Below are 54364 nucleotides of genomic sequence, written 5' to 3' on the forward strand. Positions count from 1 at the left end.
GCCATCAAACGCCCACGCTTATCGGCTGTATATTTTTAATGAACCGGATCGCAAATCCAACCGAAGTTTTCTTTGCTTTCCCGACTTAGCTGCGATCAGCTGAGCCTTGAATTCTAGCACAGTTTTTGAAGAACTGTCAATCTTTTGAAAACTTTTTTGTTTTCATCACTTTTTAAACCCAGCATCTTGCGACACCCTGCTCTACTCAGCGAAGCCTTGAATTATATACCGGTTTTTACACCACCTACAACCCAAAACCAAAATTTCTTCATCCACCTTCTCGACATCAGCAGCAACAGGACCTAAACCCCATCACCACCACATCTTCAGCGTCACCACATTTCTGCAGAACCGCCTAAGTAGCGAAGCCTTCGACTATAGCACTAATTTAGAGGCACTGGAAAGAGATGGGGACGAAAATTCGCAAGACCACGAGGCAAGTGCTCCCGCTGCAACCTCTAGACGGCAAGAGCGTCCGACTCATGAGATGTTTGGGTTCTACCGGAACGCGGCCAGAGCAACAGGGGCACACACAGTGCTGCAAATGCATGTCACATGCACAGCACTAGCCATGTGAAGAGACGAGCCCAGCGAGGCGGCGCCGAAGATCCCCAACGGGCTTATACGGCCCCGCCCCGATAATCTTGCTCATATGGCACTTATCACCTTACTGGACGCCCAACTCGCATTTGGGCATGTTGCATTGCTGGACCACGCTGGCTTTTCTCTGGAGACTGCGGAACGTGTCGGCCTGATCGGCCGCAATGGCGCGGGCAAATCTTCGCTTCTCAAAATTCTTGGAGGCCTTGCAAAACCAGACGACGGCTCGCTTCAGGTACAGCAAGGAGTGCGGATTGCATTTGTGGCCCAGGAACCTTCCCTGGACGCTACCGCCACCATCTTCAAGTCGGCATCCGAAGGATTGCAGCGGGTCATCGCGATCCGCGACCAGTACCTGTCGGGCGCGGAAGGACTGGATCTGGATGCATTGCAGTCGGAGATTGAAGCGTACGACGCTTGGAACTGGGAGCAGCGGGTGGAGGAAACCCTGCAGAGGCTGCACCTTGATCCGGACGCGGTGGTCGGCACGCTGTCGGGCGGAACCAAAAAACGCGTGGCCTTGGCACAAGCCTTGGTGGCACGCCCAGACGTACTGTTGCTGGATGAGCCGACCAACCATCTGGATCTTGATTCGATTGAATGGCTGGAGGACCTTCTCCTCGACTTTCCCGGCAGCGTTGTCACCATCACCCATGATCGATCGTTCCTGGACCGGGTCGCCACGCGCATTGTGGAACTCGACCGAGGCCAGCTCCGGTCTTACCCCGGAAACTTCGCGCAATACCAGATACAGAAAGAAGAGCAGCTGGCGCAGGAGGCTGTCATCTCAGCCAAAGCCGACAAGCTTTTGGCGCAGGAAGAGGTCTGGATACGCCGTGGCGTCGAAGCACGCCGCACCCGCAGCCAGAGCCGCATCAGCCGCCTGGAGCATTTGCGTGCGCGCCGCGAAGCACGTCGCGAGGTGGTCGGCAGCGTTCGCATGGATGTGGCAACCGGTGGTTCCAATGGCTACCAGGGCAAGATCGTCGCTGAGCTGACCGGGGTGGGCAAATCGTTCGGTGACAAAACGATTGTTCGCAACTTCACGGGGACCATCCTGCGCGGCGACAAGGTGGGACTGATTGGCCCCAACGGAGCAGGCAAGACCACGCTCCTCAAGATGATCCTTGGCGAGCTCACGCCTGACGAAGGCACCATCCGCCAGGGAGCCAACCTGCAAGTTGCGTATTTCGACCAGATGCGCCACGCGGTCAATCTGGATGCCACGTTGGAAGACTTCATCAGCCCGGGCAGCGAATGGATCGAGATTGGCAACCAGCGCAAACACGTGAAAAGCTATCTGAGCGATTTCCTGTTCTCTCCGGCCCGCGCGCACTCTCCGGTTCGCTCGCTATCGGGAGGGGAACGTAACCGCTTGCTGTTGGCGAGGCTGTTCGCCCGTCCTGCCAACGTCCTGGTGCTGGATGAGCCCACCAACGATCTGGACATCGACACGCTGGATCTCCTAGAAGAGCTGCTGGAGAACTACGAAGGTACGGTCTTCCTCGTCGGCCACGACCGGACATTTCTCGACAACGTCGTCACCAGCACCATCGCATTTGAAGGCGATGGACTGTGGCGAGAGTACGAAGGCGGCGTGCAGGACTGGCTGCTGCAATCCAAGCGCAGCAGGGCTCTCAACGCTTCAGCACCCGCCACCAAAAAGGTTGATGCGGAAAGTTTGAGCCAAAATGCCGATCAGCGCTTATCCAGCAAGCCCGAACAGCTATCAAAAAAGAAGCTTAGCTACAAGGAGCAGCGCGAACTGGATCAGCTCCCGGCGCAGATCGCCAGCCTGGAATCCGAACAGCAGACGCTCCAAGAGGCACTGGCAGATGGGACCCTCTACAGCACCGATCCGGCGCGGGCAGCAGTCATGACCGCGAGGGCGGGCGCGATCGAAGACGAGTTGATGGCCGCACTGGAGCGCTGGACAGCCCTGTCCGCATAGCGTTAGCCGGTCGGGGAACATAGCGCGGCCCGCAGGAAACCATCCAGCCTGCAGCGCTCAAGGGCCGCGTTATTCCATCAGATGCGGTGGTGCAGCCGATCAGTAGCGCCGCGCAGACGGGTGATTAGCGCAGGCGCGATCTGCCCCAGCGGCAGAACCTCATCAGCAGCGCCATGGGCGATGGCCTCACGCGGCATGCCAAAGACAATACAGGTCGCCTCATCCTGCACATAGTTGTAGCTGCCGGCGTCCTTCATTTCGCGCATCGCAGCCGCTCCATCGTTACCCATTCCAGTGAGCATGATGCCGAAGGCATTGCGTCCAACCACTGCGGCGGCAGATTTGAACAGCACTTCCACCGAGGGCTTGTGACGATTCACGGGCGGACCATCATCCACCACCGCCACATAGTTGGCACCACTGCGTGCTACATGGAACTGGGTGCCACCCGGCGCGATGTAGGCATGGCCAGGCAAGATGCGCTCGCCATTGACCGCTTCTTTGACCGTAATCTGGCACAAACCATTCAAGCGGGCAGCAAAGCTGGTGGTGAACCCTGGAGGCATGTGCTGGGTAATGACAATCGCGGGGGAATCCGCCGGCATTTGCACCAGCACCTCCTTGATAGCTTCCGTCCCCCCCGTGGAAGCACCAATACAGATCAGCTTTTCGGTGGATAGACGGCCGAGGAGAGCCGAGGCTGGGGGCGCAACAGCAGCCCCGGCGCCGCCCCCTGCTGGCGCAGCGTCACGCACGGGTGCACGGCGGACCTGGGCGACCGCAGCCACACGGATCTTGTCCACGATCTGCGCAGCGAGATCATTGAGGCCGCTGGCCAGCCCCACCCGGGGCTTGGCCACAAAATCGACGGCACCCAGTTCGAGCGCCTTCATGGTCACCTCGGCACCCCGCTCCGTCAGCGTAGAAATCATCACCACTGGCATCGGGCGCAAGCGCATCAGACGCCCCAGAAAATCGATGCCATCCATCCGGGGCATCTCAACATCGAGTGTGATGACATCAGGATTGAGCTCGCGGATCATCTCGCGTGCCACCAAGGGATCATTGGCCGTGCCAATGCACTCCATGTCCCGCTGCCGGTTGATGATCTCGGACAGCAGACTACGGACCAGCGCCGAATCGTCCACCACGATCACCCGGATTTTCCTGCTCATTAACTCACGCCTTCCTCAAAACAGATCGACAGAACCGCCCGAGGTAGTCTTTGCCACAGTAGCTGCATTGCCACGCACTTCCTGGGCCACCAGGGTTTCGGGATGTGCGTGTGCCAATCGCTTGACCATGGCCTTCCCCGTGATGGGGAAAAAAACCACCTTGCGCGGATAAATATCCAATACATCCTCGGAGACGATGGGAATCCGCTCCGTGTGCAGGTAGTTCAAAACAAAATTGGTGTTGCGCTCACCGACGTTCATGGTCGTGAAGTTGTGCATGACCTGCGCACCGCCAAATATCTTGGCCTGCATGGTCTCGCGCCGGGCGCCCAGCTTGAGCATCTCGTTGATCAGCAATTCCATCGCGTACGAACCATAGCGGCCCGACGCATCCGCCACGTCACCATCGGGCAGCATGAAATGGTTCATCCCTCCCACATGCGCGCGGCTGTCCCACAAGCAGGCGGCAATACACGACCCCAACACGGTCATGATGATCATGTTCTCGTCGCCGACGAAATACTCACCAGGAAGCACCTTCACAGCGTTGTGCTGGAAATGATGGTCCAGGTAGAAAAAGGATGCTTCCCCAGGCTTGCGGCTGCGCGCTTTGAGATCTTGCAGCGATGATTCCCTTGCAGGACCTGCCCCCGCAGAGTAGATGTCCGCACTCAACGGCGCAATGCGAGGGGCACGGCGCCGCTCGGACGCGCCAGAAGAGGCGGCGGCCGGAGAAAGAGAGGATCCTGATGGAATATTGGTCATGGGCTAGGTGCGAGGCAACATGGCAGGTCAGCGACGCTCGTACACGGTCTTGCCACGCAGCGTAAACAGGTCTCTGGACTCGCTAAAGTTTTCGGCATGCCCCACAAACAGCATGCCCCCGGGTTTCAGGACCCGGTGAATCCTTTCCAGCACGCGTCGCTGCGTGGCGGCGTCAAAGTAGATCATCACATTGCGGCAAAAAACCACATCGAAGGGCTCTTTGAACGGCCAGTCGTCCCGGATGAGGTTCACGCTCATAAAGTCAATCGCGCGGCGCAACTCCGGCTTGGCCCGCACCATCCCCAGGTTGCCACCCTTTCCCCGCAGAAAAAACTTTTGCAGGCGCTCCGGGCTCAGCCCCTTGAGACTGTCAAGGCGGTACACCCCTTGCGCCGCCGTCGCCAGCACGCGGGAATCAATGTCACTGGCAGTCAGCTTGAAAGAAGCGTTGGCTTCCAGCGCCTCGAATGCGGTCATGACAATGGAATAAGGCTCTTCTCCGGTGGATGCCGCGTTGCACCAAACCTTCCAGCTGGCAGACGGCTTGCTCCGCAGGTGCGAAGCAAAAATCTCAAAGTGGTGCTGCTCGCGGAAGAACGCAGTGAGGTTGGTGGTCAGGGCATTGATGAACTCCTGCCACTCCGGCCCGTCGTGCGTCTCCAGCCATCCCAGATAGTCGTGAAAGCTGCTATGGCCCGTGTCCCGCAAGCGGCGTGAAAGGCGGCTATACACCATGGCGTGCTTGCCATCGTGCAAGCTGATCCCGGCCCTTTGATAGATCAAGGCCTGCACCCGCGCAAAATCTGCATTGGTCCAGACGAATTCACGCCCCTGAGCCAGCGGCCCCGACGGCGCTGCAGCAGCGGCAAACGCTGGATCCGCCCTGCCAACGGGAGGCCGGGCTGTTGAAGAAGCACTGGTGGGTTGGGCCATATTGATCGTCCGACGGGAAATCCTGTTCGCTCCTAGAGATCTGCAAGCCACACCTGGAATCTGACAGGTGCCGGGTCCACCACGTTGGTGACGGATAAGTACTACTCGTTGGCAGTCACCAGCCCCATGTCTACGCCGGACATGAGTTTCTCGATGTCCAGCAAAATCAGCATCCGCTCCCCCACCGACCCCAGCCCCAGGATGCAGCTGTTGTCGATGGCGCTTTCGATATCAGGCGCCGAACGGATGCTCTCAGGTGTCAGCTCCATCACATCACTGACGGAGTCCACCACGATTCCGACCACCCGGTTGCGAAGGTTCAGAATGATGACCACCGTGAAACTGTTGTAGTCGGCCTGCGCGCAGTTGAACTTGAGCCGCATGTCAACGATGGGCACGATGGTGCCGCGCAAATTGACGACACCCTTGATGAAGTTGGGGGCGTTCGCAATCCGTGTAGGTGGCTCATAGCCACGTATCTCCTGCACCTTCAGGATGTCGATACCGTACTCTTCCTGGTCGAGACGGAAAGTCAGATATTCACGGGTGCCCGTTGGCACCGCCTCTGCTGTTTTACCCATCACACTCATGGTGCTTCTCCTTTCGTGACAGCGCCGCGCCCCTGGGAACGGCCGCTTGAATCTAGTGGCGCGCCCTGCGCACCAAACCGCCTGTGTCCAGAATGAGTGCGACCGTGCCGTCACCCAAGATAGTGGCCCCCGATACGTTGGGAACCTTGCGGTAGTTCGACTCCAGGTTCTTGACCACCACCTGGTGTTGGCCCAGCAACTCATCAACCAACAGCGCCACACGGCTGCCATCCGCCTCGACCACCACCATGATGTTGCTGGACTTGTTGGGATCGAAACGCGGCACCTGGAAAATTTTCTCCAGCGCAATCACCGGCATGTACTCATCGCGCACTTTCACCAGTTGCGAACCTTGGGCCACGGTGCTCACATCGTCTGCATTGACCTGGAAGGACTCCACCACCGAAGACAGCGGAAGAATGTAGACCTCATCACTCACGCCCACGGACATGCCATCCATGATGGCCAGCGTCAGCGGCAGGCGCACAGAAACCTTCATCCCGTAGCCTTCAGCGGAATCGATTTCGACCGAACCATTGAGTGCAGCGATGTTGCGCTTGACCACATCCATTCCCACTCCACGCCCGGACACATCCGTCACCTCGTCAGCCGTGGAGAAGCCGGGCGCGAAGATCAATTGCCAGACCTCCGCGTCGCTCATCTGCTCGGACACTTCAATGCCACGCTCTTGGGCCTTGCTGAGAATCTTTTCGCGCGAGAGCCCACGGCCATCGTCGCGTACCTCAATCACGATCGAGCCGCCTTGGTGAGAGGCAGACAACGTAATGGTCCCATGCTCGGATTTGCCTTTGGCCAATCGGTCTGCGGGCATCTCAATACCGTGGTCGCAACTGTTGCGCACCAAGTGAGTCAGCGGATCGGTGATCTTTTCCACCAGCCCCTTGTCCAGTTCGGTGGCTTCGCCCAGCGTCACCAGTTCCACCTTCTTGCCCAGCTTGTTGGCCAGGTCCCGGAGCATGCGGGGGAAACGGCTGAAGACAATGGACATCGGAATCATGCGGATCGACATGACCGACTCCTGAAGATCGCGGGTATTGCGATCCAGGTCAGCCAGCCCTGCCAGCAACTGCTGGTACGCACCAGCATCCAGGCCCCGGCTGTTTTGCGCCAGCATCGCCTGGGTGATCACCAGTTCGCCCACCAGATTGATGAGCTGGTCGACCTTTTTCACATCGACCCGAATGGTCGTGGACTCCATCTGCGCCTGCATGGCAACCTTGGGCTCGCTGGCCTTGGGGGGTGCAGCAACCTTCACAGCTTGGGCTGGGGCCTGCGCTGCGTGAGGTGCATCCGCACGTGGGGCACCAGGCGCTTCGCTGAAGAAACCGTAGGCCTCACCCCCAGCGGCGCCAGCAGCAAGGACCGTTTCTTCATCCTCGTCAGCGGCAACGCCCGACGCTGGCGCCGCAGCGTCACGGATCAGCACCTGTTGCTTGGCCACATGAAAGGCAAACAGGTCGAGCAGATCGTCGTTGGTGGAGGTGGTTTCCACCGCGAAACTCCGCGTATTGGCCTGTGGACTTTCTATGTCACGGATCGCCCCGAGGCCCGGGATATCCCGAAAAAGCTCCTTGATGGCATCCGCCTGCTCCAGTCGATCCAAGGGACCAATCTGAATCTCCAGGGTCCGCGCCTGTCCGGCCACCGCCGGTGTCACTACCTTCGGTGCCGGCGCTGGTGCTGCAGCCTGTGGAGCTGGAGCTGGAGCTGGAGTTGGAGCAGGTGCGGCCGGCGGCGGGGGCGGAGTGACAGCAGGGGCATCCCCGGGGACCAACCCTGCAGCAAGTTCACTAATGCGACGCACCAGTGAGGTGGTGGAAACAGCTTCGCCCTGCCCACCTGCTTGGTGGCGGGCCAGCAGGCTCCGTGAGGCGTCGGCGGATTCGAGAAGCACATCCACCATCTGCGGAATCGGCTGGAGCTCGTGGCGGCGCAAGCGGTCCAGGAGAGACTCCATCTGGTGGGTCAACTCCGCAACATCCGAGAATCCAAAAGTGGCTGAACCACCCTTGATGGAATGGGCGCACCGGAAGATGCCATTGAGTTCTTCGTCATTGGCGCTACTCAAATCCAGATCCAGAAGCATCTGCTCCATCTGGTCCAGGTTTTCGCCCGCTTCCTCGAAAAAGATCTGATAGAACTGGCTCAGGTCGAAGTCAGCACCTGCACCCGATCCTTCTTGGTAAGTTTCCGCCATCATGGGCTCCTGTGTACTTGGTGATCCCGGACAACCCGACTCAGCGGATCACTTTCTGGATAACTTCAATCAGGCGATTGGGATCGAAGGGCTTGACCAACCAGCCGGTCGCGCCAGCAGTACGTCCCGCCTGCTTCATCTGATCACTGGACTCGGTGGTGAGGATCAGAATGGGAATGGTCTTGAACTTAGGGTTCTCACGCAGTTTCCGAGTGAGCCCGATCCCGTCAAGCCGGGGCATGTTCTGGTCAGCGAGCACAAGATCAATATTGTGGCTCTCGGCCTTTTCCAGGGCATCCTGCCCATCCACCGCCTCCACGACGTGATAGCCGGCACCCGTCAGAGTGAACGACACCATTTTCCGCATGGACGGTGAATCATCTACGGCAAGGATCGATTGCATGTAAGGCTCCAACTGACTTAAATATATAGGTTAACCAGTGATGTAAAGATCAGAACAGGTCCACCGAACCGGCATCCATCTCGCTCTGCGTGACAGGGTTAGGCCGGTCGGGCGCCATCTCCGCAAAGGGCGCCGCTTCTTCGCCATCTTCATTGCCCATGGCTTCGGAAGCCAAACGAAACGCGCATCCTTGAAGCACCTTGGTCGTGTGCCATATCAGCTGGGACGCCATATCCTGGAACTGCAACTCAGTCACTGCACTGCGCAGCGCAGCGCGGGCAGCTACCAGCTCCGGGGAATCTGCAACGGCAGCATCCGTCAGCACCGCGTTTGCCTCCCCAAAGCGTTCCAGCAGGTTATCGGTAGCATGGTTGAGCAGTCCTTCCAGGCGATGCAGGTCATGCATAACGACCAGCAACGAATCCTGCAGTTCTGCCGCCACCATGACGGGAACCTGGACAGCAGGTCCTCCAGACGTTGTTAGCGTAGATTGCATCGTTTCTCCATCGCGGCACGCAGCAGCAAAGCACGCAAAAACACAGAACTACGACACCCGCACAGTGGCCCCAAGCCCGTGTGCACCGTGGTGTCAGCGCCCATTGGACGCTGACGCTGAAACCATCCCAATCGGACAAACACCCTTGTTTGTTCCAATTTGTATCCTATGATAGCGCTCCTATGGTCACCATAGCATCAGACCAGACCCTCAACATCCTGCATCTTGAAGATTCACTGGCAGATCATGAGTTGACCGCATTGACCCTGCGGCGCTCCGGTCTCCACTGCCACCTCCATCGGGTGGATTCGCTCTCCGAATTCCAGCGGCTCACAGATATCCAGCCGTTCGACATCATCTTGGCAGATTACCGGCTGCCCGGCTTCACGGCATTGGACGCGTGGGCACATGTGGTGCAAAAGCCGCAACACCCCCCCTTTATCCTTCTGTCGGGAGCCATCGGCGAGGCAGCAGCTGTAGATGCGATCCGCCTGGGCATTGCCGATTACCTGCTTAAAGACGACCTTCAGCGGCTGCCGCATGTCATTGCACGCGCCCTGGAGGTTCATGAAGCCCGTCAGGCACGCGAACTGGCTGTCTCGCAACTGGAAGCCTCGGAGCGCCGACTGGCTGACCTGACGGAACATCTGCAAACCTCGATCGAGCAGGAACGTGCGTCCATTGCCCGCGAGATCCATGACGATATCGGCGGCGCACTGACCGCCGTCAGGTTCGATGTGGCATGGATCGGACGCCATAGCACCAATACGGAGATGCAAGAGCATGCAGCCTCAGCGGCAGAGATGCTGCAGCATGCCATTGGAGCAAGCCAACGCATCATGATGAACCTGCGCCCCCCGATTCTTGAACAGGGACTGGTGGCAGCGGTGCAATGGCTTGCCGCCGGATTTGAGCGTCGCTCGGGCATTCCCGCCCGGGTTATCAGCAGCAGCGAATCTATCCGGGCCACCGCAGATATTCAGCTGGTTGCCTATCGCACAGCGCAGGAGGCGCTGACCAACATCTCCAAACACGCACATCCCCGCACAGTGCACATTGACCTCTCCGACAAAGAGGATGTCCTGACATTGGAAGTGACTGACGATGGGCAAGGCATTGACCCCTGCATGCTCGAAAAACCAAAAGCCTTTGGGCTCAAAGGCCTGCATGAGCGTGCCCGTACCGTGGGGGGATGGCTGGACATCAGCAGTCGGCCCGGCCAAGGCACGTCCGTGATCCTGTCCATACCGCTAACATCGCACCCAACACCACCAGCTCCAGGAGATGCGCAGTGATTCATGTGGTCCTGTGCGATGACCACGCCGTCTTGCGGCGCGGAATACGCGATACGCTGGCCGAGGCGCCCGACATCCAGGTAACCGGCGAGGCCGGAGGGTATTCCGAGTTGCGCGAGGTCTTGCGCTCCGCCGCCTGCGACGTATTGCTGCTGGACTTGAATATGCCGGGCCGCAGCGGCTTGGAGGTGCTCACCAGCTTGCGCGAAACCCATTCCGCCATCAAGGTGCTGGTGGTCTCGATGTATCCAGAAGATCAGTACGCCCTGCGCTGCCTGAAAGCTGGCGCGCAAGGATATGCCAACAAGGCAGGGGACCCGGTCGAGCTGATTGCTGCCGTGCGGACCGTCATGCAGGGACGCAAGTACCTCACGGCAGAAGTGGCGCAGATGCTCGCGGACAGCCTGGCACAGCCTACGCCGGAAGCGCCACACACGACCTTGTCGGAGCGGGAGCTGCAAACGCTGGTCAAAATCGCGTCCGGACGCAGGCTGTCGGACATTGCAGAAGAGCTGATGCTGAGCCCAAAGACAGTGAGTGTCTACCGCTCGCGGGTGCTGGAAAAGCTCAAGCTGTCCAACAATGCGGAGCTTACCGTCTACGCCATCCGAAACCAGCTGGTCTGAACCTGTCCCCAGTGCCACGTATGTCTACCGCTGAGCAGCAAACAGATCGACCGCCTGCTGCATGAGCGCGAGCACGGGTTGTTCCAGTAGCGGCAGTGTGGCCACAATACCCAGCATGCCTACAGTCAACGTCACGGGGAAACCGACCGCATAGATATTCATTTGTGGTGCCACGCGGGAAATGATGCCCAGCGTCAAATTGACAAACAGCAACAGCGCAATCATCGGCAGAGCGATCCAGAGCGCGCTGGCGAACAGCGACGAGCCCAGTTCATAAAGGCGCATCTGCCCGAGCGCCTGCAAAAAATTTCCATCGACAGGAAAGCGGTCAAAGCTTTTCACCACGGCCATCAGGATCAGCAAGTGGCCATTGATGACCACAAACAGCAGCATGGCCATATGCCCAAAAAACCGCGCAACGGCGCTGATCTGCGCATTGGACGACGGGTCAAAGAACGACGCGAAATTCAAGCCCATCTGCAAACCGATGATTTCACCCGCCAGTTCCACGGCCGCAAACACCAGCCTGACAGAGAAACCGATCGCAAGGCCCACGGCCACCTGCTGAGCAACAGCACCAAACGCCTCACGACCATTGACGCTGATGACCGGCTGATCACCCAGCACACCCTGCGCGCACAGTGCCACCAGAAACGCCAGTCCAATTTTGACGCGCATGGGAACTGTGCGCATGGAGAACACCGGCGCGACCGAGAACACGGCCAGCACGCGCAAAAAGGGCCACAGAATGGGCGAAAGCCAAGCCATCAGCTGAGCCTCGGTGAAAGTGATCACACGATCCTCAACGGGCTTCGAAGCGGGCGTCTGGAGGACCCGGCTTCAGGAAAAAACCCATAGCTCGCCCTCTCACCTGGCTAGCCAATCATCGAAGGAATCGATTCGATGGTCCGGCGGATAAAGTCCACCAGGGTGCTGAGCATCCAGGGGCCTGCAATGGCAAAAACCACCATCGCGGCAATCAGCTTGGGAACAAACGCAAGCGTCGCTTCTTGGATCTGGGTTACGGCCTGAAAGATGCTCACGAGCAATCCCACCGCCATGACGACCCCGAGCACGGGCATCGAAATCATCAGAAGCAATGTCAGCGCGTCACGCCCGATGGTCAGCACCATTTGTGAAGTCATTGGCAGCTCCTTCAGGGTACAAAACTGGCAGCCAGCGAGCCGATCAGCAGGTTCCAGCCATCCGCCAACACAAACAGCATGAGCTTGAACGGCAATGCCACCAGCACCGGAGACAACATCATCATGCCCAAAGACATGAGGATGCTCGACACCACCATGTCGATCACCAGAAACGGAATGAAGATCATGAACCCGATCTGAAACGCCGACTTCAGCTCACTGGTGACAAATGCAGGCACGAGCACCCTGAGGGGTGCAGTTTCTGCGGTCACACTGGAATCCAGCCGCGCCAAGCGGGAAAACAGGGCAAAGTCAGACTGCCGGGTCTGCTTGAGCATGAAACTGCGCATCGGCGCTTCGGCCTTTTCCAGAGCCTGTTCAAAACTGATGGTGTTGTTGGTGTAAGGCACATAGGCATCCTGGTACACACGATCCAGGGTAGGCCCCATGACAAAAAAAGTGAGAAACAGCGACAGCCCGATGATGACCTGGTTGGGCGGCGCGGACTGGGTGCCCAGCGCCTGGCGCAACAGCGACAAAACAATCACGATCCGGGTAAAGCCCGTCATCATGAGCAGCACCGCGGGCAAGAAGGACAGCGCCGTGAAGAACAACAGTGTCTGAATAGGCACCGAGTAACTGTTGCCAGACGGACCGCTCCCCACCACCAGCGGCAGGGACCCGGCAGACGCCTGCGCGAAGGCCAGGTCATGCCCCATGAACCCCACAGAAGCGACCGCTCCCAGCAGCGCCACGCGACGGGTGAGCGATACATCAGCCATTGGCGGTGCTTCCTGGGGCATTCACGGCGGACGCGACTGCCTGCGCGAAAGAAGGCTCCGCTCTGGGTGCCGAATGGGGGGCGGCTGACGGACCAGCAGGGAACACATGCAGACAGCTCACTTGCTGAGCGGTAACGCCCAGCACCAGCCAGGTTCGCGCATGCTCGGGCCCGACTTCCACCGTCACCACGCGCTGATGGGGGCCGACAGCCACTGCAGACAGTACCCGCGACGCGGCTCCCACTCCAGCGCTACCCGCCGCCTGCCGCTGCTGCAACCGGCGGACAAGCCAGGGCAGTAAGGCCATGGCGCCCACAAAAAGGACGACCACGAGCAGCGTCTGGGTCATGCTGCCACTATCCACGACTGACCCGCCGCAAACGCTCGGAAGGCGTCACCACGTCCGTGAGGCGAATACCAAACTTGTCATTCACAACCACCACCTCGCCCTGGGCAATGAGATAGCCATTGACCAGAACGTCCATCGGCTCACCCGCGAGGGCATCGAGCTCCACGACCGAGCCTTGCGCGAGCTGAAGGATGTACTTGATGGGTACCTTGGTGCGCCCAAGCTCCACCGATAACTGGACGGGTATGTCCAGCACCATGTTGATGTCGTTGACCGTGCCATCGCCACCACCGGAGAAAGGGCGTACAGGCTCACCAGACAACGGGCCACCTTGCTCCCCGTCGCCAGGCTTGTCGTCGGTGCGCTTTTGTTCTTCAAGCGCCTCGGCCCAACCCGCAAACGGGTCGTCCGCGCCAGCATCCTTGTTATCTTCTTCAGTTGACATCTTTTTCTCCCAGCCAGCTCATGTCGGCATTGCGCAGGCATTCTTCGATACGAATGGCGTACTTGGAATTGTGCGTTCCGTACTGGCACTCAAAAATGGGGACCCCACCAATCGATGCGCGAATGCGGGGTTCTCGGTCCAGCTCGATGAAATCGCCAGGCTTCATGGCCAGCAACTGCTCCACGGTGGCGTCGGCGCGTGCCAATTCGGCCACCAGGGTCACTTCGGCTGCCTGGATTTCCCGGGTCAGCACGCGGACCCAGCGGCGATCCACTTCAATGGAGTCGCCCTGGGTGGACGAATACAACACGTCACGGATCGGCTCCAGCGTCGCGTAGGGCATGCAGATGTGGATGGCGCCCGAAAGGTCCCCGATTTCCAGCTGAAACGCCGTGGATACGACGATTTCGCTGGGGGTGGCAATGTTGGCAAACTGCGGCTGCATCTCAGACCGCTGGTACTCCAGCTCCAGCGGGTAAATGCCCTGCCAGGCCTTTTTGTATTCAGCACAGATCACGTCCACCAGGCGGTTGATGACCCGTTGCTCCGTGGGCGAAAAATCCCGACCTTCAATCCGTGTCTGGAACTTGCCTACGCCGCCGTACAGCGTGTCGATGATGCCGAAAACCAGCGAGGGCTCGCACACGATCAGTCCGCTGCCGCGCAGCGGACGGATGGCCACAATGTTGAAGTTCGTGGGTACCGCCAGCTCGCGCAGAAAGGCGCTGTAACGCTGCACGGATACTGTGCCCACCGAGATTTCAGGACTGCGGCGGATGAAATTGAAGAGCCCGATGCGGAAGTTGCGTGCAAACCGCTCGTTGACGATTTCCATCGTCGGCATACGCCCGCGGACGATGCGCTCCTGGCTGGAAATATCGTAGTTGCGTACGGAGCCCGCCTCCGCAACCTCCTCGACCGACTTCTGGCTCTCACCAGTAACCCCTTCGAGAAGGGCATCAACTTCTTCCTGGGAAAGAAATGAATCACTCATGACTGGTCCTCGCCCGGGTCATTGGATGATGAAGCTGGAAAAAAGCACACGGTGCACCGGGTTGCGCTCTGTGCGCCGACGCGAAGGCCGGTCCTCCGCATCCTCTTCCTTGTCGGCCGCCGCAGCGCGTGCACGCTCCGTCGGAACCGTGTAACCCAGGGGGCGGGAGACTTCCCGCAGGATGTCTGCAGCCAGCTTTTCCTTGCCTTCCCGCTGCAGCAGTTCAGTGGAAGTCCGCTGGGAAACCAGCATCAGGATGCCGCTGCGTATGGAGGGTAAATACAGCTTCACCTGCTCTGCTGTCTTGGCATCCTCCAACTCCAGGGTGATACCAATCTGGGCAAACCGGTCACCGCCAGGGTCTGCCAGGTTTACCACCATGTTCTCCATGGGCAGGAACGTGGGGGCCACCTTGGGCGCCTCCTTGCGGACTGGTGCAGCCCCATCTTCTTCGTCGGCATGGGAGCGGCTGGAAATGAACCAAGCCGCCGCGCCGCCACCAATCACCAGCACCGCCACCACAACGCCGATGATGATGATGAGCATCTTCTTGCTTTTGGCCGGGGCCGCTGCGGGAGTATTGGCTGACACGTTGCGGATTCCTTGCGGTGGGAGACGGGCCGGGCCCGCGCAATCCATGGGCGAGCAAAACCGGATGGCCCATTATTGGGCGGGGCTGCAACCAATAATAGCCAGAATAAAAGCCCAAAACCATGGCATTCACTGCGCTATGGACTCTGCACGCAAGCACCGGAACGGCGTTCGGTCGCGCTGCAGCGGCAAGACCTGATGGAATGAAGGAGTAGCCACCACTGCAAAGCAACCCATCAGAAGTGCTCTGGGGTAGGGAGCAACACGGTACTCGCGTACCGCCAGCCACAGCGTAAAGACGCCGCCCGAGCGATTTCCTGACCCAAGGGGTGAAGCGGGCGGCAGGCGGGTAGCCCCGTCTGCCCGCCGGGCTCACACAAAGACGTCTACTGCGCGATCCGGGGCGCCACCGCGCAGCAGTGAAGCCGTGCCAGTGGGTGCTGCAGCGACCACCTTCGCCTGGCGAGCGCCATCGCGCTGGCCCTGCCGCTCAGCCCCACCCGCATCGTCACGCTGCCCCGCCGATGTGCCAACCGACATGCCCGACAGCACGAGGCCCTCACTGCGCAACAGCTCACTCAATTGCGCCATGCTGCGGTCCAGCAGCTCACGGGTTTGCGGCTGGTCGCTGCGGAACGTCACGTGGGCCTCATTGCCCGACAGTGACACCGACACCTCTACCGGCTGCCCGTCGCGGTTGAGCGTCAGTTCCGCATTCTGTGTTTTCTGGTTGACCCAATAAGCCACCTGCTCGGCGACCTGCTCCTCAACACCTGCCTGTGCGGGGTCGGCAAACACCGTGGCCTCATCCAGGGAGCCCGGCTCCACCGGCGCAGAACCGCTGCCGCTATCCAGCCAAGCCCCGGCGCTGGAACGCCCCTCGCCAGAGCGGCCTCCAGCGTCCGCACCCTCCCCACCTCGCGCGGACGCTACCGGAGACAGCAACCCCTCTGCAACGGAGGCGACCACAGCGCCACCCGCCGGGTCCACCATGCCCCCCGGACTGCGATCCGATGCGCCAGCAACTGGCATCCCCACCATTCGCTCGCTGACCATCTGCACCGCAGCCGGGGCCACGCCTTGATGGCCCGGCAACTGCTGCGCAGCTCCTCCTCCGAGGGAGCGACCTGTAGACATTTCCACTGCATCTGTCTTCTGGGCCAAGGCACTTTGCAGGCGGGAGAAAATCCGGCCCTGCGCCATCCCGCCGACCGGCGGGAGCCCTTCCTGCATGTCTGCCGAAGTATCAAGCCTGGCTGTTTCAGCCACGATGCCTTGCGAAAGACCGTCCGTTCCGGGAAGGGCTCCCGCCAGGGACGCCAGCCCCCCTTGGGCGCTACCACCCTGCGCGTCCAGCCCCAATACCGTTCCGGTCTGCGCTCCAGCACTCAAAATGCTGCCGCCCTGCCCGCGCTCTGCCGCAGCAGCATCAACCCGCACATTGGCGCCGGGCACCAGCAAACCCTGCCAGGCAGCCATGGCGGAGGCCTCCATGGCCTCCTTTGCAGCGTCCGTCAAAGCCACATCGGAAGGAGCGGCACCGGAGGCCGCCAGATCCAGCGGAGCGCCATCGCCTCCGCCCATCACCCCATCGCCCAAAGCTGCCAGCAGCGCTAGAAAGCCGCCAGAGCCCGGTTCGTTCGCGTCCGGGGGCTGCGCTGTGGAGCGGTGCCGAGCGGCATGGGCGGACTGGGTGCCCTGGGGAGAAGAAATTTTGGTGGGTTCCATGGTCAATACTCCCGGCCCTCAGAGCCCTGAATCGCACTGCGGTACTGCAACGCAGCCCGCTCATCGGTTTGTTTCTGATCTCTTCGCATTTCGGCCAACTCCAGGTCGTGGCGCCGCTTTTCCATGACCTTGCGCAGGCTTGCCAGACGCAATTCCGCCTCCAGCAAGGCGCGCCTGGCGGCCTCCACCCGATGGGCGTGGTCTCCCACCACACCATTCTGGACACCCGCCGCGTGGCCCAGGCGGTCCATGAACTGGTAGTGGTGGTACATCACCTCGGGCTTCATCGTGGTATCGGCCTTCATGCCCCAACGCGCCTGGGTCTCTCGGGCGTAATCTTCCAGCTGGTCGAGCTGGGCACGCGCCGCCTGCTGCGCAGCCAACATGTCTTGCAGCGCCTGGCGCGCGTCGTCCCGCTTGCGGGAGGCGACTTCCACAGCGACGGCGAGCGAGTTCAGGCTGGACATGGCTGACTACCCCAGGTGTTCAATGGTCCAACACCGCTGCCATGCCCGCCACGCTCTGGTCCATCGAGGCGGCCTCGAACATGTCCTGCTGCAAGAAGGCGGCCATCTGCGGCTGCAGGCGAATGGCTTCGTCCAGGGCGGGATCGGAGCCGCTCATGTACGCACCGACCTGCACCAGATCCCGGCTCTTCTGGTAGCGCGAATACACCGCCCGAAAGCGTCGCGCCAGATCAAAATGCCCGCGCGACACCACGTTGTGCATCACGCGGGATGCAGACTGCTCGATGTCGATGGCGGGGAAATGCCCCGTCTCGGCCAAAGCCCGCGACAGCACGATGTGCCCATCCAGAATCGCACGCGCCGCGTCAGCGATCGGGTCTTGCTGGTCATCGCCCTCAGACAGCACCGTGTAGAAAGCCGTGATCGAGCCAACCCCGTGCAGCCCATTGCCACTGCGCTCCACCAGTTGCGGAAGCTTGGCAAAGCAGGAGGGCGGATAGCCCTTGGTGGCGGGAGGCTCACCGATGGCCAGCGCAATTTCGCGCTGCGCCATGGCATAGCGGGTGAGCGAATCCATGAGCAGCAGCACATGCTTGCCCTTGTCCCGAAAGTGCTCGGCAACCGCCGTGGCATATGCAGCCCCCTGCATGCGCAAGAGCGGCGGCGCATCAGCAGGCGCCGCCACCACGACCGATCGCGCACGGCCATCCTCACCCAAAATGTCTTCCACGAATTCCTTGACCTCGCGCCCCCGCTCGCCAATAAGCCCCACCACGATCACATCTGCCTGTGTGTAGCGGGCCATCATGCCCAGCAAGACGCTTTTGCCCACCCCTGAACCGGCAAACAAACCCAGGCGCTGCCCACGCCCCACGGTAAGCAGGGCATTGATGGCGCGCACGCCCGTGTCCAGCGATTCGCGCACAGGGTCCCGGTCCATGGCATTGATCTGGCGGCGCCCCATGGGCTCAGACACCACGTCCTGCACGGGCCCGCCATGGTCCAGCGGCAGTCCCTGCGCATCCACCACCCGGCCCAACAGGCCTTCGCCCATCGGCAAGCGCAGTACACCCGCACGCTGGATGGCCCGCGCGGGCTCGCCGAGACGGGGGATGGGGATGTAGGGCGCAGCGGGCACCACACTGGCACCACTGGAGAGTCCGTGGATATCTCCCGCAGGCATCAGAAAAGCGCGATCCGCGGAAAAACCCACCACTTCTGCCAGCACGGGGGCATGCCCCGGCATCTGGACCATGCACTGCGAGCCCACGGGCACGCGGATGCCCACAGCCTCCAGCACCAGGCCCGTCAGCCGGGTCAGCGTGCCACGCATCTCCAGCGGCGCGCCCTCAGCGACGCGCGCACGCGCGTCGTCCATCAGGCGTGTCCAGGCAGAAGGAGATTCAACGGCCATCACTGCCCTCTTCTTCCTCTTGCCATGGCGACTGGAGCCCCAGTGCGGCAATGGCCCGCTGCCAGCGTTTGTCAAGGCTGCCGTCCACCGCCGTACCGGCTGATTCCACCAGGCAGCCACCCGGCGGCACCGCAGCATCCGCCATCCACTGCACACCGGGGGCATCGATTTCTTCGCGCAGAGGCTGGGCCATCGCCTCCATATCTGCAGGGTTCAGGCGGACCACGGCAGGCCGCCCCTCGGTCACCAGCATGCCTACCGCCTCCCTCACCACGGGCTGCAAGGCGTTGGGGTTGACGGACAGTTCCTGGCGCACCACCTGGCGCGCAATGTCACAGGCCAGCTCCAGCAGTTGCTGGGCCATCTGCTGCTGCATGTCGATCAGGCTTGCATCGAGGGTCTGCACCACGCTCTGCAGCCGCTGCGCCGTTTCATGCCCTTGCTGGGCAATGTATTCGTCCATGCGCCGCTGCCATTCCAGCGCCGTTTGGGCCTGCCCCTGGGCAAAGCCCTCAGCATAGGCGTCATCACATGCCTGCTGAATCAGTGCCTGCTGCGCAGCCTCATCAATTTCGACCGGAATCTCCGCCACAGGCTCGGGCTCCGCTGGTTCAACCAGGTCGGAGCCGTCCACCGCACCAAACTTCCACTGCGTGAAATCGCCCACTTCCTCGCTGGGAATGAAGCGCGAATAAGAGCGCTGGCTAGACGAAGGCATCATCACCGCCGGATCCAATCACGATTTGACCCTCGTCCGACAAGCGACGCACGGTCTTCAGGATTTCCTTCTGCTGAGCCTCGACCTCGGACAACCGCATCGGGCCGCGCGATTCGAGGTCTTCGCGCAATGCCTCGGAGGCACGCGAGGACATGTTCGACAGGAACTTCTCGCGCAGCTCGGGCACTGCTCCCTTGAGTGCCACGATGAGCGTTTCGGACGCCACTTCCTTGAGCACAGTCTGGATTGCCTTGTCGTCGAGCTTGAGCACGTCTTCGAACACGAACATCTTGTCCATGATCTTCTGGGCCAGATCGGGGTCGTAACCCCGGATGGATTCGAGCACCACGGCATCCATGTTGCCGCCCAGCAGGTTGATGATCTCGGCCGCAGCCTTGACGCCGCCCAGCGAGCTCTTGCGGATCTTGTCACCACCCGCCAGCACCTTGAACAGCACCTCGTTCAGGTCCTTGAGCGCCGTCGGCTGAATGCCTTCCAGCGTGGCCACGCGCAGCAAAATCTCACTGCGCTGACGGTCAGTGAGGTGCATCAGGATGCCCGACGCCTGGTCGCTGTCCAGGTGCACCAGGATGGCTGCGACGATCTGGGGATGTTCGTTGCGCAGCAGTTCAGCCACCGACAGTGGGTCCATCCACTTGAGGCTCTCGATGCCCGACACGTCGCCGCCCTGCAGGATGCGGTCGATGAGCAGGCCCGCCTTGTCGTCGCCCAGCGCGCGGCGCAGCACGGCGCGCACGTAATTACCGGTGTCGGACACCAGCAGGCTCTGCGCAGCAGCGGCGCCGGAGAACTTGTTGATGACCTCGTCCACTTTCTCGCGCGATACCGAGCGCATGCGCGCAATGGTTTCGCCGAGTTTCTGCACTTCCTTGGGCGAGAAGTGCTTGAACACTTCGGCAGCCTCTTCCTCGCCGAGGGACATCAGCATGATGGCGGCGTCGTTGAGTCCTTGGTCGTCCATGGTCGTCGTCCGTGGTGTCGGTAATTAGACCGGCTCGCCGTTCAGCCAGGTCTTCAGGATATTGGCCACAGCCACCGGGTTCTCCTTGGCCAGCACGCGCGCCTCTTCCAGACGCAATTGCTCCGGCGTGGCAGGAAGCACCTCGTTTTTCTTGGCGGGCGCAGGCAGCGCTGGGCGTTCGGGCGTTTCGGACTCCACGGCATCCAGCTGGCCACCGGCCACCGGGATGGCACGGGGCTTGGCCGCCGCGCCAGTGCCCTTGAGGGCCGGACGCACCAAGCCCATCAGCACCAGGGCCGCAAACAGCACCGCACCCACCGGCCAGGCAAACGACTTGGCCAGATCGATCACTTCAGGCTGCTTCCACAGCGGAATGTCGCTGGTTGGCGTTGCGGTCACTTGGAACGGTGTGTTCATGAGGTTGACGGAGTCGCCGCGATCCCGGTTGAAGCCAATGGTCTCGCGCACCAGCGCCGTCATCTGCTCCAGTTGCTCGGGTGTGAGCGCCTTCGACACGGTCTTGCCCTTGTCTTCCGTGGACTGGTAGTTGACCACCACCGCCGCGCTCACCCGCTTGAGGGCTCCACTGCCGCCGCGCGTGACGCGCACCGTCTTGTCAACCTCGTAGTTGGTGATGGATTCGCGCTTGCTGCCCACAGCCTGGGCGCCCTGGGCCTGCTGGCCGGCGGCGGTGGGCGGCGGGTTGGCGCCATTGATGGGCGCGGCAGACGGTGCAGGGGGCTGGTTGGTCGTGGCGCCCGGCACACCAGTGGGCAGCGGATTGCCTTGGGGGCCTGTGCTTTCCACCACCTGCTGGCTGCGGATGGCGCTGGCATCGGTGGCCAGGTTGGGCCGGTGCTGCTCGGAGGTGGATTCGGTCTGGGTGAAATCCACCTCGGCCGTCACCTGCGCCTTGACGTTGTCTCGGCCCACCACGGGCTCCAGGATGTCCAGGATGCGGCGGGTGTACTGCTGTTCGATCTGCTGCACATACAGCAGTTGCTGCGCATCCACACCGTTTCCAGCGGCGGTATCGGGCGACTGGGACAGCAGCTTGCCTGTATCGTCCAGCACGCTCACGGCGGAAGGAGACAGCTCTGGCACGCTGGAAGCCACCAGGTGCACGATGCCCGCCAGCTGCGCCCGGTCCAGAATACGGCCCGGGTGCAGGCTCACCAGCACCGACGCCGAAGGCTTTTGCTGCTCCCGGAAAAATCCGTTCTGGTTGGGAAGCGCCAAATGCACCCGCGCACCTTGCACCGACGACAGCGCCTGGATGGAGCGCGTGAGTTCGCCCTCGAGGCCCCGCTGAAAGTTCAGGCGCTCCTGGAACTGGGTCATCCCAAATTTGCTGGATTCCATCAGTTCGAAACCCGCCACCGAACCCTTGGGCAAGCCCTGGGTGGCCAGGCGCAGGCGCACATCATGCACGCGGTCTGCAGGGATCAGGATGGCACCACCGCCATCGGCGTGCTTATAAGGCACATTCATCTGCGACAACTGGGCCACGATGGCACCGCCATCTTTGTCGTTCAGATTGGCAAACAGCACGCGGTAATCCGGCTGGCGCCCCAGCACGATGGCCGCGATGGCCACCGCCACCAGCAGCGCCGCGCCCACACCCAGCCGCATGCGCTGCGCCCTGTCGAGGGCAGACAGCCGCTGCAGCCAGTTCGGGCTGGCAGGGGGGGTGAGAGGAATTTCAGCAACTGCAGACATCTTGCTTTCCAGTAGGGTGGCCCGGCAAGGACCAAAGCGTGGGGTCGATTATTCGGTCACGCCTCCAAAATGTTCGCTGGATAAGCCGCGCGTTTGGCCATCAATTCAGAGCGATGGGTCCCGGCGCGATGGCTAGGATACGCAGCATACCGCCATTCCCACGGACACAGCCATGGACCTTCGCATCTCAAGCTCTACCGCCCCGCTCACGGGCGCTGGCGTGGCGCGCCGTGCTGCAGCGCCGCAAAACGACGCCAATGACGTGGGTTTCTCGGGGGCGCTCAAAGGCGCACTGCAGTCGGTCAGCGCCGCACAAAACCGCTCTTCAAACCTGCAGACCGAGGTGCAGATGGAAAACCCTTCTGTCAGCCTCGAAGAAACCATGGTGGCGATCCAGAAGGCCCAGATCGGCTTTCAAGCCACGCTGCATGTGCGCAACCGGATGGTGCAAGCCTATACCGACATCATGAACATGCAGGTATAGCAGCGGCACTCCCCTGAGCTGCTGCGCCGCTTCCCCTCGCTCTCACAGCGCTGCGCGCTGTGGGCAAGGGGACGATGCCCTCGCTGCGGGGCGGCCCTTGCTTGGCATCCCTGGCCTTGGGGCGCGCCAGTATCGAACAGCAGGGACTCGGAAAACCCCTAATTTGATAGCTACCTGCGATTTTTGGATAAGCCCTAGAGGCACTTTTTTGCATGCGATCACGGGGGCGCAGCGCTCCCAACCGGCGACCTTGCTGCGTCCACCCAAGGCGTACTCGCTCCATGCGGCGGGGGCCGATTTTTTACTATCAATTTGATAGCTTAATACGCTTTATTTATAAGTGCTTCAGGCGATTTTTATCCGCAAAAAAGCCGACCTCGCGGTCGGCTTAGTTTTGGGCTCGGCGCCTGCCTCAATGCATCATCTGCGGCTGGCCTTCAAACAAATGTTCAAACTGCGCCAGCCAGGGCTCAGCGAGGCAGCGAATCTGGGCATCGTTGCGCAGGATGCGCTGCATGATGCGGGTCTTCTCACGTTTGTGCTCGGGCAGCAGCTCGTGCTCTTGCGACTTGAAGCGCAGCTGCTCAATCAGCACGGCGCAGGCGCCTTCGTAGCGCACCACCCCATCCCAGTCCTTGAGCTTGGCGGCCTCCAGCATCTTGGCGCTGCTGTCTTCAATCGCCTTGTAATAGTCAATAAGCATGTGTGACATGGTTATGCCTCCACCAGCACAGGCTGGCCAGTGGCGGCGGGCGCATCGGACGAAGCCGCGGTGCCGGTTTTCTTGATTTCGTTCCAGCCTTGGGCCACGGGCTCGATCAGGCGCATGACTTCTTGCATGATGGCGTCGTCGTTGCGGGCGTTGGCCAGGATCAGGCGGCGCATGCAGTAGTCGTACAGTGCACCCAGGTTTTCGGCCAGTTCGCCCCCATCGACTTTGTCGAGCGAGGTGCTCAGGCCCTCCTCCAGAATGCGCACGGCCTTGGAGATGGCATTGACTTTGGCCAGCACATCACCACGTGCCAGGGCGCCACGTGCCGTGGCGATGGCATTGAGGACACCTTCATACAGCAGACTGACCAACTGGTGCTGGTCCATCGTGTGCATGCTGGTTTCCACATTGATACGCTGGTAAGCGTTGGCTGCACGGGGGCTGTAGGCGCTGAACATGCTGACAATCCTTCCGAGGTATTACTTAAGTTATCGGCATGTGCCAGGAAAACTGAAGCCCCTGATTAACCAGTCGATTTGTTCCAGGCAGTGACCTGCTGTGAGATATACGCGTTCAGGCCATTGAGGCTGCTCAGCTGGGTATCGAGCGCGTTATACCGCTGTGTGATGCGCTTTTCAAATGCCTCGACCTTCTCATTCACCCGCGTCTGGTCCTGACTGTTGCGCTTAAGGCTCAGCTGCAAGGTGGCATCCTTGGATTTGAAGAAACCGTCGTTGGAGAGCAGGTTGGTGGTCAACGCCTTCAGCTGGACGGCAATTCCATCGGCGGAGCCGCCACCGGTATTGCGGAACAGGTTTTTCACATCGTCGGGGTTCTCAGACAGCGCCTTGGTGAGCTTGGAGGAATCAACCACCAGGTCTCCGCCCAGCTGCTGGGTAATGCCAATGTCCGCCAACCGCTGGAAAGCACCGCCCCCTGTAGTGACCGACTGGATGGCGTTGCGCAGGGAGTTTTGCAGCGCTACGGCCGTCGAGTCACCTTGCAGTAACCCTGCCGACTTGGTAGCGGCGTCATACTTGGTGGCGTCCTGGAGCAACTGGTTGATGGCGTTGTAGGCCTTCACGAATCCATCAATGTTGGACTGGATCGCGGAGTTGTCCTTGCTCACGGTGATATCAATGGGAGCCGTCGTCACTTGCTCGGCCTTGAAAGTCACGCCCGAAATCGTGGAGGCAAACGTATTGGTGGCCGAAGACACCGCGATCCCGTTGACCGTGGCCTTGGCGTTGGCGGCCGCCTGCGTGACCGTGGAGCCGTTGACCAGGCGCGAAAGGCCAGTGGCGTCGGTGTTGCCCGCACTCTGGGGGTTGGTGTCGCCGCCCTCCATGACACTCAGGCGAAACCCGAACTCCTCACCAGTGCTCTTGCTGCGCAGCAGCAAGCGCTCGCCCGACGCATCACTGAGTACCGACGCCGTTACCCCTGCATTGGCACCATTGATCTTGCTGGCCACGTCCGACAGCTTGTCGCTCGCACTGATAGTGATGTCTACGGGCTGACCGCTGCCAGGTGTGAACGACGCGGGTGCAACACTCCACTTGCCCAGTTCGAGGCGCAGCGTACCGGATCCGAGCGCACCACCCACGGGCAGCAAAGCAGCCGATGCGGTGGCCTGCGCCTTGGCAAGGCTCTGGACCTCGACACTGAACGTGGTGGGCAGCGTGCCCCCTACTGCGGTGGCGGAAACAAATTTGGAGTCGGACGACGTGGTGGCCACGCCATTCCAACCGGTCACGCTGGTGAGCTTGCCCGCTGCGTCCTGCAGCGTGGACACCAGCGACTTGATCTGTCCAAAGGCAGAAATCTTGGTATTGACCGTGGCCGCTTGCAATTTCAGCGTGTCCAGGGGCCTCTTTTCCAGGGTGACCAACTGGGAAATGATGCTCTTGACATCAAGTCCGTTCGTGCCGACGCCTGGGGATGAAATGGTTGCCATACAAACCTCCTGAACTGGTCCAACGGAAATTATGGCGCCGAACGGCGATCAAGAACGTCCGTAAACACGCCAGGAAACCCGTCTTATCCAGCGGTCCTGGCACCCGCCTTCCAAAAAGCCAAAGGGCGGCGACAGAAATCTGCCGCCGCCTGGGGTCCACCAGGGCGCTGCAACGCCCTGGCTGCCATGCCCGCCGCTTAACGCAGCAGGGCCAACACACCTTGGGGCAGCTGGTTGGCCTGGGCCACCATTGCCGTACCGGCCTGTTGCAGGATCTGGGCACGCGACAGGTTGGCCGTTTCTGCGGCGAAGTCGGCATCCAGAATACGCGAACGCGAGGAAGAAAGGTTTTCCGACGTCACTTGCAGATTGCTGATCGACGTTTCAAAGCGCGATTGCAGAGCACCGAGCTTGGCACGCTCACCGTTGATGAAGGCCAGCGCAGAGTCCACCGTCTTCAGGGCGTTGGTGGCGTTGCTGAAAGTCGTTACGTCCAGATCAGCCACTTTTTGCAGCGCCGAACCACCAGAAACCAGTTGCCCGTTGTTCGCTGCTGCATTCACCGAGAAGGACTTGTCAGAGTCCAGGGTGATGTAGCCACCTGCAGTGGCAGTTTGTGCTGCCCCGCCGGTAGCCAAGGTGACAGCAGCCCCTACTGCCGTTCCAGCCGCGTTGTATGACGTCACTGTCACAGCCGCTGCATTGTCCACCGTGGTATCTGCCACTGAGATGTTGTTGCCCGTGTTGTTGGTCAGAATGACTTGGGTGCCATCAGAACTCAACGAGGCATTGACACCCGTCTTTGCCGATTGCTCGTTGATGGCAGACACGGCAGCTGACAGACGGTCCGTGCCGGTGGCTGAGCTGAGAGTGAAAGATACGGCACGTGCTGTGGTGTTATCACCGGTCAACTCCAGCGTATAAGAGCCAGTAGAGGCAAATCCCCCCAGACGAACCTCTGTACGGGCCGTGGCCGTCACGCCGGTGTCGGCCTTCAGTGCATTGATCTGGTCTGCCGTGGCCTTGGCGGTGGCACTCGCTGCGATTGTGGTCGTGCTGGTGCCCAGGTATCCGCTGATGGCGACAGAACCACCTGCAACACCATTGCTTGCGCCTGCCGATGCGCCCGACGCAATACCTGCAGAAGCTGCGTTTTGGTTGTTTCCGTACACGCTGGTGCGCAGGTTGGCCGTGGCCGCCACGATGGTCTGGTTGGCGTTGGCACCCACCTGGAACTGCTGCGTACCAAACGTGCCGTCCAGCAACTTGGAGCCGTTGAATTCCGTGGTTTGCGAGATGCGGTCCAGCTCGGACACCAGCTGACCCACTTCCTGTTGCAGGGCCTGGCGGTCGCCGGCGCTGTTGGAGGCGTTAGCTGACTGCACAGCCAGCTCACGCACCCGCTGCAAGATATCGCCAGAGGCCTTGAGCGCGCCTTCAGCGGTCTGCGCTAAGGAGATACCATCGTTCGCATTGCGAACCGCCTGGTTGAGGCCGCGGATCTGGCTGGTAAACCGCTCCGAAATGGCCAAGCCAGCAGCGTCGTCCTTGGCGCTGTTGATGCGCAGGCCCGACGACAAGCGCTGGATAGAGGTGTTCAGCGAGGTCTGGCTCATGCCCAGGTTGCGCTGAGCGGTGAGCGATGCCACATTGGTATTGATGGTGGAAGCCATTGCAAATCTCCAGAAAGAACTGACTGAATATGGCGTTGCCGCCAGCCGGGGCGCCAGCACCACGCTGGCCTCCTGGGTTCGCCAGTGCTTTCAAGCCATCTGGTGAACGGCGGGCCGCTTACGGACCGTTGCAATTGTTTTCGGGTCGCCGCCGGAAAACTTGAGGGGCAAACGTACAAGTTGTGCGACTTTTTTGCCGCTTATCCCCCAAACGCCCAAAAGCAGCGTCTCCACAATTCATCCATCGTTCCCCCATTGACAGCCGGACGGGTGCGCTTGAACCGGCAAACAGATCCGTCTAGCGACGTTAAGGAGTTTCGCCATGGCAGCAACCATCAATACCAACATCAGCTCGCTGACCGCGCAGCGCAACCTGGGCACCAGCCAATCATCGCTGAACACCGCCATCCAGCGCCTGTCGTCGGGCCTGCGCATCAACAGCGCCAAGGACGACGCTGCCGGTCTGGCCATTTCGGAGCGGTTTACCAGCCAGATCCGCGGCCTCAACCAGGCGGTTCGCAATGCGAACGATGGGATTTCGCTGGCGCAGGTGGCGGAAGGCGCGATGGGGTCGGCCGGCAATATCTTGCAGCGGGTGCGGGAACTGGCGGTGCAGTCGGCCAACGCATCCAACAGCGCTGGCGACCGCCAGGCCCTGCAACAGGAAGTCGGCCAATTGGTGGCAGAACTGGACCGGATTTCGCAAACCACCGAGTTCAACGGCCAGAAATTGCTGGACGGCACCTTTGGTACGCAGCAGTTCCAGGTGGGCGCCAACGCCAACCAGACCATCGTGGCGGCCACGGCCAACCTGCGCACCAGTGTGTACGGAAACAATCAGAACTCAGCTGCTGCGGGTGTTGCGTCGGGCGCAGTGGCGGCGGCAACCAATGGCGTTGCGGGTGGTTCGGTCGCCATCAGCGGATACCTTGGCACCAGCACGACCACCATTGCAGCGGGCGCCACCGCCAAGGCCACGGCAGATCAGATCAATGCTCTGAAGGCCAACACCGGCGTGACGGCCACGGCACGTACGGAGGTGCGCCTGGCCGGCTTCAGCGCAGCAGGCTCGTACACGCTGAATCTGACGGGTGACAACACCACCGCACGCTCAGTGTCTTTCACGCTCAGCTCAGCCACCGGCACAGACCGTCTGTCGGCTGCCGTATCTGCCATCAATGAGCAATCCGCGAAGACAGGCATCAACGCGTCGCTGAACTCGGACGGAACCCAAGTGATCCTGACCAACGATACGGGCAACAACATCTCAGTGGCAGATACCACGGTGGCCAATGCGGCGGATGTGACTGTGACGTCTTACAACGCCGCTGGCGCGTCTGTGGGTGCTGCTGGTATTACATTGGCATCCAACGCCACTGCCGACACTGCCACCGCAGGCGGCTACATCACTCTGGACTCTGACAAGTCCTTCGCGGTAAATGCTCAAGCGAACAACGGACAACTGGTTTCCGGCGGCTCAGGGCTGCAAAAAGTGGCTGATCTGGATGTAACGACTTTCAGCAACGCCACCAACGCCCTGAAGACGGTGGACTCTGCCCTGGCCTTTATCAGTGGCGAACGCGCCAAGCTCGGCGCTCTGCAATCTCGCTTCGAGACAAGCATCTCCAGCCTGCAGATTACGTCGGAGAACCTGTCCGCATCGCGCTCGCGCATCCAAGACGCCGACTTTGCGGCCGAGACCGCCAACTTGTCGCGCGCACAGATCCTGCAACAGGCCGGCACGGCGATGGTGGCCCAGGCCAACCAGATCCCTCAAGGTGTGCTGTCGCTGCTCAAATAGTTGGTCTGACCCACAACCGGGCAGTGAAGCTGCGTGAAGCAAGGGGCCCAGTGGGCCCCTTTGCACATGGCACACTGCTTTCAATGCCCCCCGCTCGTAGATCGGCGCCATCGTGCACACCAAAAACACCGAACCGTACGCATCCCGCCTGCATGCCGCGCTTGTTGCCGCGGACTGGCTCCTCCTCACCCGTCTGTGCCGTCAGGTTCTGCGCAAAAACAGCCGCGACCTCAAAGCCCACCGATTGCTGGGTTTCGCATTGAGCAAGCAGCGCAAATTCGAAGCCGCGCTCCAGGCGTACCGTCAGGCCCATGCATACTGGCCTGGAGATGCCGAGTTGCTGATCAACTATGCCAACGTGCTTATCGAGCAGGCACAGAATCAGGACGCACTACCCCTGTTGGAAGAGGTGTGCAAGCTGCGCCCACAGGAGGCCATTTCATGGATCAAGCTCGCAGAGTGCTGCTACCTGATGACCTTGCATGGCAAGGGGTTCGAGGCCAGCCAAAAGGCGGCTGCTCTGGCAACTACCCTGGAGGACCGCACTTCAGCACTCACGCAAAGTGCCATCCACCGGCGCGAACTGGGCCAAGTGCGCGAGGCAATCCAAGACTGCGAAACTGCCATCGCCCTTCGCCCCAACGATCCGGGCAACTACACCAACAAGCTGCTTTTCATGTTGGCAGACCCCCATGTCAGTGCAGAACAGCTCTCGGCGGCAGCACGACAATTTGGCGACACATTCGAGCCCCCACTACAACCGAGCTGGCCGCGCTTTGAAGAACACCGGGGACTTCCGTGGCGGCGTCTGAAGGTGGGTTTTTTATCTCCCGACTTTCGCGCCCATGCCGTCATGTACTTCACGGAAGGGCTGCTGGCGCAACTGGACAGACGCCAATTTGAGGTGTTCGCCTTTTACCTCTTCCCCAAGAGCGACCATGTTACAGAGCGGGTGGAACGCCATGCAGACCACTTTGTGCGCCTCGCGGGCTTCAGCCCACAACAGCAAGCGGAACTCATTCGCGCCCAAGGCATTGACATCCTGATTGATCTCGCTGGCCACACAGGACACAATGGATTGCTCGCCATGACACACAAAGCGGCGCCTGTGCAAGTGACCTGGCTCGGGTTTCCAGCCACTACAGGGCTCAGCGCGGTGGACTACAAGTTCACCGACGAGGTGACCGACCCACCAGACGCCCAGGACCAATACACCGAGCAGCTCTACCGTTTACCCACGCTGTTTGCCTGCTACCGTCCCATGAGCCGCAACCCGCTGTGGCGTTATCAACCCCGCTACCAAGTGCGTCCCACCCCCGCTCTGGAAAACGGTTTCATCACCTTCGGATCGTGCAACAACCTGGGCAAGCTCACCGACGAGGTACTGGGCTTATGGGGCCGTGTACTGGAGACTGTACCCAACTCGCGCCTGCTCATCGAGGGCAAGGGCATGGAGCGGCCGGACTTTGCCAATGCGTACCGGCAACGCTGCCAGGGGCTTGGGTTGGACCCTGCTCGGCTAGACCTCGTCCCCCTGGACACCAACAACCAATACCTCACCTACCATCGGATCGATATCGCGCTCGACCCCTTCCCGCTCACCGGCGGCACAACCACCTTCGATGTGCTGTGGATGGGATTGCCCATCGTCTCCATGGTCGGCGATAGCTTCAAAAGTCGTATGGGCGTGAGCCTGTTGACCTACCTGGACCGCACAGAGTGGCTGGCGGAAAGCCCCGAAGACTATGTCCGCATCGCGTGTGCGCTGGCATCTGATGCTCAGGCGCTCAACGCTTTGCGACAAGGGCTGCGTGCAGAGGTGGAGGCTTCGGCCCTCATGCGCGAAGACATCTTCAACCATCATTTTGGCGAGGGACTGCGGGTGATGTGGCTGCGGTGGCTGGCGCAGGCAGAGCATCCGGACGATGCGCAAGCCCAGGCAAAGGCCCTTGAGTCGTGGTTACCAGGACTTCCTGAAGAGTGGTCCCACCCACCCGCACCGGAGGTGGGGCTGCGCCCCGGCCTACGGGTGCCCCTAAGTGAGGCCCATCAGCGGCTGCAAATGCTGGTGAACAAGGCAAAGGTGTCACCTCCCCCGCAGCGCGCGGAATCCGAGTCTGCCGCTACGAAGATGGAGAGCCAACACTGGATCGCCGTAACTGAACTGGCCGAAATTGTGCTCAACGCAGTGCCCCATGACCCTGTGGCACTGGCGTGTCTAGCTGAAGTCGAACACGCGCATGGCCATACCGAATTTGCTGTGACCTATTTGCGCTATGCCACCGAAGCCATGAAGACCTTGGTGTAGCAAGCCCGGCGCTCAGACTCCCCAGATTAGCGGCGAAAAATGTCCTGAAGCGCGTCGCGTCGCGTCGCTTTGAAGACCACCTGCCCACCGGGCCCTGGGTAAACCGTGCAATTGCCCGGTGAGTCCGCATTGACCAGACTCGTCCCCTGGGAGATCACGGTGCCATCACCCACCTGGCATCCCCCAATGATGGCGGTGCCTGCATACATGACAACGCCCTCACCCAGCACCGGCGCCGCGCCATGGTTCTTTCCCACCGTTGAGTTTTGATAGACCACCAGGTAATTGCCATAGGTCGCCTTGGCAAAGACGATACCCACCGAATGGCCGATGAACATGACCTCGGGCATGTCGATCTCATAGAACAGATCAATCCCGTTGAGCGCCTTGTTCAGCCCGAAAAGCTTGGCGCAGAGCGTGCGGTTGCCCGTCGCCTTCCAGATCGTGTTGGACAGGTAGTAGAGAAACAGCGTGTATTGGGTGGAATGCAGGTGATCGAACTGGTCTGGCGTCCACCACCGCACTTCGTTGATGCAGCGGCCCAGCCGCAGTAGCGCCGCATCCAGATGCGCAGCAAGCACGGCCGGGGCGTCGGTGTTGAGCCCGTCGGGGTAGAAGGTGGCCAATTGGCGGGCCACATAGGCGGCCAGCTCGGTGCGAGACAAGTGCAGGGGCTTCAACATGTGCGGTCTCCTTGGCAAGCCGCAAGGACATCATCCAGTACATCAAAAAGAGACCGAGGCCGCCAGTGCAGCTCGGTGCGCAGACGCTCGATGTCCACCAGCGGCACAGGGCCAGGCACGGTCTGCAGAAGGGGCAGCACCTCACAGCCCCAGCGGCGCGCCAGGCATTCGAACAGGCTGGCATTGGACACATTGACGCCAGAGGCCACGTTATAGACAGGTTGTCGGCCGGATACGGCAATGCGGATGAGGGCCTCGACCACGTCATCCAGGTGCACGTAGTCGCGGGCGAAGTGGGGGGAGGACGACACTTCCACCCGCGCCACACCGGCGCTCCGGGCAGCCAGCACCTGCCGCAGCAGCGCGGGCAGGAAACCATCGGCATCCAGGGGCCCTTCATACACGCAGGCCAGGCGCGCCACCCGGGCACGCCCCTGGCCCGCCACATGGCACAGGGATTCGCCCAGGCCCTTGGAAAAGTCATACAGGTGGCGGGGGCTGGCAGGGTCCAGAGGTAACACGGCGGCCTCGTTCGCCAACCCCTCTCCCTGTCCGTCATACAGCCGGGTGGACGACAGGTAGACCAGAGACTCCAACGCCCCCTGTTCCAGCCCGTACCCCAACACCTGGGCCAGATGGCTGACATGAGCCTCCACGGTATCGAAAGGACGCGCCAGATAGTCTGCCGTGAGCCCCGCGCAATAAATGACGTGCCCTAGTGGTACCAGCCAGGGCCAAGGCTCACGGCGGGCGGGGGCCCACACCTGCGCGCCCCGCGCCTGCAGGGTCGCACACAGGCGGGCGCCCACAAAGCCCGCGGCACCGACCACCGTGAAGCGCAAGCCCTGCAGGTCTCGCAGGCCCTGCGCAACCAACGGCGCTTGCTCCGAAACCATCAGAAGCCGCCCACAGGGTGGTGCAGGTGCGGTGCCTTGTGCGGCAACAGCTTGGGGCTGACCCCTTCAACAATGCGGAAGGCACTGCCTTGCACACGGGCGGCATCCGACACCGCCAGCATGTTGAAACCGTGTGGCGGGCCTTCCAGGTACACGGAGTCCAGCGGCACCAGCTCAATCGGCTGGCCAGACATTTCGCGGTGCGAGTTGATGTCGCGCACGGCATAAACGGCATAGCCCAGGTCCAGGAACAGGCGGCACAGAGGTGTGGCACGCAGTCCACTACTCCAGTCCACATAGGTGCGGTGCAGTTCGAAGACCACATGGGGCCGGTCACGCGCCAGCACCTGCTGGGCCCCTTGCAACGCGGCCAGCTCTGCGCCCTCGATGTCCAGCTGGATCAGGCCGATGCGCCGCCCGTGGCGCTGGGCATAGTCATCCATCGCCACAGTCTCAAAACCGCTGCCGTCCTGGGCCGTGACCATGTTGGCAAAGGAGTCAAAGCCATCCAGACGCATGCGTTCGCCGCTGCGGCTCCACAGCCCGGCCACGTTCACCTCCACATTGCTCAGTACGTTGATATCGATATTGCGCTGCAGCATGGCCGCCTGCTGGGGGTTGGGCTCGAAGCAATGCACCCGCAGGCCCCGCCCTGCCAGCTGGCGGGCCACCAGCACCGCCTGATCGCCAAAGTAAGCACCGCCCACCAGCACATCCCCTTGCAGATCGCGGCCCAGCTCCAGCAACAGCTTGGTGGTTTGCGGCTCCCACACATGGGTAGGGTGCTCCGACTCCGACAACAGGAAGTCGCGAGCGATCTTGGTGCGGTACAGGAACTGAAAGCGCGTGCCATCGGCCAGCACCTTTTCGTACTGGTCCGTGTCCAGATGGAGGGCATCGATCACAGGACCGGTCACGTCGTCCCGCACCGAGCCTTCGCAGGCGATCTGCGCCTCGCTCTCGCGCAACAGCGCAATCAGGCGAGCGCGTAGCACGGGGTCACGCCCCAAGGTTTGCATGGCTTGCTGCAGGCGTTTGCCGTCCAGGTCGCGTGGGTCATTGCTGGTCATGGCGAAGGCTCCTTGAAACATGAATCCATTAGAAAATTTCCAGGCGCGGCACGGCCACCACCATCTGCGCGCCCCAGCTGCGCGTGTAGTCCAGCTGGTCGGCCACCTCGCTGCGCAGGTTCCAGGGCAGGATCAGGATGCGCTGCGGCTTGTGGGCGCGCAGGTGTGCCTCGCTAACCACGGGGATGTGGCTGCCCGGCAGGTACTGGCCCTGCTTGGCGGGGTTCTTGTCCACGGCATAAGGCAGCAGATCGGGCCGCACACCCGCAAAATTGAGCAGGGTGTTGCCCTTGGCGGCCGCGCCGTAGGCGCCCACGGTGATGCCGTCGGCCTGGCATTGCAGCAAAAACATGAGCAGCTCGCGCTTGACCCGTATGGCCTGGGCCTGGAAGTCGCTGTAAAAACCGGCACCCAGCATGCCCGCCGCTGTCTCGTTGGCCAGCAGTTGCTGCACGCGGGTGGTGCCTTCAGCCGTTACCTGGAGGTGGCCCACGGTATCGGCGCGGGCGGCGAACACGCGCAGGCTGCCGCCATGCGTGGGCAGCTCTTGCACGTCAATCACCACGAGGCCATTGGCCGCAAAAATGCGCTGCACCGCCGTGAGCGACAGATAGGAATAGTGCTCGTGGTAGGCCGTGTCGAACTGGCACCCCTGCACCATGCGCAGCAGGTGCGGGAACTCGAAGGTGGCCACACCGTGGGGCTTGAGCAGCCGCGTGAAGCCGCCCACAAAGTCGTTGATGTCGGGCACATGGGCCAGCACATTGTTGGCGGCAATCAGGTCGGCCTGGCGGTCGGCAGCGGCCAGCTCGTCGGCCAGCGCCACGCCAAAGAACCGATCCACCACCGCTATGCCTTTGGCGCGAGCCGCCGCCGCCGTGCTGGCGGTGGGCTCCACGCCGTAGCATGGAATGCCAGCCGCCTGCACATACTGCAGCAGGTAGCCGTCGTTGGACGCGACCTCGACCACGCGGCTGGCGGCGGTGAGGCCCAGGCGCTTACGCATCGCCTCGACATAGGCCTGGGCATGGGCCAGCCACGACGAGGAGAACGAACTGAAATACGCGTAGTCGTCGGTGAACAGCGCCTCGCGCCCGGCGTGGTCTTCGGTCTGCACCAGCCAGCAGGTTTCGCACACCAAGAGGCGCAGGGGGAACCAGGTTTCGGGCGCGCGCAACGCGGCCTCGCTCAGGTAGGCATTGGACGGGGGCGCGCTGCCCAGGTCCAGGAACGGCAGTTGCAGCGGGCTGCCGCAGTGTCGGCACTTCACAGGCGCACTCCTTCGAATTCTTCGGTCATCCCGGGCTGGCCTGCGTCGCGGGGCGACATTTGCCCCACCGGCAGGGGCCAAGCCACGGCCAGGCGCGGGTCCAGCGGGTTCAGGCCCGCTTCGGCGGCAGGTGCATAGGCGGCTGAATGGCAATACAGCAGCTCTGCATGGTCGGTCAGCGCCTGGAAGCCGTGCGCAAAACCGGGCAGGATGAGCAGCGCGTTGCCGTTGTCTGCGGATAAATGCTCGGCATGCCACTGCAAAAAGGTGGGAGAGCCCTGGCGCAGGTCCACGGCCACGTCCCAGACCTCGCCACGCAGGCAGGTCACGAGTTTCATCTCGGCGTGGGGCGGCTTTTGGTAGTGCATGCCACGCACGGTGCCTTGGAGGGCTGTATAGCTCTGGTTGATCTGGGCGATGGGGCCCGCCCAGCCTGCGCCCGCCAGTTCATCGGCGCAGAACAGGCGCGCAAAAAAGCCGCGCTCGTCCACCAGCGGCCGGCGTTGCACGCGGAGCAATCCCGCCAGCGGCAGTGGCGCCAGGGCCAGTCGGCTCATGGGCGCGCCTCCCAGGCGTCGATGTCGGCCAGGCACAGCGCGCGGGCGTCGGCGCCGCCATGTTGCTGGCGGTACCAGTTCATGGTGCGGGCCACGGCGGTGTTCAGCGACCAGTGCGGGGCCACGCCCAGCACCTGGCGGGCATGGGCGGTTTCGAGCGCGAGCCAGCCGGCTTCGTGCGGTCCTTCGCTCTCATTTTCATAGCTGATAGCGCTTGCTGGATAGGCGGCGGAGGCCAATTCAATGACATTTTTGACCGTGGCGGCCTCGTGGGGCAGAGGGCCGAAGTTGTAGGCACCGGCCAAGGCGGGAGATTCCCACAGGCGCTGGGCCAGACGCAGGTAGGCGGCCAGCGGCTCCAGCACATGCTGCCAGGGGCGCGTGGCCTGGGGGCGGCGGATGTGCAAGGTTGCGCCCTTTTCCCAGGCGCGCACAGCGTCGGGCAGCAGGCGGTCTTGGGCCCAGTCGCCGCCGCCGATCACGTTGCCCGCGCGGGCGGTGGCCACGGCGATGCCCTGTGCGGCCAGGAAAGAATCGCGGTAGCTGGCCGTGACCAGCTCGGTGGCGGCCTTGCTGGCGCTGTAGGGGTCGTGCCCGCCCAGCGGGTCGTCTTCGCGGTAGGGGTACGCCCACTCGCGGTTGCGGTAGACCTTGTCGGTGGTGACCACCACGGCCACGCGCACTTCGGGCAGGCCGCGCAATGCATCAAGCACATGCGCCGTGCCCATCACGTTGGTGGCAAAGGTGTCTAGCGGCGCTGCATAGCCAGGCCGCACCAGCGCCTGCGCGGCCAAGTGCAGCACCACCTCGGGCCGGGCGGCGCGCACGCGCATGGCCAGGGCCTGGGGGCTGCGGATGTCGCAGAAATGGCTCTCCATGCCCGGCGCGGCCTGCCCCAGCTGGGCCAGGGCGAACAGGTTGGGCTCGGTGGCGGGCGGCAGCGCCACGCCAGTGACCTGCGCGCCCAGGCGCTGCAGCCACAGGGCCAGCCAGGCGCCCTTGAAGCCGGTGTGGCCGGTGAGCAACACGCGCTTGCCGCGCCAGAAGTCGGGATCAGGGCGCATCGTGCTTACCAGCATTTCCAGGGCGCGCGGCCCGATTGCCACAGGTCTTCGAGCAGGTTCTTCTCGCGCAGCGTGTCCATGGGCTGCCAGAAGCCGGTGTGCTCGAAGGCGCGCAGCTGGTCGCTGCTGGCCAGACGGGCCATGGGCTCCAGCTCCCAGCTGGTGGCGTCGCTATCGATGTAGTCAATGACCTCGGGCTGCAGCACAAAAAAACCGCCGTTGATCCACCCGCCATCGCCACGCGGTTTTTCCTCGAACCCGGCCACGATGTCGCCATCGCGCACCAGGGCGCCATAGCGGCCCGGGGGCTGCACGGCCGTCACCGTGGCTTGGCGGCCATGGGCGCGGTGGAAGGCAAACTGGGCCGTCATGTCCAGGTCGGCCACACCATCGCCATAGGTAAAGCAGAAGGGCTCGCCCGCAGGCAGGTATTCCTGCACCCGTCGCAAACGCCCGCCGGTCATGGTGCTTTCGCCGGTGTCCACCAGCGTCACGCGCCAGGGCTCGGCGTGGCGGTGGTGCACTTCCATGCGGTTGTTGGCCATGTCAAACGTTACGTCCGACATGTGCAGGAAGTAGTTGGCGAAGTATTCCTTGATCACGTAGCCCCGGTAGCCCAGGCAGATGATGAAGTCATTGACGCCATGGGCGGCGTACATCTTCATGATGTGCCAAAGGATGGGCCGCCCACCGATCTCGATCATGGGCTTGGGACGCAGGTGCGACTCTTCCGAGATGCGGGTTCCCAGCCCCCCCGCGAGCAGTACGGCTTTCATGCCCGCAGCATAGTGCAGCCCCTGCGCCGCCAAAAGGCCCTGTCACTGTGGAAATACGGGCCAAATGCAGGGATTGGCACCGCGCGCAGATGGAGATGGGTGCAAACAATTGGAATATCGCTATATTTTATATAGCAACAAACCTTCTACCACCAAGCGATAGAGGCTTTTTTTTACATAATCCGCGCCCCAGGACAACCGTCAAAACCCCGGCAAAAGAGGCAAAGGTGTGGCGCTGGCGCCATTTCCCGAAGAAGGCCTGTGTTGATGGCGCTCTTGAGTGCATTCCACACTCATCAATCCGATACATTTACAGTAACCTTCGGTAAGCCGCGTTGCCAGCGGCTCCGCCCGCCCACTTGTTTAGCCCCGGCTGCCGCCCAACACGTCTACAGCATGTTCGTCATCATTGGTTACGTTGTCTGCCTAGGCTGCATCTTCGGCGTGTACATCGTGCACGGGGGGAACATCAGTGTGATCCTGAAGGCCCTCCCCTTCGAGATCGTCACCATTCTGGGCGGCGCACTGGGCGCCTTCGTGGTGAACAACCAACCCAAGGTGATCAAGGCCACCCTGGCGGCCATTCCGATGGCACTCAAGGGCTCCAAGTACACCAAGGCCCGTTACATGGAGCTGATGGCCATGCTCTATGACATCCTGCAAAAGGCCCGCAAGGAAGGGCTGATGGCCATCGAAAAGGATGTGGAAGCGCCCCACGAGTCCGAGATCTTCAAGAAGTACCCCACCGTGGGCAGCGACCACCATGTGATCGAGTTCACCACCGACTACCTGCGCATGATGGTGTCGGGCAACCTCAACTCCCACGAGATCGAAGCGCTGATGGACAGCGAGATCGACACCCACCACCAGGAAGCCCACGCCCCCGTGGCCGCGCTGGCCCGCCTGGCCGGTGCCCTGCCTGCCTTCGGGATCGTGGCCGCCGTGCTGGGCGTGGTGAACACCATGGGCTCGGTGGGCCAGCCGCCCTCGGTGCTGGGCGGCATGATCGGCTCGGCGCTGGTGGGCACGTTCCTCGGGATTCTGCTGGCCTACGGTGTGGTCGAACCCCTGGGCGGCCTGGTCGAGCAAAAGACTGAAGACGCTGCCAAGGAATTGCAGTGCATCAAGTCCACCCTGCTAGCCAGCATGCAGGGCTACAACCCCGCCACGGCCATCGAATTTGGCCGCAAGGTGCTTTTCTCCAGCGTCCGCCCCAGCTTTACCGAGCTGGAGGGGCATGTGAAAGGCAAGAAGTAGCGACGTCCGCGCCGCGAAACCCCAAACGCCATGGCAGAAAAAAAACTCCAGCCCATCATCATCAAGCGCATCAAGAAAGGCGGTCATGCGGTGCATGGCGGCGCCTGGAAGATCGCCTATGCCGACTTCGTGACGGCGATGATGGCGTTCTTCCTGCTGATGTGGCTGCTGGGCTCCACGGCCAAGGGCGAACTGCAGGGGATCGCCGCGTATTTCGCGTCGCCGCTCAAGGTGGCCATGACCGGCGGGGACGGCGCGGGCAACAGCTCCAGTGTGATTCCGGGCGGGGGCAACGATCTCTCGAAGGTGCACGGGCAGGTGCGGCGCTCTGATGTGGAAGAGGCCAAGCAGCGCCGCATGAGCATTGATGCCGCCCGCGCCGAGCGCGCCAAGCAGGACCTGGACCGCATCAAGGCCCTGGAGGCCAAGATCGACGCGCTCATCACCGAAAACCCGCGCCTGAACGGGTACAAGTCGCAGATCAGAATCGACATCACCCCCGACGGCCTGCAAATCCAGATCATCGACGACCAGAACCGCCCCATGTTCGACAGCGGCAGCGCGTTGGTGAAACCCTACATGCGCGACATCCTGCGCGAGATCGGGGCAGCGCTGGGCGGGGTGGAAAACCGCATCAGCCTGGCCGGGCACACCGACGCCGTGCCTTACGGAAACAGCGACCGTGGCTACAGCAACTGGGAGCTGTCGGCCGACCGCGCCAATGCCTCACGCCGCGAGTTGGTGTCGGCCGGCATGCCAGACGCTAAACTGGGACGTGTGGTGGGCTTGGCGGCCAGCGATCTGCTGGAGCCAAACAACCCGCGCGCACCCGCCAACCGGCGCATCACCATCACGGTGCTGACCCGCGAGGCCGAAGAACGACTCATGGGCAAAGGGATTCCCGAAATCACTTCCACAGAACTGCTGAATGAAAAGCGGGAAAATCCCCCCCCAAGCAGGTAACAGTTACGACTTGTCACCAAACCTGCCACCCATGACAATGCCTACAGTAATTCTCGACCGAAAGGGTCCCAAGTGACCACAGCCCTTCGTTTTTTGATCGTTGACGACTTCTCCACCATGCGGCGCATCGTGCGCAATCTGCTCAAGGAAAGCGGCTTTGCCGATGCCGACGAGGCCGAAGATGGCGTGGCCGCTCTGAACAAGCTGCGCAACAGCAAGTTCGACTTCGTGGTGACGGACATCAACATGCCCAACATGAACGGCTTTCAGCTGCTGGCCGAAATCAAGAAGGACGACAAGCTCAAGCACTTACCCGTCCTCATGGTCACAGCGGAAGCCCGCAAGGAAGACATCGTGGCAGCCGCCCAGGGTGGCGCAGCGGGTTACATCGTCAAACCCTTCACCAAGGCCACGCTGGAAGAAAAAGTGACCTTGATCCTGAAAAAGATGGGGCTATGACACCATGGACGACACACCGGACAACAGCCAGCCGCCTGCCGATGTACACCACAAGATTGGCCAGCTGACGCGCCAGCTGCACGACTCGCTCAACGAACTGGGCTATGCCGACAAACTGCGCGGCTCCATGGGCGAACTGCCCGACGCGCAAAGCCGCCTGTCCTACATCGCGCGGTTGACGGGGGAAGCGGCCGAGAAGGTGCTCAACCGCGTCGAACAGGCCAAAGCCCAGCATGACTACATCGCGGCGGAAACGCGCCGGGTCGTCAACTCGCTGGTGGCCGACCCGGTGGCGGCCGTGGCCAAGGGCGAGATCTTCAACTTCCTGACCGATGTGGAGCGCGTGACCAAGGAAGCCGACACGCACCTCACCGAAATCATGATGGCACAGGACTTTCACGACCTCACGGGGCAGGTGATTGCCCGCGTGGTCAACCTGGCGGCCACCATTGAAGACCAGCTGGTCCAGCTGTTGATTCAAACGGCCCCACCCAACGCACAGGTGCCCGTCGAGCCACCCCGCCCTCAGCATCTGCAGGGCCCCGTGGTGGACCCCGAGCACACCCCCGACGTGGTCACCGACCAGTCCCAGGTGGACGACCTGCTGGCCAGCCTCGGGTTCTGAGCCCGTCCGGGGCTTTTTGCGGTCAAAATGGCTGCTAGCGCTTGTCCATCAAGCGCTAGCAGCTATCTTTTTTAGTATTCCATCCCGGCACCACCCACCCTTTTTCGGGTGAGGCCACGCAGGCAAGGCCCCTTCGGCCCGCATGGAAAAGAGGGGGCTGCAGCCCCCTTATCCAGCTTTAGATTTCCGGGCTGCTCACGACAATGGCATGACACCAGCCGTCATGCCACCATGGAATCCAGCCAAGAAAAAAGCCTACCCGCGTCAGAGCGCAAGCTGCAGAAAACGCGCGAAGACGGCCAGGGAGCACGCTCGCGCGATCTCTCCCACCTGGCGATTCTGGGTGCCGGGGCCGCCTGCCTGCTGGTGCTGGCGCCCCAGCTGATGGACCACATGCAGCTGGCCATGAGCCAGCAACTGGCGTTTGACGCCGCCACCGTCATGGCGCCAGGCACCATGCTCAAGCGCCTGCAGGACATGGTGGTGGTGGGCTTGGTGGCCAGTGCCGTGTTTGCCATCCTCACCAGCGCCGCCGCCCTGATCAGCGCCATTGGCGCTGGCGGCTGGATCCTGAGCCTCAAGCCCATCACGCCGCAGTTCAACCGGCTCAACCCGATCTCGGGTCTGGCCAACCTTTTCTCCAAGCAGCAGATGGCCAACGTGGCCAAGATGGTGCTGATGACCGCGATCCTGAGCTATGTGGCCTGGAAGTTCATGGGCAACAGCATCGACACCGTGGCCATGCTGGTGCTGCAGCCCTCCCCCATGGCCATTCGCCAGTTGGCCGACTGGCTGACTTCGGGCATGAGCCTGCTGCTGCTGGTCGTGTTCCTGGCCGCGCTGGTGGACGTGCCGCTGCAGGCCTACTTCTTCAAGTCGCGCCTGAAGATGTCGCACGAGGAAGTCAAGCAGGAGCACAAGGAATCCGACGGCAACCCCCACACCAAGGGCCGCATCCGCCAGAAGCAGCGCGAGATTGCCGACCGCGCCAGCGTGGGCGCAGTTCCCAAGGCCGATTTCGTGGTGATGAACCCCACCCACTACGCGGTGGCACTCAAGTACGACGAAAAGACCATGAGTGCCCCCCAAGTGATATCGCGCGGCACCGACCTCATCGCGCTCAAGATCCGCGACGTGGCCAAGGCGCACGACGTGCCCGTGCTGCAGTCGCCCATGCTGGCCCGGGCGCTGTATGCGCATGCCGAACTGGACCAGGCCATTCCCGCCACGCTCTACACCGCCGTGGCCCAGGTGCTGGCCTATGTCTACCGCCTCAAGGCCGCCCTGCGTGGCGAAGGCCGCATGCCCGACAGCTTGGTGGAGCCCTTCGTTCCGCCTGAACTTGATCCGCTGAACCGCACTCCCGTGCAAGGCGCCGCCGTATGAACACCTCCGTAACGTCTCTTCGACAATGGGCGGGCACCAATGCAGGCGCCCTGCAAGGCCTGTCGGCACCACTGCTGGTGGTGGCGATCCTGGCGCTCATGGTGTTGCCCATCCCGCCCTGGCTGCTGGATGCGTTTTTCACGCTCAACATCGCCGTGGCCCTGATGGTGATGATGGTGGCGGCCTACATGCTGCGGCCACTCGATTTCGCAGCCTTTCCCTCGGTGCTGCTGCTGACCACCCTGATGCGCCTGTCGCTGAACGTGGCCTCCACGCGCGTGGTGCTGCTCGAAGGCCACACCGGCCCCGGCGCCGCCGGTGCGGTGATCGAGGCCTTCGGCCACTTCCTGATCGGCGGCAACTTTGCCGTCGGCCTGATCGTGTTCGCCATCCTTGTGGTGATCAATTTTGTGGTGATCACCAAGGGCGCCGAGCGCATTGCCGAGGTGTCGGCGCGCTTTACGCTGGACGCCATGCCCGGCAAACAGATGGCCGTGGACGCCGACCTGAACGCGGGCCTGATCGACGAAAAAGAAGCCAAGCGCCGCCGCGCCGAAGTGGCTGAAGAAGCCAACTTCTTCGGATCCATGGACGGTGCCTCCAAGTTCGTGCGCGGCGATGCGGTCGCTGGCATCCTGATTCTCTTTATCAACATCATCGGTGGCTTTGCCATCGGGGTTTTGCAGCACGACCTCTCGGCCAAGCAGGCGGCTGATAGCTACATCCTGCTGGCCATTGGTGATGCGCTGGTGGCGCAGATTCCCGGCCTGCTGATCTCGGTGGCTGCGGCCATGGTGATCTCGCGCGTGGGCAAGGACCACGACATGGGCCGCCAGATCGTGCAGCAGCTCTTCATGTCGCCCCGCGTGCTGGGCGTGACCGCCGGCATCCTGCTGCTGCTGGGCGTGATCCCCGGCATGCCCCACATGGTGTTCCTGACCATGGGCGGCCTCTTGGGCTACGCCGCCTGGGTACTGTACGAACGCCAGAAAGTTCCGCCCGAAGTCGAAGCACCGCCCGCCCCGGTCAGCGATGGCGAAGCCACCTGGGACGACCTGCAACCCATAGATCTGCTGGGCCTGGAGCTGGGCTACCGCCTGATCAGCCTGGTGGACAAGAGCCGCCAGGGCGACCTGCTCACCCGCATCAAGGGCGTGCGCCGCAAGTTTGCGCAAGAGGTCGGCTTCCTGCCCCCTGCCGTACACGTGCGCGACAACCTCGAACTCAAGCCCAGCGGCTATCGCATCACGCTACGTGGCGTGGTGGTGGGCGAAGGCGAGGCCTTCCCTGGCATGTTCCTGGCCATCAACCCCGGCGGTATCACCACACCCCTGATCGGCACCCCCACGACCGACCCCGCTTTTGGCCTGCCAGCCCACTGGATCGACGAACGGCAGAAGGAAGCCGCACAAATGGCGGGTTTTACCGTCGTTGATTCCGAAACCGTGATGGCCACCCATTTGTCACACTTGATGCAAGTGCAAGCCGCCAAGCTTCTGAGTCGCACAGAAACCCAGCAACTGGTGGAGCACGTGGCCAAGCTGGCCCCCAAGCTCATCGAAGAAGTGGTCCCCAAAATGGTCTCCATCGCAACGTTCCAGAAGGTCCTCCAGCTGCTGCTGGAAGAGTCTGTGCACATCCGCGATATCCGGACCATCATCGAAACGCTGGCCGAGCACGCTGGTGGCATCACAGACCCGGTCGAGCTGGCCCGCCGCGTGCGCATTGCGCTGTCGCCCGCCATCGTCCAGCAGATTTACGGCCCCACCCGCGAACTCAACGTCATTGCCATCGAGCCGGGCCTGGAGCGCCTGCTGGTGCAAGCCCTGGGCAACGCAGCAGGACCGGCTCTGGACCCCGGCGTGGCCGACATCCTCACGCAAAAGGCCGCCGAGGTGGCCCTCAAGCAGGAAGAGATGGGCCTGCCCGCCTGCCTGCTGGTTCCCGACCAGATCCGCAACGCCATCTCCCGCCTGGTGCGCCGTGTGGCGCCCCGGCTGCAGGTGCTTGCGCACAGTGAAATCCCAGAGACCCACACCATCCGCATTGGGCCGATCCTTAGAGGTGCATCAGCATGAACATCAAACGCTTTACCGCCCCCACCTCCCGCGAGGCATTGGCCAAGGCGCGCATGGCCTTTGGAGAGGGCACCCTCATCCTGTCCAACCGCCCCACGGCCAACGGCGTCGAGGTTGTGGCCACGGCCGAAGACACGCTGTCGGCCCTGGATGGAAGTGCAGGCGCGTCCAGCAACCCGCCCTTACTGGCCCCCACACCGGCGCGCAGCGCCCCCCAGCGCGCCAGCCAGGCCGCCGCAGTCAGCACCCTGGGCCGCAACGCAGTCGAGGAAGACACCGAGCAGCTGGCGATGAGCACGCTGTCGTTCCAGGACTACGTGCGCGAGCGCATGCTGCGCCGCCGCCACGAGGCGCTCAACGGCCCGGCCGAACCACAAACCTTGTCAGAGCGCAGCCGCGACCAGGAGCCCGAGCGCGAACGCATGCCTGCACCCGCCGTGGTGCGCCACAACCCGCTGCGCAGCATCCCCATGGACATTCCACCGGAGCCGCCACGCCGCCGGCAGGAAGCCGCCAGCGCCCACCTGGCCCAGTCGAACAACAACCAGCAAAGCGTGATGAATGAACTCCATGCCATGAGGGAGTTGATCGAAGACCGCTTTAACACCATGGCCTGGCTGGGCCAGGCGCGCCAGAACCCGATCCAGTCCAACCTCATGCTCAAGATGATCCGTGCAGGCTACTCTCCATCTTTGGCCCGCGCCGTGCTCGAGCGCATGCCGGAAGACCTGTCGGCCGCCGAGTCGGTGCGCTGGCTGATGGATGTGCTGGAGCGCAACCTCAAGACCGACCTGGCCGAGCCTCCGCTGTATGAGCAAGGCGGCATCTTCGCGATGGTGGGCTCCACCGGCGTGGGCAAGACCACGACCACGGCCAAGCTGGCCGCGCTGTGTGCGCGCATCCATGGCCCGGGCAGCGTGGGCCTGATCACGCTGGACACCTACCGCGTGGGCGCGCACGAGCAGCTGCGCAGCTACGGCCGCATGCTGGGCATCGTGGCCCATCTGGCGCACGACCGCGCCGCGCTGCAGGACCTGCTGGGCCTGCTCAGCGGCAAGAAAATGGTGCTGATCGACACCACCGGCGTGGCCCCCCGCGACCCGCGCAAGCGCGACATGCTGGACGTGCTGGACCTGCCCCACGTCAACCGCCTGCTGGTGCTCAACGCAGGCTGCCATGGCGACACGCTCGATGACGTGCTCACCGCATTCAAGACCGAAGGTTCCCAGCAAGCCATCCTGTCCAAGGTGGACGAGGCCGTGAAGCTTGGCCCCGCCATCGACGCACTGATCCGCCACCAGATGGTGCTGCGCGGCGTGACCAACGGCCAGCGTGTGCCGGAAGACTGGGAACGTGCCGATGCACACAAGCTCATCAGCACCTCCATGCGCGCGCCTGCCAAGTCGGCCTTCGACCCCAAGGCGACCGACCTGAATTTCTTCTTCTCGCATTCGCCCGACACCATGAACGAACGGGGGCTGGTCGATGCTTGATATCAGCTTTCACCAGGCGGCCGGCCTGCACAGCTTCACCCCGCAGTCAGAGCTGCGCGTGGTGGCTGTTGCCAGCCAGGACAACGCGGGCACCGGGCTGGAGACGCTCTGGCAGATCTGCGCCAGCCTGCAGCGCCTGGGCTACCCGGTCGTGGTGCTCGACGGCACAGCGCAGGAGACGGACGAGTACCCGGGTTTGCTGCACCTGCTGCAACAAGCGCCGTGGAACGAGGGCGTCAGCCTCAACATGGGGGCCATGGCCTCATCGCTGGCGGTGATTCCCGCAGCCAAAGGCCTGCAGCGCATCGGCCGCGAGGCCAGCCGCAACGAAACGGCACCTCTGCATGCGCTGGTGCCGTATTTCAGAACCTACGGGCTCGTGGTGCTGCACGCACCTGCGGCGACGCTGGGATCGCTGCTGACCCACACCGCCACCATTCCGCTGGTGGTCATGGGCGGAGGTTCCGCTGGCGTGCTGACCACTTACAAAAGCCTCAAGCAGATCGCCGTGGACACGGGCCTGCCCTGCATGGTGGCGGCATTGCTGCGCAGCGCGTCGGTGGCAGAGCGGCGCAAAACCCAGCATGCGTTGCAGACGCTGCAGGACTGTGCCGAACGCCACCTGGGTGGCCCGGTGCGCACCACCACAATTGCCACGCAAAGCCCTCAGGACCTTCAGCGCCTGGCCTTGCAACTGCTGGAGAATGCAGGCACCATCAGCGAATCGCTGACTGCCTTGCCCCCTTGCAACATGACAGAGATGCAGGCGCATTTTGTCCGGAGCCATTGACCAGCGTTCGAGAGCGTGTAATGCACTTGTTTTTACCCCTGCAGCTGCGGGCCGCTTGCGGTGTTCAGGCCCTGGCATTCGCTGGGCCCGGCCAACGCACCCGCCCTTCGGGTTTACGGGAACGTGAAGGTGGATAACACGATGTATACCGCCAAAGGCCAACTCGATCGTGATGCGATGATCCGCCAGCACGTTCCGCTGGTCCGCCGCATCGCGCACCACATGATCGCCAAGCTGCCCCCCAACGTGGAGCTGGACGACCTGATCCAGGTTGGCATGATGGGCTTGGCGGAAGCCCTGTCGCGCTACGAAGTGGCCCAGGGTGTGCAGTTCGAGACCTTTGCCACCCAGCGCATCCGGGGCGCCATGCTGGACGAACTGCGCGAGGGCGACTGGATGAGCCGCAGCTCCCGCAAGAGCCAGAAAGACATCGAACACGCCGTGCACCGGCTGGAGCAGAAGCTGGGCCGCAGCCCGCTGGAGTCTGAAATTGCCAGCGAGATGGGCATGAGCTTGGTCGAATACCAAGGTCTGCTCGGCAAGGTTCGGGGTACACAACTGGTGTATCTGGAGGACATGACGCATGGCAACGAGGACGATGACGGCTTCCTGGACCGCCATGTGGCAGACGCCGACGCAGACCCTCTGGAATTGCTGCGCGACCAGCGGCTCAAGATGTCGCTGGTGAATGCCATCAAGACCCTGCCCGAACGCGAGCAGCACATCATGGGCATGTACTACGAGCACGACATGAATCTCAAGGAGATCGCGGCCGTGCTGGGGGTGACCGAATCCCGGGTGTGCCAGCTGCACAGCCAGTCCATCGCACGCCTGCGGGCCAAGATGCGGGCGCACTAGAGCTCCCCCTGAGGCGCTGCGCGCCTTCCCCCTGAGGGGGACGCCACCCCTGGACTGGCAGAGCCAGATCCACGGTGGCACTGGCTTGGGGCAGCGGCCGTTTCAAAGGCCATGCTCGCTAGGTGGAACCTCGGTCTCCACCAATTCACTTCAAAACAATAGCTGCTTACGCTTGCTCTTCAAGGGTTTGAGATAGTTTTTATCTCAAACTCACTATTAAAAAGCGCAAGCAGCTATCTTTTTTGAGCGTCGGCTCAACCAGCCGATTTGTAGATACGGGCCACGCCGGGCTTGCCGGGCTGTGCGCCCCGACCGTCGCCGTAGGTGGAGGGTGTGCCCGCCTGCGGCACCAAGCCTGCCACCTGGCGATCGGCATTCACGGCCAGGCGCGCCAGGCTTTCGCGGTGCACGGCAAGCATGTCGTCAATGGCCCGGGCTCGCTTTTGCAGCTGTGCGGGCACGGGCAGACCCCTGGCTGCCGTCTGCTCCAGAACGCGCGCGAACTGGGCCGCTGCATCCCGCAGGGCCACACTGTTCTTTTCCAGGGATTGGGGGTCTGCCGCGAGAAGGGCGGCGGAGACTTTTTCGATCAGCTGTTCAACAGCCGAGAGGGATTCTTCCAGGGACATGGCGCATTGTGGGGTGGATAGCGCCTGCCTGCCAAGTCTGTCAGTAAAGGTGCGTGCGGGACGCTGAGGAATCAACCGCGCGAGCGGGCCAGGATTTCCTGGGCGTTGGAGAGCATCTTGTCGGCAATGGCTTCGGCGTCCACCGAGAAAGTGCCTTTTTCGATGGCCGACCGCACGGCCTTGACCTTGCTCGCATCAAAATCACCTGTGGAACGGGATGTCTGGTCCAGCGCACGGGCAGCGGTGGAGACGGTGACGGGCACACCGGCGGTTGACACAGCCGCAGCGTCTTTGGCGGCTCCTTCAGCAGCGCTGGCAGGACTTTTGGCTTGCTTGGCAAGCCCCGTCTGCGCCAAGGCGCCCGGGAGTTCCGGTTTTTGACCAATCTTCATCGCTCTCTCCACCACCCCGTTTGATGTGGGGCACAGTAGCAATGTTTTCGACCCATTTGGCCCGGACTTTAGCCATTTATCACCGCCCCGTCATCAAAGAGCGACGACCACCGTCCCAGCTTCGTTCACAGTTCCACTGACTATCCTGCCATTATCCATGCGGATGCGAACAATCTGCCCCGCAGCGCCTGCCGACATGGCCTGCCCTGCGGAGGTGACTGCATAGCCGGGGCCCTGGGCAATCACCTTGACCTGAGCGCCTGCGCGAAAGAGCTGGGGGGGCCGCACCATGGTCTGGCGCAATGCCTGGCCGGCCACCAGCTGGCGCGCAGCCACCTGCCCGACCCACATTTCCGGGCTGGCCATCACGGCTGCCGACTCTTCGGCCCAGTCCACTTCCGCCTCGGTGGCGTCATTGGCGGTCAGCACCGTCCCCGGAGCCACCGGGCCGGTCAGCACCCAAGCCGGGCCAAATGCCTTGACGGTCACCGGCAAGTACACGTTCCATGCGGTTTGCCCCTCGACACAGCGCAGCCCCAGGCGGGTGCGGCCCCAGAGCCGGGCGCCGACCGGCAGGTAGGGTTCGACCCGCGCACACGGCGCCAGCCGCAGCCGCGAGTCGAGTGAGCCAACGCTCACTTCCATACGCAGCGGCAAGCCGGAAGCCTGGTTGCGCGACATCGCGTCATCCAGCCAGCGTTGGGTCAGCGGGCCCAGGTCGGCACTGGGGTCGGCTGCCGCCTGGGCCAGCGCGGCCCCGCTGCTGCCAGCCACTGCAGTCAACCCCAGCACCACCGCCAGAGCGTGCCGAGCCACAGCACGCCGCCCGGCGCTCGCCAGAGCGCCCGCGCGAACCAAAGGGGACACGAAGGGGAAAACGAAGATCGATGGCATGGGGCCTCCTGGGCATCGCAAGTCAACAGGTCTGACCGCGCGGGGCGGCAAAGACTCTTTCACGACTGGAACTATAGGCAGGCGAGCCCTGCGCAAAACCCGAAACTGCGCACCCATTTCCGCGTTCTTCGCGCTTTAGAAAAAAGCGGCGGCTTTCACAATCGAACCACGCCGGAAACCCCCAACCGGCTCCTATTGCAACCCAGGGTGTGAGGCAACCATGCTTGACAAGATGACCAACCGGCTGGACTTTCTCGGCAACGCACTCGTGCTGCGTGCCGAGCGCCAGCGCGCCATCGCCAGCAACATCGCCAACGCTGACACCCCGGGCTACGTGGCACGCGATTTCAGCTTTGGCGATGCGATGCGCGAAGCCACGGGTTCCAGCTCGGGCGTGACGCGCATGGCCACGGGGGGCTCCGTGGGCACTTCAGGCATTGCGGGCGCCAAGGGCGCCACCGACCCCCGCCACATTCCGCTGCCAGCAGCAACCACGGGCACTGGCGCGCCGGGCGCACTGGGTTATTCCGTGCAGACCCAGCCCAGCCTGGACAACAACACGGTGGACCTGGACCGCGAGCGCGCCAACTTTGTCGACAACGCCGTGCGCTACGAAGCCACGCTGCGTTTCATCAACGGCAACGCCAAAACCATGCTCAGCGCGATCCAGGGCCAATAAGCCATCCGCATTGCAGCGCAGAAAGCGAGTCTCCCCATGTCCATGTTCTCCATCTTCAGCGTCTCAGGCAGCGCCGTCAGCGCGCAGTCGCAGCGGCTCAACGTGGTGGCCAGCAACCTGGCCAATGTGGACGCCGTGGCAGGCCCCGATGGTCAGGCCTACAAGGCACGCCAGGTGGTGTTCCAGACAGCGCCCATGGGGGCCGACAGCTCTGCGGGCGTCAAGGTCAGCGGTGTCAGCGAAAGCAATGTGCCGGGCCGCCGCGTGCACGACCCCAGCCACCCGTCGGCCGACGAGCAGGGGTATGTGACGCACTCCAACGTCAACGCGGTTGAGGAGGTGGTCAACATGATCTCTGCCTCGCGCTCGTACCAGAACAACGTCGAGGTCATGAACACGGCCAAGTCGCTGCTCCTCAAAACCCTGCAGATGGGCCAGTAAGGCAAGAGCCTGCTCCAAGAAGGACACCACCATGATTCTCAGTGCCACCAACGCCGCCACGGTGACGGACTCGTCCAGCACCAAGGCCAACGCGTCCACCGACCCGGCTGCCGCGCAAGACCGCTTTTTGAAACTGCTGGTTGCGCAGCTGAACAACCAGGACCCGATGAACCCCCTGGACAACGCCCAGATGACTTCGCAGATCGCGCAGATCAACACGGTGACCGGCATCCAGCAACTGAACCAGACCATGCAGAGCATGGCTTCGCAGTTCAACTCGCTACAGGTCATGCAGGGCACAGCCCTGGTGGGCCGCAATGTGCTGACCGAGGGCTCCAGCCTGGCGGTGGCGGACAAGACCGGCAAGGGCGGCTTCGAGCTGGGCTCGGCCGCCACCAACGTGAAGATCGAGGTCACGACCGCAGGCGGGCAGGTGGTGGACACCATCGACCTGGGTGCCAAGGCGGCGGGCCGCCACACCTTCGACTGGGACGCCAGCCAGTACACCGGCTCCACCGAAGGGCTGCAGTTCCGCGTGACGGCCGTCAATGGCTCCACCAAGCTGGACTCCACCGCACTGAACCTTGCCAAGGTGACGGCCGCAGGCGCCGAGGACGGACAGCTGGTGCTGAGCCTGTCCAACGGCAAAACCATCAACTACAGCCAGATCAAGGCCTTGGTGTAACACCAGCCTGCTTCGTATCGCGTCAACAGGAGAACACCATGAGTTTTCAGCAAGGCCTGTCCGGCTTGAACGCCGCCAGCAAGAACCTCGATGTCATCGGGGACAACATTGCCAACTCCAACACCGTCGGGTTCAAGGCCTCGCGGGCCGAGTTTGCCGAGATGGTGGCCTCTGCCATCGGCTCGGCAGGGGGCTCCAATGCAGGCATCGGCGTGGAAGTGGGCGCCGTGGCGCAGCAATTCACCCAGGGCAACCTGACCATCACCGGCAACAGCCTGGACGTGGCCATCAATGGCAATGGGTTCTTCACCCTCACGCTGCCCGATGGCACCGCCGCCTACACCCGCTCCGGCAACTTCAAGCTGGACAAGGAAGGCAACATGATCACCAACGACAACGCGTCGGTGATGGGCTACCCGGTGGACCCGGTGACGGGTCTGCGCACCGGCACCGACCCCATCCCCATGGTGTTCCCGACCGCCGAGCCGATTCCCGCCAAGCAGACCACCACGATCACGGCGGCCTTCAACCTGGACGCCCGCGCCACCGACGCGGCGGGCAACCCCGCAGCCACGCCCCCCATCCCGGCCACGCCGCGCGCCACCTATGGCACGTCGATCAACGTGTTCGACAGCCAGGGCGTGGCCAAACCGGTGAGCCTGTACTTTCAGAAAACCGCCACCGCCAACACCTGGGACGTATACGACGCCCTGGACGACCCCACCGCTGTGCCGCCCGTGGTGGCCACGCCGATCGGCCAGATCACGTTCGACAACAACGGCGCCATCACCGGCCCGGTGGCCACGCCACCCGCCACGGGCTTTTCGCTGCCGCTCACCATCAACCCCACGCCGCCCAACCCCAATAACCTGCCCACCTATACCGTGGACGTGAGCCTGGACAAGGTGACACAGTTCGGCAAGAAGTTCGCGGTGTCCAACCTGAGCCAGGACGGCTACACCTCGGGCGAGCTGACCGGCATCAACATCGAGAACAACGGGATGATCATGACCCGTTATTCCAACGGCGTGACGCGTGCCGAGGGCCAGCTGGCGCTGTCGAGTTTCCGCAATACGCAGGGCCTGGCCTCGGTGGGCAGCAACAACTGGGTGGCCACGTTCGAGTCGGGCCAGCCCGTCGTCGGCACCGCCACGGATGGCAGCTTTGGCTCGCTGCGCTCGGGCGCCCTGGAAGACTCCAACGTGGACCTCACGGCCGAGCTGGTGAACATGATGATTGCCCAGCGCGCCTACCAGGCGAACGCACAGACCATCAAGACGCAAGATCAGGTGATGTCCACCCTGGTGAACCTGCGCTGACCGGCTGAACCCCCACTGAACCCGCCCAGGACACCGGAGATCCCCCATGGACCGCATCATCTACACCTCGATGACAGGCGCCAACGCCGCCGCCCACCGGCAGGCGGTGCTGTCCAACAACCTCGCCAACGTGTCCACCGGCGGGTTCCGCGCCGAGATGTCCACCTTCCGCTCGGTGCCGCTGCAAGGCGACGGCGCCAAGACGCGCGTGTTTGCGCTGGAGGCCACCTCGGGCTACGTCAACACCCCCGGCCCTGTACAACGCACCGGCCGCAACCTCGACGCCATGGCGGCCGGCAACGCCTGGTTTGCAGTGCAGGGACTGGATGGCACCGAGGCCTACACCCGTGCGGGCAGCTTTGAGGTGTCGGCCACGGGCCAGCTGCTCACCCCCACCGGCCTGCCTGTGTTGTCCGATGGCGGAGTGCCCATCGACGTGCCGCCCGGTGCCGATGTGTCGCTCGGGTCGGACGGTACCGTGACCTCAAAGATCCCGGGCCAGCCCGCCCAGGCCATTGGCCGCCTCAAGCTGGGCACTCCCACGCCGGAAGACCCGCTCAAGCGCGGCGACGACGGGCTGTTTCGCACCACGTCGGGCGACCCCATGCCCAACGACGCCAACGCGCGCATGCTGTCGGGCACGCTGGAGGGCTCGAACGTGAACCCGGTCGAATGCATGGTCGGGATGATCGCTGCATCGCGCCAGTTCGAGCAGCAGATGAAGCTGCTGCAGACCGCCGAAACCAACGACAAGACCGCCAGCAAGCTGCTGAGCATGAACGGCTGATGCCGCTGCCACCCCCAGCACGCACCCGCCATAAGGAAGCACCATGATCAACTCCCTCTGGATCGCCAAGACCGGCATGTCTGCCCAGCAGACCCAGCTCGACGTCATCTCGCACAACCTGGCCAACGTCTCCACCACGGGCTACAAGCGCAACAACGCGGTGTTCGAAGACCTGATCTACCAGAACCTGCGCCAAGTGGGTGCCAACACCACCGAACAAAACCAGCTGCCCACCGGCCTGCACCTGGGCCTGGGCGTGCGCACGGTGGCCACCAGCCGCAACTTCATGCAGGGCAACCTGCAGGAGTCCAAGAACAACCTGGATGTCGCCATCAACGGCAACGGCTTCTTTGAAGTGACCATGCCCGATGGCACCGTGGGCTACACCCGCGACGGCTCCTTCCAGGTCGATGCCCAGGGCCGCATGGTCACGTCCAGCGGGCTGCCCGTGGTCAATGGCATCACCATTCCGGCCAACGCCACCAGCGTCAGCATCAGTGCCGAAGGCGCCGTGGCAGTCACCGTGCCGGGCAACACACAGCCGCAGACCGTGGGCAACCTGGCCATGGCCAGCTTCATCAACCCGGCCGGCCTAGAGCCCATCGGGCAGAACCTGTTCAAGGAATCCGCCGCCTCCGGCCAGCCCCAGCAGGGCACCCCCGGCACGAACGGCCTGGGCATCATCAAGCAGGGGTTTCTGGAAGCCTCCAACGTCAACGTGGTGGAAGAGCTGGTCACCATGATCCAGACCCAGCGCGCCTACGAGATGAATTCCAAGGCCATCCAGACCTCGGACCAGATGCTTGCCAAGCTCGCCCAGCTGTGACCGGAACGTCCCCCGCGCTTTTGCCCAGGATCTTCGCCATGCGCACTTTCACACGCCCTCTTCGCCTGCTGCAGGCACTTGGCTCGCTGCGTGCGGGCATCCCCGCGCTGGGCGCAGCACTGCTGTGTGCCGGCTGCGCCACCCTGTCGCCACCGCCGCCGGTGGA

Annotated in this window: 55 protein-coding genes; 21 read left to right on the plus strand and 34 right to left on the minus strand. The window is 62.4% G+C overall.

The annotated features are described in order from the left end of the window. Positions 1-652 precede the first annotated feature (652 nt). On the plus strand, positions 653-2551 hold the full coding sequence (locus tag NFX52_RS09595) for an ATP-binding cassette domain-containing protein (protein WP_252635617.1): 1899 nt from the start codon (positions 653-655) through the stop codon (positions 2549-2551). A gap of 77 nt (positions 2552-2628) precedes the next feature. On the opposite strand, the gene NFX52_RS09600 is transcribed toward NFX52_RS09595, so the two are convergent. From NFX52_RS09600 to NFX52_RS09630, 7 genes are all read right to left on the minus strand, one after another. Continuing rightward, positions 2629-3726: a protein-glutamate methylesterase/protein-glutamine glutaminase gene (locus tag NFX52_RS09600; RefSeq protein WP_055398272.1), complete on the minus strand. Its 1098-nt coding sequence runs from the start codon at positions 3724-3726 to the stop codon at positions 2629-2631. A gap of 15 nt (positions 3727-3741) precedes the next feature. Beyond that, entirely contained in the window at positions 3742-4491 is a 750-nt protein-coding gene (gene cheD, locus NFX52_RS09605; RefSeq protein WP_055398273.1) for a chemoreceptor glutamine deamidase CheD, read from the minus strand. 27 nt (positions 4492-4518) lie between these two features. Then, on the minus strand, positions 4519-5424 hold the full coding sequence (locus NFX52_RS09610; RefSeq protein ID WP_055398274.1) for a CheR family methyltransferase: 906 nt from the start codon (positions 5422-5424) through the stop codon (positions 4519-4521). A gap of 101 nt (positions 5425-5525) precedes the next feature. Then, positions 5526-6014, minus strand: coding sequence for a chemotaxis protein CheW (locus NFX52_RS09615; protein WP_010466005.1), 489 nt, complete (start codon positions 6012-6014; stop codon positions 5526-5528). A 52-nt stretch (positions 6015-6066) separates the two neighbouring features. Then, positions 6067-8232 carry a chemotaxis protein CheW gene (locus NFX52_RS09620; RefSeq protein WP_055398354.1) on the minus strand — a complete coding sequence of 722 codons (2166 nt, stop codon included), beginning with the start codon at positions 8230-8232 and terminating at the stop codon, positions 6067-6069. Positions 8233-8272: 40 nt separating this feature from the next. Then, positions 8273-8635, minus strand: a complete 363-nt coding sequence (locus NFX52_RS09625; RefSeq protein WP_010466008.1) for a response regulator — start codon at positions 8633-8635, stop codon at positions 8273-8275. A gap of 49 nt (positions 8636-8684) precedes the next feature. Then, positions 8685-9131 (minus strand): hypothetical protein, encoded by a 447-nt coding sequence (locus NFX52_RS09630; RefSeq protein WP_010466010.1) that lies wholly within the window; start codon positions 9129-9131, stop codon positions 8685-8687. 182 nt (positions 9132-9313) lie between these two features. Between NFX52_RS09630 and NFX52_RS09635 the strand changes: the two genes are divergently transcribed. Next, entirely contained in the window at positions 9314-10426 is a 1113-nt protein-coding gene (locus NFX52_RS09635; RefSeq protein WP_055398275.1) for a hybrid sensor histidine kinase/response regulator, read from the plus strand. Continuing rightward, positions 10423-11052 carry a response regulator gene (locus tag NFX52_RS09640; protein ID WP_055398276.1) on the plus strand — a complete coding sequence of 210 codons (630 nt, stop codon included), beginning with the start codon at positions 10423-10425 and terminating at the stop codon, positions 11050-11052. The genes NFX52_RS09635 and NFX52_RS09640 overlap by 4 nt, the downstream gene beginning before the upstream one ends. Positions 11053-11076: 24 nt before the next feature. On the opposite strand, the gene fliR is transcribed toward NFX52_RS09640, so the two are convergent. The 13 genes from fliR to fliF all read right to left on the minus strand — a co-directional run bounded on the left by fliR (position 11077) and on the right by fliF (position 22386). Beyond that, a complete protein-coding gene (fliR, locus tag NFX52_RS09645) occupies positions 11077-11847 on the minus strand; it encodes a flagellar biosynthetic protein FliR (protein WP_055398277.1) in 771 nt (256 codons plus the stop codon). An 80-nt stretch (positions 11848-11927) separates the two neighbouring features. Beyond that, positions 11928-12197, minus strand: coding sequence for a flagellar biosynthesis protein FliQ (gene fliQ / locus NFX52_RS09650; RefSeq protein WP_055398278.1), 270 nt, complete (start codon positions 12195-12197; stop codon positions 11928-11930). Between the two features lie 11 nt (positions 12198-12208). Continuing rightward, the gene (gene fliP, locus NFX52_RS09655; RefSeq protein WP_121422887.1) at positions 12209-12916 is read right to left on the minus strand and encodes a flagellar type III secretion system pore protein FliP; all 708 of its coding nucleotides are present in this window, start codon (positions 12914-12916) and stop codon (positions 12209-12211) included. 55 nt (positions 12917-12971) lie between these two features. Beyond that, positions 12972-13328 carry a FliO/MopB family protein gene (locus NFX52_RS09660; protein WP_055398280.1) on the minus strand — a complete coding sequence of 119 codons (357 nt, stop codon included), beginning with the start codon at positions 13326-13328 and terminating at the stop codon, positions 12972-12974. Between the two features lie 7 nt (positions 13329-13335). Continuing rightward, positions 13336-13773 carry a flagellar motor switch protein FliN gene (gene fliN / locus NFX52_RS09665; protein WP_055398281.1) on the minus strand — a complete coding sequence of 146 codons (438 nt, stop codon included), beginning with the start codon at positions 13771-13773 and terminating at the stop codon, positions 13336-13338. After that, positions 13763-14767, minus strand: coding sequence for a flagellar motor switch protein FliM (gene fliM, locus NFX52_RS09670; protein WP_010466026.1), 1005 nt, complete (start codon positions 14765-14767; stop codon positions 13763-13765). The genes fliN and fliM overlap by 11 nt, the downstream gene beginning before the upstream one ends. Before the next feature lie 18 nt (positions 14768-14785). Then, the gene (locus NFX52_RS09675) at positions 14786-15358 is read right to left on the minus strand and encodes a flagellar basal body-associated FliL family protein (RefSeq protein WP_055398282.1); all 573 of its coding nucleotides are present in this window, start codon (positions 15356-15358) and stop codon (positions 14786-14788) included. A gap of 372 nt (positions 15359-15730) precedes the next feature. Continuing rightward, a complete protein-coding gene (locus tag NFX52_RS09680; protein ID WP_238385600.1) occupies positions 15731-17086 on the minus strand; it encodes a flagellar hook-length control protein FliK in 1356 nt (451 codons plus the stop codon). Between the two features lie 2 nt (positions 17087-17088). Further along, positions 17089-17553, minus strand: coding sequence for a flagellar export protein FliJ (fliJ, locus tag NFX52_RS09685; protein ID WP_055398283.1), 465 nt, complete (start codon positions 17551-17553; stop codon positions 17089-17091). 19 nt (positions 17554-17572) lie between these two features. Continuing rightward, positions 17573-18967: a flagellar protein export ATPase FliI gene (gene fliI, locus NFX52_RS09690; protein WP_055398284.1), complete on the minus strand. Its 1395-nt coding sequence runs from the start codon at positions 18965-18967 to the stop codon at positions 17573-17575. Continuing rightward, the gene (locus NFX52_RS09695) at positions 18957-19688 is read right to left on the minus strand and encodes a FliH/SctL family protein (protein WP_055398285.1); all 732 of its coding nucleotides are present in this window, start codon (positions 19686-19688) and stop codon (positions 18957-18959) included. The genes fliI and NFX52_RS09695 overlap by 11 nt, the downstream gene beginning before the upstream one ends. After that, a complete protein-coding gene (gene fliG / locus NFX52_RS09700) occupies positions 19672-20667 on the minus strand; it encodes a flagellar motor switch protein FliG (protein ID WP_055398286.1) in 996 nt (331 codons plus the stop codon). The genes NFX52_RS09695 and fliG overlap by 17 nt, the downstream gene beginning before the upstream one ends. Positions 20668-20691: 24 nt before the next feature. Then, positions 20692-22386, minus strand: coding sequence for a flagellar basal-body MS-ring/collar protein FliF (fliF, locus tag NFX52_RS09705; RefSeq protein ID WP_055398287.1), 1695 nt, complete (start codon positions 22384-22386; stop codon positions 20692-20694). Positions 22387-22558: 172 nt separating this feature from the next. On the opposite strand from fliF, the gene fliE reads away from it, so the two are divergent. Then, on the plus strand, positions 22559-22870 hold the full coding sequence (fliE, locus tag NFX52_RS09710; protein WP_055398288.1) for a flagellar hook-basal body complex protein FliE: 312 nt from the start codon (positions 22559-22561) through the stop codon (positions 22868-22870). 412 nt (positions 22871-23282) lie between these two features. On the opposite strand, the gene NFX52_RS09715 is transcribed toward fliE, so the two are convergent. The 4 genes from NFX52_RS09715 to NFX52_RS09730 all read right to left on the minus strand — a co-directional run bounded on the left by NFX52_RS09715 (position 23283) and on the right by NFX52_RS09730 (position 27212). Then, complete coding sequence (locus tag NFX52_RS09715) at positions 23283-23582, minus strand: flagellar protein FliT (protein ID WP_010466046.1); 300 nt, start codon at positions 23580-23582, stop codon at positions 23283-23285. Between the two features lie 2 nt (positions 23583-23584). Next, positions 23585-24040 (minus strand): flagellar export chaperone FliS, encoded by a 456-nt coding sequence (gene fliS / locus NFX52_RS09720; protein WP_055398289.1) that lies wholly within the window; start codon positions 24038-24040, stop codon positions 23585-23587. A gap of 65 nt (positions 24041-24105) precedes the next feature. Next, positions 24106-25539, minus strand: a complete 1434-nt coding sequence (gene fliD, locus NFX52_RS09725) for a flagellar filament capping protein FliD (protein ID WP_055398290.1) — start codon at positions 25537-25539, stop codon at positions 24106-24108. A gap of 197 nt (positions 25540-25736) precedes the next feature. Beyond that, a complete protein-coding gene (locus tag NFX52_RS09730) occupies positions 25737-27212 on the minus strand; it encodes a flagellin N-terminal helical domain-containing protein (protein ID WP_055398291.1) in 1476 nt (491 codons plus the stop codon). Positions 27213-27534: 322 nt separating this feature from the next. On the opposite strand from NFX52_RS09730, the gene NFX52_RS09735 reads away from it, so the two are divergent. Both NFX52_RS09735 and NFX52_RS09740 read left to right on the plus strand, forming a co-directional pair. Continuing rightward, positions 27535-29013, plus strand: a complete 1479-nt coding sequence (locus NFX52_RS09735) for a flagellin N-terminal helical domain-containing protein (RefSeq protein ID WP_055398292.1) — start codon at positions 27535-27537, stop codon at positions 29011-29013. Between the two features lie 112 nt (positions 29014-29125). Beyond that, a complete protein-coding gene (locus NFX52_RS09740) occupies positions 29126-31321 on the plus strand; it encodes an O-linked N-acetylglucosamine transferase, SPINDLY family protein (RefSeq protein WP_055398293.1) in 2196 nt (731 codons plus the stop codon). 26 nt (positions 31322-31347) lie between these two features. On the opposite strand, the gene NFX52_RS09745 is transcribed toward NFX52_RS09740, so the two are convergent. From NFX52_RS09745 to rfbF, 7 genes are read right to left on the minus strand one after another with little or no spacing between them, the layout of a single operon-like run. Beyond that, the gene (locus NFX52_RS09745) at positions 31348-32004 is read right to left on the minus strand and encodes an LbetaH domain-containing protein (RefSeq protein WP_238385601.1); all 657 of its coding nucleotides are present in this window, start codon (positions 32002-32004) and stop codon (positions 31348-31350) included. Then, a complete protein-coding gene (locus tag NFX52_RS09750) occupies positions 31998-32900 on the minus strand; it encodes an NAD-dependent epimerase/dehydratase family protein (RefSeq protein WP_252635618.1) in 903 nt (300 codons plus the stop codon). Before NFX52_RS09750 ends, NFX52_RS09745 begins: the two co-directional genes overlap by 7 nt. Beyond that, positions 32900-33970, minus strand: a complete 1071-nt coding sequence (locus NFX52_RS09755; RefSeq protein ID WP_238385602.1) for an FkbM family methyltransferase — start codon at positions 33968-33970, stop codon at positions 32900-32902. Before NFX52_RS09755 ends, NFX52_RS09750 begins: the two co-directional genes overlap by 1 nt. 28 nt (positions 33971-33998) lie before the next feature. Next, positions 33999-35240, minus strand: a complete 1242-nt coding sequence (locus NFX52_RS09760; protein WP_055398295.1) for a class I SAM-dependent methyltransferase — start codon at positions 35238-35240, stop codon at positions 33999-34001. After that, positions 35237-35797, minus strand: coding sequence for a dTDP-4-dehydrorhamnose 3,5-epimerase family protein (locus NFX52_RS09765; protein WP_055398296.1), 561 nt, complete (start codon positions 35795-35797; stop codon positions 35237-35239). The genes NFX52_RS09760 and NFX52_RS09765 overlap by 4 nt, the downstream gene beginning before the upstream one ends. Continuing rightward, entirely contained in the window at positions 35794-36861 is a 1068-nt protein-coding gene (gene rfbG / locus NFX52_RS09770) for a CDP-glucose 4,6-dehydratase (RefSeq protein WP_202907175.1), read from the minus strand. Before rfbG ends, NFX52_RS09765 begins: the two co-directional genes overlap by 4 nt. A 5-nt stretch (positions 36862-36866) precedes the next feature. After that, positions 36867-37637, minus strand: coding sequence for a glucose-1-phosphate cytidylyltransferase (gene rfbF / locus NFX52_RS09775; protein ID WP_055398359.1), 771 nt, complete (start codon positions 37635-37637; stop codon positions 36867-36869). Positions 37638-38033: 396 nt separating this feature from the next. Between rfbF and motA the strand changes: the two genes are divergently transcribed. The 9 genes from motA (at position 38034) to NFX52_RS09820 (ending at position 47546) form a co-directional block, all read left to right on the plus strand. Next, positions 38034-38894 (plus strand): flagellar motor stator protein MotA, encoded by an 861-nt coding sequence (gene motA / locus NFX52_RS09780; protein WP_055398297.1) that lies wholly within the window; start codon positions 38034-38036, stop codon positions 38892-38894. 30 nt (positions 38895-38924) lie between these two features. Continuing rightward, complete coding sequence (gene motB, locus NFX52_RS09785) at positions 38925-39857, plus strand: flagellar motor protein MotB (protein WP_252635619.1); 933 nt, start codon at positions 38925-38927, stop codon at positions 39855-39857. 72 nt (positions 39858-39929) lie between these two features. Continuing rightward, a complete protein-coding gene (cheY, locus tag NFX52_RS09790; protein ID WP_010466076.1) occupies positions 39930-40316 on the plus strand; it encodes a chemotaxis response regulator CheY in 387 nt (128 codons plus the stop codon). 4 nt (positions 40317-40320) lie between these two features. Continuing rightward, positions 40321-40941 carry a protein phosphatase CheZ gene (locus NFX52_RS09795; protein WP_055398299.1) on the plus strand — a complete coding sequence of 207 codons (621 nt, stop codon included), beginning with the start codon at positions 40321-40323 and terminating at the stop codon, positions 40939-40941. A gap of 231 nt (positions 40942-41172) precedes the next feature. Then, the gene (locus tag NFX52_RS09800; protein WP_055398300.1) at positions 41173-42327 is read left to right on the plus strand and encodes an EscU/YscU/HrcU family type III secretion system export apparatus switch protein; all 1155 of its coding nucleotides are present in this window, start codon (positions 41173-41175) and stop codon (positions 42325-42327) included. Beyond that, positions 42324-44405, plus strand: coding sequence for a flagellar biosynthesis protein FlhA (gene flhA, locus NFX52_RS09805; protein WP_055398301.1), 2082 nt, complete (start codon positions 42324-42326; stop codon positions 44403-44405). The genes NFX52_RS09800 and flhA overlap by 4 nt, the downstream gene beginning before the upstream one ends. Beyond that, positions 44402-45898 carry a flagellar biosynthesis GTPase FlhF gene (gene flhF / locus NFX52_RS09810; protein WP_055398302.1) on the plus strand — a complete coding sequence of 499 codons (1497 nt, stop codon included), beginning with the start codon at positions 44402-44404 and terminating at the stop codon, positions 45896-45898. Before flhA ends, flhF begins: the two co-directional genes overlap by 4 nt. After that, positions 45891-46688: a hypothetical protein gene (locus tag NFX52_RS09815; RefSeq protein ID WP_055398303.1), complete on the plus strand. Its 798-nt coding sequence runs from the start codon at positions 45891-45893 to the stop codon at positions 46686-46688. The genes flhF and NFX52_RS09815 overlap by 8 nt, the downstream gene beginning before the upstream one ends. 141 nt (positions 46689-46829) lie before the next feature. Then, positions 46830-47546 (plus strand): RNA polymerase sigma factor FliA, encoded by a 717-nt coding sequence (locus NFX52_RS09820; protein WP_055398304.1) that lies wholly within the window; start codon positions 46830-46832, stop codon positions 47544-47546. Positions 47547-47800: 254 nt separating this feature from the next. Here the strand turns inward: NFX52_RS09820 and NFX52_RS09825 are convergent, their stop codons facing one another. The 3 genes from NFX52_RS09825 to flgA all read right to left on the minus strand — a co-directional run bounded on the left by NFX52_RS09825 (position 47801) and on the right by flgA (position 49461). Further along, on the minus strand, positions 47801-48175 hold the full coding sequence (locus NFX52_RS09825; RefSeq protein WP_055398305.1) for a hypothetical protein: 375 nt from the start codon (positions 48173-48175) through the stop codon (positions 47801-47803). Between the two features lie 71 nt (positions 48176-48246). After that, complete coding sequence (gene flgM, locus NFX52_RS09830) at positions 48247-48567, minus strand: flagellar biosynthesis anti-sigma factor FlgM (protein ID WP_055398306.1); 321 nt, start codon at positions 48565-48567, stop codon at positions 48247-48249. A gap of 93 nt (positions 48568-48660) precedes the next feature. Further along, complete coding sequence (gene flgA / locus NFX52_RS09835) at positions 48661-49461, minus strand: flagellar basal body P-ring formation chaperone FlgA (protein WP_242701158.1); 801 nt, start codon at positions 49459-49461, stop codon at positions 48661-48663. Positions 49462-49681: 220 nt separating this feature from the next. Here flgA and flgB point away from each other — a divergent pair, with 220 nt between their 5' ends. From flgB to flgG, 6 genes are read left to right on the plus strand one after another with little or no spacing between them, the layout of a single operon-like run. Further along, positions 49682-50140 (plus strand): flagellar basal body rod protein FlgB, encoded by a 459-nt coding sequence (flgB, locus tag NFX52_RS09840; protein WP_055398307.1) that lies wholly within the window; start codon positions 49682-49684, stop codon positions 50138-50140. Between the two features lie 36 nt (positions 50141-50176). Then, positions 50177-50581 carry a flagellar basal body rod protein FlgC gene (gene flgC, locus NFX52_RS09845; RefSeq protein ID WP_055398308.1) on the plus strand — a complete coding sequence of 135 codons (405 nt, stop codon included), beginning with the start codon at positions 50177-50179 and terminating at the stop codon, positions 50579-50581. Between the two features lie 31 nt (positions 50582-50612). After that, positions 50613-51266 (plus strand): flagellar hook assembly protein FlgD, encoded by a 654-nt coding sequence (locus tag NFX52_RS09850; RefSeq protein WP_055398309.1) that lies wholly within the window; start codon positions 50613-50615, stop codon positions 51264-51266. Positions 51267-51304: 38 nt separating this feature from the next. Beyond that, positions 51305-52585, plus strand: a complete 1281-nt coding sequence (gene flgE / locus NFX52_RS09855) for a flagellar hook protein FlgE (RefSeq protein WP_207401959.1) — start codon at positions 51305-51307, stop codon at positions 52583-52585. 46 nt (positions 52586-52631) lie between these two features. Beyond that, entirely contained in the window at positions 52632-53372 is a 741-nt protein-coding gene (gene flgF, locus NFX52_RS09860) for a flagellar basal-body rod protein FlgF (protein ID WP_055398311.1), read from the plus strand. A 43-nt stretch (positions 53373-53415) separates the two neighbouring features. After that, a complete protein-coding gene (gene flgG, locus NFX52_RS09865; RefSeq protein WP_055398312.1) occupies positions 53416-54198 on the plus strand; it encodes a flagellar basal-body rod protein FlgG in 783 nt (260 codons plus the stop codon). The last annotated feature ends 166 nt before the right edge of the window (positions 54199-54364 follow it).

The organism is Acidovorax facilis (assembly GCF_023913775.1).
Lineage (GTDB): Bacteria > Pseudomonadota > Gammaproteobacteria > Burkholderiales > Burkholderiaceae_C > Acidovorax > Acidovorax facilis.

What these genes read in the sequence shown, in the direction of transcription:
- flgC (WP_055398308.1), top strand. Translation starts at nt 50,177, where the DNA reads ATGTCCATGTTCTCCATCTTCAGCGTCTCAGGCAGCGCCGTCAGCGCG.
- flgF (WP_055398311.1), top strand. Translation starts at nt 52,632, where the DNA reads ATGGACCGCATCATCTACACCTCGATGACAGGCGCCAACGCCGCCGCC.
- NFX52_RS09595 (WP_252635617.1), top strand. Translation starts at nt 653, where the DNA reads ATGGCACTTATCACCTTACTGGACGCCCAACTCGCATTTGGGCATGTT.
- fliD (WP_055398290.1), bottom strand. Translation starts at nt 25,539, where the DNA reads ATGGCAACCATTTCATCCCCAGGCGTCGGCACGAACGGACTTGATGTC.
- fliP (WP_121422887.1), bottom strand. Translation starts at nt 12,916, where the DNA reads ATGGGGCATGACCTGGCCTTCGCGCAGGCGTCTGCCGGGTCCCTGCCG.
- flgA (WP_242701158.1), bottom strand. Translation starts at nt 49,461, where the DNA reads ATGCCATCGATCTTCGTTTTCCCCTTCGTGTCCCCTTTGGTTCGCGCG.
- NFX52_RS09850 (WP_055398309.1), top strand. Translation starts at nt 50,613, where the DNA reads ATGATTCTCAGTGCCACCAACGCCGCCACGGTGACGGACTCGTCCAGC.
- NFX52_RS09820 (WP_055398304.1), top strand. Translation starts at nt 46,830, where the DNA reads ATGTATACCGCCAAAGGCCAACTCGATCGTGATGCGATGATCCGCCAG.
- NFX52_RS09745 (WP_238385601.1), bottom strand. Translation starts at nt 32,004, where the DNA reads ATGTTGAAGCCCCTGCACTTGTCTCGCACCGAGCTGGCCGCCTATGTG.
- fliN (WP_055398281.1), bottom strand. Translation starts at nt 13,773, where the DNA reads ATGTCAACTGAAGAAGATAACAAGGATGCTGGCGCGGACGACCCGTTT.
- NFX52_RS09615 (WP_010466005.1), bottom strand. Translation starts at nt 6,014, where the DNA reads ATGAGTGTGATGGGTAAAACAGCAGAGGCGGTGCCAACGGGCACCCGT.
- rfbF (WP_055398359.1), bottom strand. Translation starts at nt 37,637, where the DNA reads ATGAAAGCCGTACTGCTCGCGGGGGGGCTGGGAACCCGCATCTCGGAA.
- NFX52_RS09610 (WP_055398274.1), bottom strand. Translation starts at nt 5,424, where the DNA reads ATGGCCCAACCCACCAGTGCTTCTTCAACAGCCCGGCCTCCCGTTGGC.
- NFX52_RS09765 (WP_055398296.1), bottom strand. Translation starts at nt 35,797, where the DNA reads ATGAGCCGACTGGCCCTGGCGCCACTGCCGCTGGCGGGATTGCTCCGC.
- cheD (WP_055398273.1), bottom strand. Translation starts at nt 4,491, where the DNA reads ATGACCAATATTCCATCAGGATCCTCTCTTTCTCCGGCCGCCGCCTCT.
- NFX52_RS09750 (WP_252635618.1), bottom strand. Translation starts at nt 32,900, where the DNA reads ATGGTTTCGGAGCAAGCGCCGTTGGTTGCGCAGGGCCTGCGAGACCTG.
- NFX52_RS09680 (WP_238385600.1), bottom strand. Translation starts at nt 17,086, where the DNA reads ATGGAACCCACCAAAATTTCTTCTCCCCAGGGCACCCAGTCCGCCCAT.
- fliM (WP_010466026.1), bottom strand. Translation starts at nt 14,767, where the DNA reads ATGAGTGATTCATTTCTTTCCCAGGAAGAAGTTGATGCCCTTCTCGAA.
- NFX52_RS09825 (WP_055398305.1), bottom strand. Translation starts at nt 48,175, where the DNA reads ATGTCCCTGGAAGAATCCCTCTCGGCTGTTGAACAGCTGATCGAAAAA.
- NFX52_RS09635 (WP_055398275.1), top strand. Translation starts at nt 9,314, where the DNA reads ATGGTCACCATAGCATCAGACCAGACCCTCAACATCCTGCATCTTGAA.
- NFX52_RS09660 (WP_055398280.1), bottom strand. Translation starts at nt 13,328, where the DNA reads ATGACCCAGACGCTGCTCGTGGTCGTCCTTTTTGTGGGCGCCATGGCC.
- fliF (WP_055398287.1), bottom strand. Translation starts at nt 22,386, where the DNA reads ATGTCTGCAGTTGCTGAAATTCCTCTCACCCCCCCTGCCAGCCCGAAC.
- NFX52_RS09625 (WP_010466008.1), bottom strand. Translation starts at nt 8,635, where the DNA reads ATGCAATCGATCCTTGCCGTAGATGATTCACCGTCCATGCGGAAAATG.
- motB (WP_252635619.1), top strand. Translation starts at nt 38,925, where the DNA reads ATGGCAGAAAAAAAACTCCAGCCCATCATCATCAAGCGCATCAAGAAA.
- rfbG (WP_202907175.1), bottom strand. Translation starts at nt 36,861, where the DNA reads ATGCGCCCTGATCCCGACTTCTGGCGCGGCAAGCGCGTGTTGCTCACC.
- fliI (WP_055398284.1), bottom strand. Translation starts at nt 18,967, where the DNA reads ATGGCCGTTGAATCTCCTTCTGCCTGGACACGCCTGATGGACGACGCG.
- flhF (WP_055398302.1), top strand. Translation starts at nt 44,402, where the DNA reads ATGAACATCAAACGCTTTACCGCCCCCACCTCCCGCGAGGCATTGGCC.
- NFX52_RS09815 (WP_055398303.1), top strand. Translation starts at nt 45,891, where the DNA reads ATGCTTGATATCAGCTTTCACCAGGCGGCCGGCCTGCACAGCTTCACC.
- NFX52_RS09800 (WP_055398300.1), top strand. Translation starts at nt 41,173, where the DNA reads ATGGAATCCAGCCAAGAAAAAAGCCTACCCGCGTCAGAGCGCAAGCTG.
- motA (WP_055398297.1), top strand. Translation starts at nt 38,034, where the DNA reads ATGTTCGTCATCATTGGTTACGTTGTCTGCCTAGGCTGCATCTTCGGC.
- flgG (WP_055398312.1), top strand. Translation starts at nt 53,416, where the DNA reads ATGATCAACTCCCTCTGGATCGCCAAGACCGGCATGTCTGCCCAGCAG.
- flgM (WP_055398306.1), bottom strand. Translation starts at nt 48,567, where the DNA reads ATGAAGATTGGTCAAAAACCGGAACTCCCGGGCGCCTTGGCGCAGACG.
- fliS (WP_055398289.1), bottom strand. Translation starts at nt 24,040, where the DNA reads ATGTTCAGCGCCTACAGCCCCCGTGCAGCCAACGCTTACCAGCGTATC.
- NFX52_RS09600 (WP_055398272.1), bottom strand. Translation starts at nt 3,726, where the DNA reads ATGAGCAGGAAAATCCGGGTGATCGTGGTGGACGATTCGGCGCTGGTC.
- NFX52_RS09630 (WP_010466010.1), bottom strand. Translation starts at nt 9,131, where the DNA reads ATGCAATCTACGCTAACAACGTCTGGAGGACCTGCTGTCCAGGTTCCC.
- flhA (WP_055398301.1), top strand. Translation starts at nt 42,324, where the DNA reads ATGAACACCTCCGTAACGTCTCTTCGACAATGGGCGGGCACCAATGCA.
- NFX52_RS09735 (WP_055398292.1), top strand. Translation starts at nt 27,535, where the DNA reads ATGGCAGCAACCATCAATACCAACATCAGCTCGCTGACCGCGCAGCGC.
- flgB (WP_055398307.1), top strand. Translation starts at nt 49,682, where the DNA reads ATGCTTGACAAGATGACCAACCGGCTGGACTTTCTCGGCAACGCACTC.
- flgE (WP_207401959.1), top strand. Translation starts at nt 51,305, where the DNA reads ATGAGTTTTCAGCAAGGCCTGTCCGGCTTGAACGCCGCCAGCAAGAAC.
- fliG (WP_055398286.1), bottom strand. Translation starts at nt 20,667, where the DNA reads ATGGACGACCAAGGACTCAACGACGCCGCCATCATGCTGATGTCCCTC.
- NFX52_RS09755 (WP_238385602.1), bottom strand. Translation starts at nt 33,970, where the DNA reads ATGACCAGCAATGACCCACGCGACCTGGACGGCAAACGCCTGCAGCAA.
- NFX52_RS09730 (WP_055398291.1), bottom strand. Translation starts at nt 27,212, where the DNA reads ATGGCTTCCACCATCAATACCAATGTGGCATCGCTCACCGCTCAGCGC.
- NFX52_RS09795 (WP_055398299.1), top strand. Translation starts at nt 40,321, where the DNA reads ATGGACGACACACCGGACAACAGCCAGCCGCCTGCCGATGTACACCAC.
- NFX52_RS09715 (WP_010466046.1), bottom strand. Translation starts at nt 23,582, where the DNA reads ATGTCACACATGCTTATTGACTATTACAAGGCGATTGAAGACAGCAGC.
- fliJ (WP_055398283.1), bottom strand. Translation starts at nt 17,553, where the DNA reads ATGTCCAGCCTGAACTCGCTCGCCGTCGCTGTGGAAGTCGCCTCCCGC.
- NFX52_RS09695 (WP_055398285.1), bottom strand. Translation starts at nt 19,688, where the DNA reads ATGATGCCTTCGTCTAGCCAGCGCTCTTATTCGCGCTTCATTCCCAGC.
- fliE (WP_055398288.1), top strand. Translation starts at nt 22,559, where the DNA reads ATGGACCTTCGCATCTCAAGCTCTACCGCCCCGCTCACGGGCGCTGGC.
- fliQ (WP_055398278.1), bottom strand. Translation starts at nt 12,197, where the DNA reads ATGACTTCACAAATGGTGCTGACCATCGGGCGTGACGCGCTGACATTG.
- NFX52_RS09620 (WP_055398354.1), bottom strand. Translation starts at nt 8,232, where the DNA reads ATGGCGGAAACTTACCAAGAAGGATCGGGTGCAGGTGCTGACTTCGAC.